Below are 57671 nucleotides of genomic sequence, written 5' to 3'. Positions count from 1 at the left end.
CAAATGCCGGTATGGCGTATCGGGCAAGGTTAAAGCCAGCGCGATAGAAATGCCTCCCCTTAAACCAGCCCAGGTCATTACGTTAATATTGCTATAGTTAACTTTTAATGAGTGTCGCAAAAACGGAAGCGGAAGGGTGATACTTAGCCAGCGGGCTATCAATATCAACACAATGGAAATACTGCCAGTTACCCAGTAGTTATTTACAAATGGCAGATTGATGAGCTGCAAACCTATCATCACAAACAAAATGGTATTCAGCATTTCATCAACCAATTGCCAGAATTTTTCCAACGCCTCGTGCGATCGCTCTTTACTATCCTGGTTTATAGAATGACTACCTGCAAAAAGCCCGGCTGTTACAACGGATAGCGGTATAGAAAACTCAAATATGGTGGCTAACACGGATAGGCCCATCACCAGCGCCAGGGAGATCAACACTATAGTTTGAAAATCCTTTACCGATTTCATCAACCGCTGGGCAAGATATCCCAATATCGCGCCGGCAAAAATGCCGCCGATCACCTCTTTTAAGATCATCAGTAAAACCTTCGAGGCTTCTATATTTTGCTCGCCTACCTGGGTAATTTCTAATAGAATCACAAACAGGATCAGCCCTACCCCATCATTAAAAAGCGATTCGCCGGATATAATGGTTTCCAGGTGGGCAGGTAGTTTGGAGTTTTTTACGATAGCCGATACTGCCACCGGATCTGTTGGCGATACTAATGCCCCAAATAACAGGCAGTAGATTAATGGCATGTGGATATGAAAAAACGGAGCAAGGTAATAGAGCAGGAAACCAAAAATAGCGGTAGATAGTATAACACCTAAGGTGCTTAGCACCAATACAGGTCGCATTTCTTTTTTCAGCTTTTTTCCATCAAGATTAAACGCGCTTGAAAAAAGCAGGAAACCCAGCATAATGTTGAGCACAACCTTTGAAAAATCGATATTCTTGGCTAAGGTGGTTAAGTATCTTGCCGATACCGGGTCGAGCTTATCAACAATAAGAATGGCGATAGAAACAATAGTGGCTATCAAAACTATCCCGATAGTACCGGGAAGCTTGATAAAGCGCGCGTTTAAATAAGAAAAAAGCGCGCTGACAATAACTAATAAAGCAATTACAAAAAACAGATCCATAAGCGTTTACTGCATTACAAATAAAATAAACGCTTGAATGTTTTGGAGCGAATTACTTTTTATTTCGATTCAGGGTCGGTCATCCGGGTTTCGGTATTAAAATAACGCACGATCAAACGGTTATCGCTATTCTTATTAAAGTAGTTAATAGCCCAGCTAAAAAAGATAATCCCTTTATTGGTAAAACCCGCCAACGACATTAAATGCACAAAGCCCCACAACAGCCATGCAAAAAATCCCTGAAAATGGAGCTTACCTAAATCAGCGACTGCTTTATTCCTGCCAATAGTAGCCAGTGACCCTTTATCGTGATATTTAAACGGAACAGTCGGTTGGCTATTCAAAATCTGCACCAGGTTTTTTGCCAGCCAGCCACCTTGTTGAATGGCGGTTGGTGCTACACCTGGATGCCCGTTTGGCGTTTCGGGAGTTATCATTGCCGATACATCGCCTATGGCAAAAATATTATTATAGCCAATAACTTTGCTAATTTCATCAACCTGGATGCGGTTGCCCTTTGTTATACTTTGTTCAGGTAAACCAGCGGGCACCTCGCCTTTTACACCGGCAGCCCAAAGTACGTTGCGGGTAAGTATGGTTGTACCATTATCTATTTTAAGTAGTATTCCATCGTAACCTTGCACATGAACGCCATTATAAATAGTAACGTCCATATCTTCCAAAAACTTTTTTGCTTTTTCAGATGCCTTAGGCGAAAAAGCGCCAAGCACAACATCTTTACCTTCAACAAGGTAAACCTTCATATTGTGCTTACGCAGGCCATGGTAATCCTTCATTAATATCAACTGGCGCATTTCGGCCAATGCGCCGGATAATTCAACTCCTGTAGGGCCGCCGCCTACAACCACAAAGGTCATTAACGCCGCTTTTTCTTCGGGGTCTTTGGTTACTAATGACATTTCCAGGTTTTGCAGGATCAAGCTCCGTAGATTAAGCGCCTCGGGGATGTTTTTCATCGGCATAGCAAAATGTTCAATCTCTTTATTGCCGAAAAAATTGGTATTTGAGCCTGTGGCTATAATCAGGTAATCATAATATATGGTACCTATGTCTGTAGCAAGTGTATTGGTTTCAGGATGGATCTGCTGAACTTCGGCCAATGCAAACCTAAAATTATCCTGTTTTGTAAAAATCCTGCGAATGGGGAAACCGATGGAGTCGGCAGCTATTGAACCGGCCGCTACCTGGTACAATAAAGGCTGAAAAGTGTGGTAATTATGCTTATCAAGCAGTAATACATCTACCGGCGCGTTTTTTAAGTTTTTAGCTAATTCCAGCCCGCCAAAGCCACCGCCGATGATAACCACACGGGGCTTAGTACTTTTCTTTTGTTCCATAGGTAAATTTTCAAGCAAGTTTAATGCCTTAATTTCAAGTATACTAATTATTTCATAATCAAATTGTAAACTTACAAATGTGTAAGCAAACAATCATTTTTGCTTACTTTTAGTAAAATTTACACTATAATTTCTTATTTTTAACAGATTTCTATCAAAAAAGATAGTAAATTGGCAAGTGCAGTGTTAAATTATTGTGAAGAATGAATAAAAGTGAGACGGTTTCTATAAATCCACCTGAAATAGCAGCTAAAAAAAGCTTGCACATCATAAAAATTGGTGGAAACGTTATAGATAACTCAGAAAACCTACATCATTTCCTGAAAGACTTTCAGTCGCTTGACGGATTTAAGATTTTAGTGCATGGCGGCGGCAAGGTAGCAACCCAAGTTGCTGAGGATATGGGCATTGAAGCAAAGCTGGTTGACGGCAGGCGTATAACAGATATTGAAACTTTAAGAGTGGTTACCATGGTTTATGGCGGCCTTATTAACAAAAATATAGTTGCACAGTTACAACGCTTTGGAAACAACGCGATAGGATTAACAGGGGCCGACGGAAATTTTATCAAAGCTAAAAAACGCCCTGTAAAAACTATCGATTATGGTTTTGTTGGCGATATCGACGAAAACTCCATTAATCCCGGTAATATCAGCAGGTTGATGGAAGCAGGCTTCACCCCTGTTTTTTGCGCGATAACACATGATGGCGAAGGGCAATTACTGAACACCAATGCCGATACCATTGCTTCGGCTTTGGCGGTTAACCTGGCATCTATTTACGAAACAACCCTGATCTATTGTTTTGAGAAAAAAGGTGTTTTACAGGATATTGATGATGAAGATTCATTGATACGGGAAATTAACCCCGAACGCTATGAAGAGTTAAAAAAAGAGCGCATCATTCACAGCGGTATGCTACCCAAGTTAGATAATGCCTTTACTGCCATAGCCTGCGGCGTAAAAGCGGTAATAATTGGCAAAAGCGACGATTTAGGAAATATTAAGAATAACAAACCATTTGGAACACGTTTAAGTACAACCACATGAACGCATCACAACAAATAGCAATTTTAGGTTCGGGAAACATCGGGCTGTCATTAGCCAAAGGGTTAGTTAAAGCAGGTATTTGCAAACCCCAGCAAATTACCCTTACCAGGAGAAATGTGGCCGCGCTGGCAGAGTTTGCCACCTTGGGCTATCATACAACCGACAATAATTTAAAAGCCGTTAAAAAGGCCGACATCATTGTTTTGGCCGTATTGCCGCAACAATTAAATAAACTACTTGACGAAATCAGGCCTGCTATAAAGCCAGATAAACAGCTTTTAATATCTGTGATATCGGGCGTAAGCTGTAGCGATATCCGCCTGCAGCTGGAGTTAAACGTACAAATAGTACGGGCTATGCCTAACACAGCCATTGCAATAGGGCATTCCATGACTTGTATTGCTACCGATAATGGCACCAATAAAAACATTAACCTGGTAAAATCACTTTTTGATACCGTTGGTGTAAGCATCCAGATCAATGAAGAATTGATGACATCCGCAACAGCACTTTGCGCCTGCGGTATAGCCTTCTTCTTACGGTCTATCCGTGCAGCCTCGCAGGGTGGTACCGAAATAGGTTTCCATGCAGGCGATGCCTTAAAAATGGCTGCGCAAACCGCCAAAGGTGCCGCAGATCTATTGCTGCAACTTTCATCGCACCCAGAGCAGGAAATTGATAAGGTGACCTCACCAAGTGGCTGTACTATTGCCGGCTTAAACGAGATGGAGCATAACGGATTTAGCTCGGCCATGATCAAGGGCATTAAGCTATCGGCAGAGAAAGCCGGCGACCTTTATAAGAAGGAAAGTTAGCCCAAAGCCCATCTATAACACAAAACCAATTATAAACCATCAATATTGATAATCCCCGTATCAAAATGATATGGGGATTTGTAATACATGCAAATACATTCCTTTAATAATTAAGCCATTATAATAACTTTGCGGCTGTTTAAAGGCCTGGCACAATTATCGTATTTGCCTGCTATCTTTTTAGTATAAAATGTTAACAGTAGAAAAAATCGGCGGTACATCCATGACCGCATTGGGTGATGTGATCAAAAACATTATCCTGTTTGAACGTAGCGGCGACCAATTGTACAACCGCATCTTTGTAGTATCGGCATTTTCGGGGGTAACCAACCTCCTGCTCGAAAATAAGAAAACCAAAGCCCCCGGTGTTTACCACCGTTTGGCAACTTATAAAGATTTTCATAAACCACTTAAAGAACTCATTGTTAAGTTAAAGCAGCTTAATAAAAACTATGAAAGTCTTGGTTTAAATGTTGCTGCCGCCGATGCTTTTATTGAGCAACGCCTTAAAGACGCGCAAACTTACCTGGAAAATATAGCCAACATCCTGGCATCGGGTTACGTAAATAAAGCAGATGTTTTATTAGCCGCACGCGAGATCCTGGCCTCAATAGGCGAAACCCATTCGGCATTTGTGTTTACCAACATCCTGCAAAACATGGGTATCAACGCCACTTTTGTTGATTTGAGCGGCTTTCATGATCACCGGTCATTAACTATCGACCAACGCATCAGGAAAGATCTGCAGCACATCGATTTCGCAAACACTATTACCATCGTAACCGGCTACGCCAAAGGCACCGAGGGTATTATGCGCGAGTTTGACCGCGGCTACTCTGAAGTTACCTTTAGTAAAATAGCCGTAGAAGTAAAACCACAGGAGGCTATCATCCATAAAGAATACCATTTATGTACCGCCGATCCGCAATTGGTAGGCGTTGAAAATTGTTTCCCGGTAGGCAACACCAACTATGATGTGGCCGATCAGCTTGCCGATGTAGGCATGGAGGCTATCCACCCTAAAGCATCCAAACCGTTAGAGATCAACGACATTGACCTGAGGATCAAAAACACTTTTCAGCCGGAACATCCCGGCACGCTGATAACCCGCGAATATATTTGCGATAAAAAACGGGTTGAGGTAATTACAGGAACCGAGCACGTAATGATGATTGATATTTACGACCCATCAATGGTAGGTAATGTAGGTACCGATTTTCACATCATGCAGCTGTTTTATAAATACGGCGTTAGCTATACTTTTAAGGCGACGAGCGCCAACAGTATCTCAATAGTGATATGGGAAAAGGATTTCAACAAAAAGCTGATCCAGGAACTGGAAGATGATTATGAAAAGGTGGCTGTAGAAAAAATGGCTATGGTTTGCCTCATCGGTTCCAATATGGATCAGCCTGGCTTATTGGCCAAATCGGCAACAGCCCTCGCCAATCAAGGCATCAATATCAAAAGCTGTGGTTTTGCTTTAAGGAAAGTGAATATCCAGTTTTTGGTTGCAAGAGAGGACTTTGCAGAGGCTATTAAGGCTTTGAATAAGGTGATGATATAAGAAGCTGTTTAAAAACTAAAAGAATCGTCACTACGAGTTATAAAACCCACCCGCATTTGAAGGTGGCAATGACGTAAGAACTCCCCTCTTCCCCCTATCATTCTGACGAACGAAGAATCTTCTTCACTATAAAAATCTGCAATTAGCATGGCGAAGAAGATCCTTCGTTCCTACCCATGACAAGTCCACCATGTCATTGCGAGGCACGAAGCAATCGCATGCTCTACAGGGCGAATCTGCACAGTTCGCGATTGCTTCGTTCCTCGCAATGACATAGCTTTATATTGTCATTCTACCTTCAGAATTTCGCGAAATTTTATCACTCAGGATGACAATCATTTTTATAATACCTTATGGGTAGGAACGAAGCAGCATTAATAGCGCAAGGTTATTACATTTTAAAGCTGTGTTTTATTTTTAAAGCGCGGCTTTATTTTTTTCTCTCTGTTCTATTTCAAGGGCTTTGATGCTGTAATTATTTAACATGGTAAGCAATTCGGACAAATGAGCGTCAACATTGCCAAGCTTGATATATTTAGGGCTATCGCGTTTTAGCATTTCTCCATTATCTGTTTTAATTTTTAGGGGATAGGCTGTTATCATGTGCGAACCGGATTCTTCCGCAACTTCCTCTATATCTTTCCAGTAATATTTTACACCTTTTACCCTATCATAAATACAGATCTCATCAAATTCAAGCTGCGGCTTTTTTTCGATAGCCACCACTATCGATTTAAAGTTATTGTAGAACAATATAAAAAGGGTAAACGCCAACGCACCGCAAATTGTCCATTTTATAGTCGACAAACTATTTGAATTATACCAAAGCAGGCCAATCCATATAATGACAATCACAATTAAAAAAAATAACCTGTAGCCTGGCTTAAAATAATATTTCATCGCTAATCAAATCTAATAATTTAGACGAGCACAATCAACCTTTCGACTTTAACCTTTCACCTTTGCCCCAATTGTAACTTTACCGTAACTAATTTCCATTGCTAAGCTATTTTAAGCATATTTAACTCTTACACAAGTTTGATATGCGTAGAATTTTACTTATCACCTGTTTATCAGCCTTCGGCTTTAACGCGTTTGCCCAAAAAACATCCAAAAAACCTTTGGACCACACTGTTTTTGACGGCTGGCAAAGCATCAGCGATCAACGGATCAGCAATGATGGTAAATGGATACTGTACGTAATAAAACCGCAACAGGGAGACGCCGACCTGGTGATCACCAATTCAAAAAACACCGATAAAGTTCATATACCCAGGGCCGACACTGCAAGATTTAGCAGCGACGGCAAATTCGCCGTATTTCAGATCAGGCCATTTTATAAGGATACCAGGCAGGCTAAAATCAAAAAGAAAAAACAGTCGGAATTCCCTAAAGATACCTTAGGCTTTATATCTCTTGGCACACAAAGTATCACCAAAATACCATCTGTAAGAAATTTTAAAATAGCCGAGCATGCCGATGTAATAGCCTACCTGGCAGCGAGCGATACATTAAAGAAACCGGCACCGTCCGATACCTCGAAAAAAGCGGCAGGCAAAACCGTAGCGGCGACAACTCACGAAGGAGCTGAGTTAACTGTAAAACAACTGAATGTCAAACTAACCCGCACTTTTAAATATGTTACAGAATACCAGGTTAGCAAAAATGGAAAATTGGTAGCCTTTGCCGTTACGGCACCTATTAAACAAAGGGAGGTTGTATCAGGCCTGTATGTATTTGATGTTGACAAAAACACCATAAAAACGATAAGTACCGGCAGGGGCAACTACAGTAACGTCACTATCGATGATGCAAGCAGGCAAATTGCCTTTACTGCGGAAAAGAATCCCGAAAAGGCTTTAGTAAAACCATTTAAACTGTACTACTATAATCTAACGCAAGATAGCGCCCACGTGATAGCGGCTCAAGGCTTTACAAACATGCCCGATAAATGGGCTGTAAGCGGTGATGGCAAAGTGTATTTTAGTAAAAGCGGAGCCAAACTATATTTTGGCACTGCCCCAATCCCAAAACCGGCCGACACCACCATTGTTGATTTTGAAGTTGCCAAACTGGATATCTGGAATTATAAAGACGACTACCTGCAACCTCAGCAACTTAAAAACCTGCAAAAGGAACTAAAGCGCAGCTACCTGGCGGTGATCAAACCGGATGATCCCGAATTGAAACAAGTGCAACTGGGCAGCAAAGCTATACCAGAAGTATTTGTTGCCGAGAATAAAGACGCCCGTTATGTATTAGGTGTTACAGATACCGGCGCGCGCGTACAGGCACAATGGGAAGGCGACACCAAACAACAAGCTATACTGATAGACACAAAAAGCGGCAACAAACACCTGATTAATGGAAGTACCAACGCCCGCTACCGGATCTCGCCGGATGGGCAGTATGTGGTTTGGTTTGACCTGGCTGAACAACAATGGTACAGTTATACCATCGCGACAGGAAGCAAGATCAACCTCACTAAGTCCATCGGCAACAAAATGGGCGATGAGCTGAACGACGTACCAAATTTCGCTTCGGAGTACGGCGTAGCCGGGTGGACAAAGGATGACAAGGCAATATTGATATATGACCGTTACGATATCTGGAGTATTGATCCGGCCACAGGCGATGCCACTAACTTTACCAATGGTATCGGCCGTAAAAACAAGCTGATCATCAGGTATGATCAAACCGATCCGGAGCAAAAGTTCATTCCATCCAAACAGCTGATGTGGCTTTCGGCTCAGGACGAGGAAACCAAACAATGGGGTTATTTTACCAAAACGCCTGAAAGCTTAGAGCCACCTAAAAAAATAGCCTGGGGCAAAATGAGTTATGGCGACCTTACCAGGGCGAAAAACTCATCAACATATATCTATACAAAAAGCAATTATGAATTGCCGCCAGATTTATATGTATCGCAAGATCTCAAAAACGAGATCAAGCTAAGTGATATCGACCCGCAACAGGCCGGATACAATTGGGGCACTGCCGAACTGGTATCCTGGACTACACCAAAAGGCTACAAATCAAAGGGTATTTTATACAAACCCGAAGATTTTGACCCGAATAAAAAGTACCCGATGGTGGTTTACTTCTACGAAAAACTATCAGAGGGTCTGTATAATTACCTGCCGCCAACGCCTACGCCTTCGCGTTTGCCCATATCATTTTTTGTAAGCAACGGCTACCTGGTTTTTGCACCTGATATCAGTTACGAAACCGGTCATCCCGGCGCTTCGGCGGTGGAATTTATAAATTCGGGGGTGGAATCATTAAAGAAAAATGCCTGGGTTGATGGCGCGCATATTGGCATCCAGGGCCAAAGCTGGGGCGGCTACCAAGTGGCTTATCTTATAACCCAAACCAATATGTACGCCGCCGCGTGGGCTGGCGCACCGGTAGCCAACATGACATCAGCCTACGGCGGTATCCGCTGGGAATCGGGTTTAAACAGGCAATTTCAATATGAAAAAACGCAAAGTCGTATTGGTGCAACACTTTGGGAAAAACCTGAGCTTTATATCGAGAACTCTCCGCTTTTCCAGTTACCCAAAGTACAAACGCCGGTAATGATCATGAGCAACGATGCCGATGGTGCTGTACCATGGTACCAGGGGATAGAAATGTTTACCGCACTGCGCCGGCTTGGCAAACCAGTTTGGCTGCTGCAATACAATGGAGAAGCACATAACCTTGTATTGCGACAAAATAGAAAAGATATCACCATTCGCGAGCAGCAATATTTTGACCATTTTTTAAAAGGTGCCCCAATGCCGGTTTGGATGGCCAAAGGCGTACCAGCCGTGGATAAGGGTAAAGATTGGGGATTTGAATTGGAAAAGTAGCGTTCATCATAATAAACACTTGCTTAAACAAAAAGGGTGACGGAAAAACTCCATTACCCTTTTTATTATCTATCTGATTTTAGTCTTTTATCCTTGCTCCAAAAGTCTTTTGTCCAATAATCCTTTGTCTAAAAGTCCAATAATCCTAAAATCTACCTGTCTTTAATATCCCTATATTCTCTATCGGTAGTACCAGTATAAATCTGTCGCGGACGCCCGATAGGCTCTTTATTTTCTTTCATTTCCTTCCATTGTGCAATCCAGCCTGGTAAACGGCCCAGTGCAAACAGTACGGTAAACATTTCTGTAGGGAAACCTAATGCGCGATAAATGATACCGGAATAAAAATCGACGTTTGGATATAGTTTACGCTCAACAAAGTATGGGTCTTTCAACGCTACTTCTTCCAACTTTTTAGCTATCTCCAATACTTCATCGTTAATGCCCAATTTCTCTAATATATCGTCGCAGGCTTTTTTAATGATTTTGGCACGTGGGTCGAAGTTTTTGTATACACGGTGACCAAATCCCATTAAACGGAAAGGATCGTTTTTATCTTTTGCTTTTGCAATCCATTTATCGGTATCGCCCCCATCGTTCTTAATCTTCTCCAGCATTTCAATCACCGCCTGGTTGGCTCCGCCATGTAACGGTCCCCAAAGTGCAGAGATCCCTGCCGAAATAGATGCATATAAATTAGCATCCGAAGAACCAACTATGCGCACTGTTGATGTTGAGCAGTTTTGCTCATGATCGGCATGCAGGATCAGCAATTTATTCATTACATCAACCACTACCCTGTCCACTTTATAATCCTCTGTACGTTCGGCAAAGGTCATGTACAGGAAGTTGGTTACATAATCGTATTTGTTTTGAGGATATACAACCGGATGCCCTAATGATTTTTTATAGATCCATGATACTACAGTACTCATTTTGGCCAGCAGTTTCATGATCTCCAGGTTTACCTCTTCGGTAGATAACCCTTGTTTTAGTGATTCGGGGTTAAAGGCTGCCAAAGCACCAATCAATGACGAAAGCTGCCCCATTGGATGAGATTTTGACGGAAAGCCGTCAAAGAACTTTTTCATATCCTCATGAACCAACGTATGGCGGCTCACCTGGTATTGAAAGTCTGTTAATTGGGCTTCAGTTGGCAACTCACCATAAATTAACAGGTAAGCCACTTCAATAAAGCTGGCATTTTCTGCCAGTTGCTCAATAGAATAACCACGATATTTAAGGATCCCTTTTTCGCCATCTAAAAACGTGATGGCGCTTTTTGTAGCTCCGGTGTTTTTGTAGCCAATGTCAAGCGTAACATAACCGCTTTGGTCTCTCAGTTTTGAAATATCTATCGCTTTTTCACCTTCTGTACCCTCAATTACCGGGAGTTCAAATGTTTTATCACCAATTTTTAGTTGTGCTGTTTCCGACATAGAAATTTTTGTATCTGCAACAAATGTAATTAAATCTGCGTATTAATACCCGCTAAGATAATTTACTATTTGTAAATTTTTAAGTGCAAATTTATTAATTTAACCTCCTTAACCTGGGCTATCTCCCTTCTATTATCCATAAAAAGCAGTAAATAATGTCGTTGAAAGTTAAAACATTGTTAATGATCCAAAACGACGTCACCATTTATCGCTTATTGCTTATTGGTTTAATAATAGCAAGCCCATCGTTACATTACCTCTGTTATTATAACTCATATGATCCCTTTGTGTTGAGGGTAATCAATTGTTTTTTTTGTTTGATATCACTTGCATTATCTTTTAGCAACAATAAAAAACTCTACGCCATAAGTATTTATATAACCGTGCTGGCATTCCTGGTTATTAATAATTATATATTATTAAGCATTAATGGCTTTGAGCACGCCTATCTTTTTAGCTCCATCACTGTGTTTATAGCATTAACGTTATTTTGCAAACAAGGGTGGGAATTTATTACTATATGCGGACTTAATTTATGCGCGGTTATTGCAGCTTATATAAATGCGCCCACCTTAAATATTTCCTTTCCGGTACTCGCCTTGCTCAGTATTGTTTTCACAATTATTGCTTATGTATCATTCCTTGTTGTTAAGGCATATCAATTTCAGTTAAAAAACGCGGTTGATAAGGTGATGACCCTTAACAACAATCTTCATTCGCTAATCAGTTCGTTTACCGATATGGTATTTGAGTTTGATGAAAATAAGCGTTGTATTAACGTATGGTATAACGAGCTTATTGAGCGGGCTACCGACCCCAAATCAGTTGTAGGCAAAACACTCGACCAGGTTTTACCGCCAGAGAAAGCAAAAAAGTACATTGACTGCCTTGATTTTGTAATAGCCAACCGGGTGCCCATTTCTATTGAGTATATATCAGATTATGGTACAGGCCAATGGTTCAGGTGTACAATGGTACCTGTTTTTGACAGGAGCCTGACTTACACCGGGCGCATCTCGGCCACGTTGGTTGATATTTCTGAGCAAAAAATGAGGGCCGACGCTTTAAAAACTAATGAAGCTCTCCTGCTTGAAGCCCAGGCTATTTCAAAAACCGGCAACTGGTGGTATGACCATGGTACCAGCGAAACCTATTGGAGCGACAATTTATACACCCTCCTTGAAATTGACAGTATACCCGCCAATATCAGCAAATTTCACTATTACCTCAGCCTTATCCATCCGGATGATAAAGAGGGTGCAGAAACTTATTTATCGGCTATTCATAAACTACCACAACCACAGTTTGAGCATAAGTTTATTACCCCGAAAGGCAACTTAAAATATATAAAGATCATTCGTGGTGACCTTTTAAAAGACGACGAGGGCAATCATAAACGAATTTTTGGTGTGCTACAGGATATTACCGAAGCCCGTTTATCAGAAAAAGCGGTAAAAATTAGCCAGGTTGAACTAATGGAGGCACAAGCCATTGCCAAAATTGGCAATTGGAAATGGAACCTGGGTACAAACAACCTGGCCTGGTCTGAAGAGCTTTATAATATCCACGAAATTCCTGCAACTGCCCTGGATGGTACAAACCCTATCAAACTTTTGCTGAAATACGTACACCCTAATGATAGGTATATATTAAAACACCTTTTGAAAAAGCCCGAGCATTTAAAGGATGTATCGCACGAATACCGCATTATTACGCCCAAAGGCCATATCAAACACCTGAGTATCATTATAGGTAAATTAATGCGCCGGGACGATGGCAGCGTTCGCAAGATGATAGGCACAATGCAGGATATTACAGAACGCAAACAGGCCGAGTTGGATTACCGCCAGTCGGAAAGTAAATATAAACTGGTTTTGGAAACCATCAACCTGGCAGCTATCACCCTGGATAAAGACGCCAATGTAGTGTTTTGCAACAAGCACCTGGCCGATTTGGTTGGTTACAGCCAGGCCGAGATTGTTGGCATGAACTGGATGAAAAGCTTCGTTCCGGAGGATCTGCAGGATTTTCTGTTAAGTTGGTTTGAGAACAATACGGTAAATGCCCATTTTGTTAACCCCATTATTTGCCGTAATGGCGAACAGCGCATCATCAGCTGGCAAAACACCATCAGCTATGATGAAAATGGCAACCTTAAGGAAACCACCAGCATTGGCGAAGATATAACCGATCAGCAAAAAGCCAGGCAGGAACTCATTTGGGCTAAAGAAGTGGCCGAGAAAGCATCAAAATTCAAATCGGAGTTTTTGTCTATCATGAGCCACGAAATCCGCACGCCAATGAATGCTGTTATTGGCACCACCAACTTATTATTATCAGAAGATCCGCGGCCCGAGCAATTGGAGTACCTTAATACCCTCAAATTCTCTGGCGAAAACCTACTGGCTATCATCAATGATATTTTAGATTATAATAAAATAGAGGCAGGCAAGCTTGAACTCAGCAACTCACAATTTAATTTGCACCAGCTCATCCAAAAAATAAGGCAGTCTTTTCACGCAAGGGTAACCGAGAAGCAACTTAAGCTTGATGTGTATATTGATGAAGCCATCCCTGAAATGCTAACCGGGGATAGTATGCGTTTAAGGCAGGTATTGAATAACCTGGTCAGCAACGCTGTTAAATTCACACACGCCGGCAGTGTTACCATTAAATTAGAGAAAGAGCTGATCCATAATAATAGGGTTACCGTTAAGTTTACCATTACGGATACGGGTATAGGGATCTCGCCGGAGAGCTTTAATCTTGTATTTGATCCTTTTATGCAGGATAAGCAGGTAATAAACAATGATTACGGCGGCACAGGACTTGGTTTGGCTATTACCAAACGTTTGGTTGAATTGCATAACAGCACCATATCCGTTGCCAGCGAATTGAACAAGGGTACATCATTTACCTTTGCTATCGCCTTTAATATTGCTGCAAAAACCATTGGCGATCAACCGGTTACACATTCTGTTGCGGGTCATGCCCTTAGTTTAAGCGGTATGCATATCCTGGTGGTTGATGATAATAAAATGAACCTGATGATAGCAACGCGGTTCCTGAAAAAATGGAACGCGACTGTTGATGAAGCGCTAAATGGCGAAATTGCAGTAAACATGGTGACCAGTAATAGTTATAACCTCATCATCATGGACCTTCAAATGCCTGTGATGGACGGCTTTGAGGCTACCGCGGCTATTAAGACTTTACATCCGCACATACCTATTATAGCTTTAACCGCCGATGCGATGCCCGAAACCCATAACAAAGCTTTTGAAGCGGGCATGTGCGACTATCTCACCAAACCATTTGTACCCGAAACTTTATTTGAAAAAGTGGCCAAATACTGTTTGCCATCTATAGTCGTAACAGATAAAAAGCAGATGAATTAGTTGATCTGCTCTTTAACCTGTCCGCATTCTTTCATATGCTCAGGAAAGTATGGGTTTTCTATCTTTTTGTTGAGTGATAACCAGTATCCGCCTTTGCCGCTATCGGCCATGGGGCAGTAATCAACATACACAGTTGAAGTTTTAAGGTTTGAGCCTTTTACCAAAGCGATTACATCTTTGCTTAAAGTTAAAAACGCGGCGCGCTGCTCTTTAATATCATCGGTAGCACCAATCTGGTGCGCAAGTGTGGCTGTTTCAGAACACCCCTTAATACCGGCCAGCTTAGCCTCCAATGCTAAAGCGGCAGCTTTGATAGCCGCGACATCTGATTTTAGCAGCTGATCTTTCAGCCCGATGTAGGCAGTAAATACATCGTTAGTGTTGGCAGTATCCACAACCCTGGCATTCACGTTTTCAGCGACCGTTGTGTCCTTTTTAGCAGCATCCTGTTGTTTGGCAGGCTGGTTACAGGCCGATGCAGCTACGAGCGCAGCAAACAGCAAAGTTTTGTTTACAATTTTCATTTGTTGCTTAGTTAGTCCGTATGGCCTCAACAGGATCAAGTGTAGATGCGAAGTAAGCCGGGATAATCCCCGATGCCACCCCTATCCCTACCGAATAACTTAACCCGATGATGATATTTTTTGATCCTAAAATTACCTGCACATCCGCGGCAGCTTTAATACCAAAGGTTAAAAAATACACCAGCAAAAGCCCCACAAGGCCCCCCATTATACAAAGGGCAACGGATTCAATTAAAAACTGCAATAATATGAAATAGTTTTTGGCACCCAACGATTTCTGGATCCCTATAATATTGGTACGCTCTTTTACAGATACAAACATAATATTGGCGATACCAAAGCCACCTACCAGCATGGAAAATAAACCGATAATAAAGCCACCCGTATTAAGCACTTTAAAAACCGAATCGAGCTGCTGGGTTAACATGGTGGTACGGTTAAGGGCAAAGTTATCTTCAACCCCGGGCCTTAAACTCCTGATAGAACGCATTAATCCCCGTATCTCGCTTTCCACATCATCAGTTGGGATGCCTTCTTTACCACGCACAATAATAGAGGGGTGGTAGCTCTCATTTTGTATATCGATGAGGTTATGGGCAAAGTTGAGCGGCAGCAAAACCTCTTTATCTGTTGATATGCCCAACATATCCTTACCCTGCTTTGAAAATACCCCTACTACGGTCACGTACCTTCCCATCACCTTTATTTGCTTGCCAACAGCGTCACCGTTGGGGAAAAGGTTTTCTGCTATATCAAAACCAATATCGGTTATAGGAGCACCGGTTTTTGATTCCATTTCGGTAAAGTAACGGCCCTGGGCAAAATCAAAGTTCCAGGTTTTGTTATGATCTTGCGATGCGGCATCTATCTGCGCACCATCAACTGTGTTACTTTTATATTTAATGGTACGGTTATCTATGCTGATCTCGTATGATAAAGCTTCGGCGGTTTGGCTGCGGCGCGATAGCTCGTTAAAATCTTTCAATTTTGATACCGGGCGTTGCAGGTATTTCCACCAGGGAAAATCGCTGCCGCCTACCCACGGCCATTTCTCTACGTAAATGCTATTGTTACCCAATTTATTTACGCTGCTTTGCAGGTTGTTACGCAAGGTATCAACAGCCGAAAACACGGCGATAATGGTGAATATCCCGATAGTAACCCCCAGCAATGAAAGCGTTGTGCGGATCTTGTTTTGCCTCAGCGCATCATAGGCAAATAAAAAGCTTTCGCCAAAAAGTTTTAAAAACAGCATATAAACTTATTTGAGTTTCAATGGTTAAACCTTTTTACCAAATTGCAGCGTGCAAGCAGTAAAAGAATCAAATTATACCGGTTTGAATGTTTTTATTTTTTAGACGATATTACATGCTTTAAGTTACAGTATTTTAATATTAAACTTAACGGTTGATAAAACGTTATAAACCCTTATAAAAATCGGTGATATTAACAAAAAAAATTCATACATTTGCGCCCTGAAAATTCATATACACAAACATGAAATTATCTCAATTTAAATTCAATTTACCAGATTCATTAATTGCCCATAACCCATCAACCACCCGCGATGAAGCCCGCTTAATGGTTTTACACAAGGATTCTGGTAAAATTGAGCATAAAATATTTAAAGACGTATTGGATTATTTTGAAGATAAGGATGTGATGATCCTTAACAATACCAAAGTATTCCCGGCACGTTTGTATGGAAACAAAGAAAAAACAGGCGCTACCATTGAGGTATTTTTACTGCGCGAATTAAATAAAGAATTGCGTTTATGGGATGTACTGGTTGATCCGGCCCGTAAAATACGCGTAGGTAATAAATTATATTTTGGCGATGACGATCTGCTAATTGCCGAAGTTGTTGACAATACCACTTCACGTGGCCGTACCATCCGCTTTTTGTTTGATGGTACCGATGAGGAGTTCCGCCGTAACGTAGAAATCCTTGGCGAAACACCACTTCCTAAATACATTAAACGTAAGGCTACTGCCGAAGATAAAGAACGTTACCAAACCATTTTTGCTAAACACGAAGGCGCTGTTGCAGCCCCTACCGCTGGTTTGCACTTTAGCCGCGAGTTAATGAAACGCCTTGAATTAAAAGGTGTTGATTTTGCCGAGGTTACCCTGCACGTTGGCTTAGGCACCTTCCGCCCGGTTGAGGTTGAGGATTTAACCAAGCACAAAATGGATTCGGAGCAGTTCATTATCGAACAAAAACAAGCTGATATTGTAAACCGTGGCATTGAGCGTAAATCGCGCATCTGTGCTGTAGGTACTACATCAATGCGTACTATCGAATCGGCTGTATCGGCAAATAAAACATTAAAGGCCGCTAATGACTGGACAAGTAAGTTCATCTTCCCTCCGTATGATTTTAGCATTGCCAATTCCATGATCACCAACTTCCACACCCCAGAGTCAACCTTATTGATGATGGTATCGGCATTTGGCGGTTACGAGCATGTAATGAACGCTTACGAAGTAGCGGTTAAAGAAAAATACCGTTTTTACAGTTATGGTGATGCCATGCTGATCATCTAAGATTAGATTTTCAGATATAAGATTTGAGATATGAGACTTAGGTTCATATCTCATTTTTTTTGTCTTAAATTTACTAAAGTTTGTACATTAAACTAAGAAACACCATTTAACCAAAGTCCATTTGTTATGCTGAGTAGTAAAATCCAGCGGACTGTGAACGGGTAAATGACGATATAAAGCTATGTCATTGCGAGGAACGAAGCAATCGCGAACTTTGCAGGTCTGCCCTGTAGAGCATGAGATTGCTTCGTGCCTCGCAATGACATGGTGGAGATTTGAGACTTACGAAGTTTTAAAAACTTCGTAAGTCTTTCGCCGCTTTGTCGTTCCCCTTCCAGAGGCCTCGGATTTAAAATCTCAGAATGACAGTTTAAGTGGTTAAACAAAAGAAAATGACTGAAGCCAATCTCAAATCTCATATCTCAAATCTCACATCTAAACATGTCATTATAGTAGCCGGTGGTTCCGGCACCAGGATGCAATCGACAGTTCCCAAACAATTCCTGTTAGTGAATGGTTTACCTGTAGTAATGCATACTATGCAAGCGTTTCATAACGCGGATGCTAATATAGATTTGGTACTTGTACTCCATACCGATTTTCATGCTTATTGGAAGCAGCTTTGCGATGAACACAGCTTTACCCTCCCCCACCTATTAGTTGCCGGAGGCGAAACCCGGTTTCATTCGGTAAAAAATGGATTGGAACATATCAAGTGTACAGATGACGCACTGATTGCTGTACATGACGCTGTTCGTCCGCTTACCGGCAGCGCTATTATTCAGGAATCATATTATCATGCCGAAAAACATGGTAACGCGATAACAGCCGTTAAAAGCCGCGATTCGATAAGACGCGTAATAGATGGTAAATCTGTGAGTTTGTTGCGTGATGAAATTTACCTGGTGCAAACACCACAGACGTTTAAGGCTGGTTTATTAAGGAAAGCCTACGAACAGGATTTTAGCGTTAAGTTTACTGATGATGCCAGCGTAGTAGAAGAAATGAGCATCGACATACACCTTACCGAAGGTGATCACGAAAACATCAAGATCACTTTTCCTGAAGACATTGCCATTGCCGAATTGCTTTTGAACAAAAAAAGCCACTAACCTAAACGGCTAATGGCTTTTTATCTTTTGATTGCAGCTTACGCTCTTCGGATAACTCCTAATAGCACAGCTATAATAGCTATAACTAAAAGTATGTGAATTAAGCCGCCACCAAATGGGTGAATAAATGCTCCGAATAACCATCCTATTACAAGGATAACCGCGATGATGTACAATAAGCCTCTCATTGTTGTATGTTTTAAGTGATAAATGTGTTAAGCTTATTACTAAAATCATTCCAAAAAGTGGCGGCCAATAAAAAAGCCCTTAATAAGGGCTTTTTTATATTCATTAGTACTCATCTTCGTTGAAAAAGAAATCATCTTTAGTCGGATAATCCGGCCATATCTCTTCTATATTTTCATACGGTTCACCATCGTCCTCCAAAGCTTGCAGGTTTTCAATCACCTCCACAGGAGCTCCTGAACGAATAGCATAGTCAATTAATTCATCTTTTGTTGCGGGCCATGGCGCATCTTCAAGGTGAGATGCTAATTCAAGTGTCCAATACATGTTTCTCTATATTTTATAATTTATAAGTAAATTTACTTTTTCGCAAAAGTATAACATTTTCAAATGGAATATCAATATTTTTTTTCACAAAATCAAATTCTTGGTACCCACTGATTTTCAGGTACATTAGTTTCATTTGCAATTTTGCGCCCTAAAGTGAACAGGTAATCACTCAGCCTGTTCAGATAAATATTCACTTTTTCGTCCACTATACTTTCGCTGGCCAACTGAACGGTGATCCGTTCAGCACGCCTGCAAATGCATCTTGCAATATGGCAAAACGAAATGGTATTACTACCACCCGGTAAAATAAAATGACGCAACCCGGGCAATTGTTCATTCATGCTATCCATCTCCTGTTCCAGCAATTCCACGTCGGCCATTTGCAGGTCTGGCAAAATCATTTTTGACTTTTCGGGATCGGCCGCCAATGAGGAGCCTATAGTAAACAACCTGTCCTGTATCTGCTTCAATATATCTTTATCATGTACACTAATATCCTGATCGCGAATAAGGCCGATATACGAATTTAATTCATCTACAGTACCATAACTTTCAATTCGCAAGTGGTATTTAGGCACGCGCGTTCCGCCTATTAATGATGTTAACCCCTTATCTCCTGTTTTAGTATATATCTTCATGAATATTATAAATTGAATATACCATTTTTACAATTAAACTAGAGCGGTAAAATAAAGCTTTACATTTCATATTTAAGCCGATTTTAGCATTTTAGTACAATTTTTGCTTATTGAGTGCTTTTAATAAATGATACCTTTAAACTTGCATTTATACAATGTTTGAATACAACTATCTATAACACCATGAGATCTATCATATTATCATCCAAATTAACGTTTTTATTCACCTCGGCCATGCTGGTATCGGTATTTAGCTGTGGCGGCAATACCAATAATGCAAACAAAACTGCCGATAGCGCGGCAACGGCGCCCAAACCCAAAGTTTCTATCAGCAGCATCTTAAGCGAAAAGCAGTTTAATGATCTTTTCCCTCAGCGTAATAAATTTTACACCTATGCGGCCTTTATAAAAGCGGCCGATGAGTTAGGAGAAGTGAAGATAAAAATAACCCGCCGCGCGGTTTCTGTTTACCAATTTATCCGTACCGATAAATCGGGCAAAGCAACCGTTGTACGGCAAGATGCTGATTGGAACGAGGAATGGGCTAAAAAGAAACCCGATAGTGCCTTTACCGTTAACTACGGTGAATTCTGCACCGCGTTTAGTCCGGATGTTAATAAAAAGGAACTGGCCGCGTTTTTCGCCCAGATCTCGCACGAAACACGCCATGGCATGAATGGCAGTTATACCGATGGTTTGATGCTCATTCACGAAACCAATACTTCAAACGTTTACATCTCCGATAGTGACGAATATCCCGCGGTTAAAGGAAAAACCTACTATGGTCGCGGCCCGATGCAATTAAGCTACAATGGTAATTACGGCTATGCCTCCAACATTATTTTTGGCGATCCGAAGATTCTGCTCAATAGCCCCGAGTTAGTGGAAACCGACCCTGTTGTGGCCTTTAAAGCCGCCATTTATTTTTGGATGACACCCGAAACCCACAAACCATCGGCTCATGATGTAATGACCGGCAAATGGCAGCCAAACGCTATCGACAAAGCGCATGGCCGCACAACCCCGGGCTTTGGGATGACCATTAACATTGTAAACGGCGATGTGGAATGCGGCAAAGGAGACACCGTAGAACCGATGAATGACCGCATTGGCTTTTACCAGTTTTACCTTAAAAAATTAGGCATCACCGATGCTAACTGCGCTTGCTCCTGCGGTAAGATGGAACCCTATAAGTATTAGGATATTTTAACTTACGAAGTTTTGAAAACTTCGTAAGTTTAATATTACAATCCTCAAGATCAGAGAAGCCCCCTACCTCTTTAAAGTAAACGTAAAAGTAGTAAACTCATCCACTACAGATTTCACTGATACGGTGCCACCTAAGGCGTCAACCAAATCTTTTACGGTATTTAAACCAATGCCCGAACCATCTTTATCAAACCTGTCTTTAGTGCCCAGTGTAGTCATTGGTTCAAATATTGTCTTGTAATTCTCTTCGGTAATGCCGATGCCGTTATCGGTAACATTAAAGGTATAAAACCAGTTATCAGCCGAAAAATTGATCTTTATAATTCCGTCCGTTTTGTTATTATAACGAATAGCGTTGCTAAGCAGGTTAATCATGATCTGCTCAAACGCGATGATAGATGTGGTTATTTTTATTGGCCCCGATGGCATCGAAATTGTAAAACCCGACGGAACATTAATGAGTTTAATCACTTCCTGCAACAACTGTAAAAGCTCGGCCTCCTCCTTGTTTTGCATCAACACGTTGCTCGATTTAGAGTAATCGAGCATTTTTTCGAGCAGGGAGATCAATTTATGGGCCGATCCATTAATAATATCCAGGAACTTGTTCCCTTTTTCGTCCAGCTTATCTTTAAACCTGTCCCGCAAAACCTGGCTGGTTAACAAAATATTGGTTAAAGGGTTACGGATATCATGGGCAGCCATCACCGCGAATTTTTCGAGATATTCATTTGATTGCTCTAATTCACGTTTGGTAGCATTTAGCTCTGCTACTTTTTTCTTAAGTTCCAGCTGCGCAACAACCTGGTTGGCTAAAGCTTTAAGCGCTATAATCTGTGTATTATTAAGTTCTCGTGCTTTATGATCAATAACACATAGAGTACCTAAAGCATAACCATCAGGATTGATAAGTGGTACGCCGGTATAAAATATCACTTTAGGGTTGCCCGTCACCAATGGATTATCGGCAAAACGTTCATCCCTAAAAGCATCTTTAACTATCATTACCTTATCAGGCTCAATAATAGCATGCGCGCAAAAAGCAAGCTCCTTGGGAGTTTCGGTTACTTCCAAACCTTTGTTTGATTTAAACCACTGCCTGTCGTTATCAATCAGGCTAACCAGTGAAATTGGCGTTTGGCAAATTTCCGAAGCAATAAGTGTTATTTCGTCAAATCCCTGTTCGGGCAAGGTATCCAGAATTTGGTAGGAATTTAACGCCGCGAGGCGCTCATTTTCATTTTCCGGAATAGGGGGTTTTAACATTCGATATTATAAAAACTAAATAGCTTGTAAATTAGCAAATATAAGTTTACAAACTTTACTTATAATTTAATTATTTGCAATTACGATAACTAACAATCTTTGGATTTGTTTCGGTCCGATTGTTTTTGTTTTAAACTACCTTTACTATGCTATGAATTTACTTGCTATTACATTATCAATGTTTTTGGGAACGGTTGCACCTGCCCATAAAACAGATACTATAAAAACAGTTAAGCATATCCCTGGTCGCCCGGGTTCTATTGGCATCATCGGCGATACTGCTAATGTAAATACACCTGTTAACGGGGGAGTAGCGATGGTTGGCGGAGGTAAAGACGTCGATGCCGCTTTTAAATGGATGATAAACCGCGCCGGCGGCGGCGATGTGGTTATTATTCGCGCATCGGGTACCGATGCTTACAATCCGTATATTAACCAGTTAGGTAAAGTAAATTCTATTGAAACGCTGCTGATCAACTCGCGCGAATTGGCTAATAACGATACGGTGGCGTACATCATTCGCAATGCCGAAATGCTTTTCATTGCCGGCGGCGATCAATCTAACTACATGAAATATTGGAAAGGCACCAAAACGCTTGATGCTATCAATTACCTGCTCAATGTAAAACACGCTCCCGTTGGCGGTACCAGCGCGGGCTGTGCCATTTTAGGAGGATTTTATTACAGCGGTGAAGATGGCAGCATTACTGCCGACGAAGCACTTACTGATCCATATAATAAATTAGTTAAAGTTTATAATAATGATTTTCTGCGTGCACCTTATCTGCAATCAGTAATTACAGATCAGCATTATTTGACCCGTAAAAGACAAGGCCGCCATGTAGTTTTTTTAAGCAGAATAGCCAAAGACTGGCACATTTTTGCCCATGGTATAGCTGCCGACGAACGCACTGCTGTTTGCATGGAACCAAACGGACAGGCCACAGTTATTGGAACAAGCAAAGCTTATTTTTTAATCACCGACCATAAAAAGCAACCCGAAGTTTGTCAACCCGGTAAACACTTAAACTGGAACCGCAATCACCAGGCAATTAAAGTTTACGAGATACAGGGTACGGCTGAAGGCAATGGCAGCTTTGATATAGCTGGCTTTGATCCGAAGAAAGCTACCGGCGGCAAATGGCTTTGGTGGTGGATTGAAGATGGAGTTTTGAAAACAGAATGATGTGCAGATTTCAGATGTTAAAAGTATAATTTGAATCTCTTTTGAACGAAGAAATAACAAAGCGACGAAAGACTTACGAAGTTTTAAAAACTTCGTAAGTCTGGGATCAACGCAAAAAATCCCGGAAGACTAATCTCCCGGGATCCTTTTTAAGTCTTTTATCCTTTGTCCTAAAGTCCTTTTATCTAAAAGTCCTAAAGTCCAACAGTTCAAAATTCTATTTCTTAGCCTGCTGCTGGGCTTTCATCATTTCTTCCATACGTGCCTGGAAGCCAGATTTTTTCTTTTTAGTATCTTCTGGTTTCTTTTTGTTCTCCTGGATCTGGGCATGGATCTTTTTATCATCAACCATAAATTTGATTAGGTATTGCTGTAAAAAAGTAAGCATATTGGCCAGGAAGTAATAATAATTCAAACCTGCAGGGTAGCTATTCAGCGTGAAAAGGAAAATTAACGGAGTAATATAACCGATATATTTCATTTGACCGGTAGCACCAGAAATCTGGTTATTGAAATAAGTATAGATCAATGTTGATATTGTCATCAACAAACACATTAAGCTGATGTGATCAACCCCCATAATAGGTGCAAACTTAATTACCGAGTCGTAAGTTGAAAGGTCATGCATCCATAAAAAGCTTTGACCACGCAACTCAAATAAACTTGGGAAAAACTTAAAGAATGCAATAACAATAGGCATTTGTATTACCAGTGGTAAACATCCGCCTAAGGGATTTACCCCGGCCTTTTTGTATAGCTTTAAATATTCCTGTTGTAACAGCGTAGGGTTATCCTCACCTACTTTTGCTTTAATCTCATCCATCTCCGGCTTCAGCACGCGCATTTTAGCCATTGAAAGGTATGATTTATAGGTAAGCGGTGATAATACCAATTTAAGCGCAATGGTCAGGATCAAAATGATCAATCCGTAGTTCCAGTTAAACTGGTTAAGGAAGTTAAACAACGGTAATACTGCAAACTGGTTAATATATTTTAACGGGCTGAAGCCTAAGTAAACCAATTTTTGAAGATCGTGCCCCTGATCCTGTAACGTTGAATAACGGTTAGGGCTAAAATAAAATTCTAAAGGCACGCTACCATCTGCCGAACGGGCCAAAGTAAGATCGGCCTTCATTTGTTTAACATCGGTAGTATCGGCAACATCAGTCACCACAGCAAAATTTGATTTGCTGATGCTATTCTGAGCAACTAAAGTACTGGAGAAGAAGTGTTGTTTGAATGAAACCCAGTTCATCTTTTTATCAGCAACCTCTTTTTGATCGTCTTTATTCTCATTCAGCCAATCTACCGTGTTCTCGGTATTGTAATAGTAAACAGTTGAATACTGGCGCTCCTGCTTCATATCCTTTTCCTGTTTGTGCAGGCTGGCTGCCCAGTTCAGGTTAAGGTTGCTGCTACTGGGTATCACACCATCCAAACCGGTAGGTTTAATGGTTAAGCCCAGTTTAAACCCGGTACCTTTTAAACTGTATACATAATCGATATACTGAGTTGGGCTGTAGCTCAAACGCAAGGTGATTGACGCCGAATCTTTTTCGGCAACTTTTAAATCGCCTGCACTTGGTGTAAAATAATATTCGTCGGTATTGATGATTCTGCTACCTGCATTAAAGGTCAGGCCAAAATGATCTTTATCGCCGCTGAATAATACCAACGGTTTTTTATCAAAAGTTTTAAAGTTTTTCAGCTCAACAGATGCAACTTTACCGCCTTTAGTACTCAATTTAATTACTAACTCCTGGTTTTCAATAGTAACCAATTTATCAACACCTACAGATGCGGCACCAAAAGGGGCTTTTAAAGTGGCAGAATCGGCAACTGTTTTAACCGCTGCTTTAGTTGTATCAAATTTAGCCGCTGCCGGGACAGTAGCTTTATTAAATAACCCCTTTTTTACTGAATCCTGGTGCTGTACCAGGCGTTCTTTTTTCAATTCGGCATCACTCGGCTTTAAAAAATAAATTGAGCCGGCTATGATAGCCATAATCAGGAATAATCCTGTGAAAGTATTTTTATCCATTATATTGTATCGTACAATTACTTATTTCTTGCGGGCGTAAGCCAGCGAAGCGGCGACAAAGTTAATAAAAAGTGGGTGTGGATTAGCAACTGTTGATTTTAATTCGGGGTGAAATTGCGAACCAACAAAAAATGGGTGATTTTTAAGCTCTACAATTTCAACTAAACCATTATCGGGGTTAATTCCGGATGGGGTCATCCCGGCTGCTTCGTATTGTTTAAGGTACCCATTGTTAAACTCATAACGATGGCGGTGACGCTCGGAAATGTGCGTTTTACCATAGATAGCAGCAGCCTTAGTTCCTTTTTTGATATCGCATGGATAAGCACCCAAACGCATGGTGCCCCCCTTGGCTGTGATCGTTTTTTGCTCTTCCATCATGCCAATTACTGGGTTCGGCGTTTCAGGGTTCATTTCGGTACTGTTTGCGTTCTCTAAACCTAAAACATTGCGACCAAATTCAACAACCGCGCACTGCATTCCTAAACAAATGCCAAAGAAAGGAATATTGTTTTCGCGCACATAGCGGATAGCCTGAATTTTGCCTTCAAAACCACGTTCGCCGAAACCTGGAGCCACAAGCACCCCGTGCAAGCCTTTTAGTTTTTCGATAGCGTTTTCGGGAGTTAATGATTCTGAGGGGATATATTCAACCCTAACCTTACATTCTTTAGCTGCGCCCGCGTGAATAAAAGCTTCGGTAATTGACTTGTATGCATCTGGCAACTCTACATATTTACCAACCAGGGCAATGCGCACATCGGCCGTTGGGTTTTTTAAACGGCCCAGGAAGTCTTTCCAGTTATCCAGGTTAGGCTCATTTTTATGAGATAATTTCAATTTGGTTAACACCGTTTTATCCAGTTGCTCTTTCAGCATCAGCAAAGGCACATCATAAATGGTTGATGCATCGATGGATTCAATCACCGCGTTAATATTTACGTTACAGAACAAGGCAATCTTTTTGCGAATATCCGTATTAAGGTGGTGCTCGGTACGGCAAACCAAAATATCCGGCTGTATACCGTACTCCAGCAACATTTTAACCGAATGCTGTGTAGGCTTGGTCTTTAATTCGCCTGCTGCGGCAAGGAATGGCACCAGCGTAAGGTGAATCACCAACGAGTTACCAGAACCTATCTCCCACCTAAACTGACGTACGGCCTCAATGTATGGTAACGATTCAATATCGCCCACGGTACCACCTAATTCGGTAATCACAATATCATAATCACCGCTTTCGCCTAAAATGCGGAAATTGCGTTTAATCTCATCAGTAATGTGGGGTACAACCTGTACAGTTTTACCCAAAAAAGCACCTTCACGCTCTTTATTGATCACATTTTGGTAAATACGACCAGTAGTAATGTTATTTGCCTTTGAGGTTGGGGTATTTAAAAAGCGTTCGTAATGACCAAGATCTAAATCTGTTTCGGCACCATCTTCGGTAACATAGCATTCGCCGTGCTCATAAGGGTTCAATGTTCCCGGATCGATATTGATATAGGGATCAAACTTTTGAATGGTAACACGATACCCGCGCGATTGAAGTAATTTGGCTAATGAGGCTGAGATAATACCCTTCCCTAAAGACGAGGTAACGCCACCCGTAACAAAAATATATTTAGTCATGATTTTTTTGAAAAATGGCTGCGGTTTTATGCCGAAACCAAATGTTTGTGTACGGGATACAAAAGTAAGAAAATTTTCAGGCTTTGGTGTACGTGTTGAGAAAAAACCAGGAAAATCGCTTTTAACATTTATTTAACTTTATTTTGTCACAAGCTACCTTTTGAGTAAACACGAATTTAACTGCCCGTAGGATAGATTGTAGCGAATTTCACGAATTACAGCTTGTGGTCGGTATTTTCACCACAGCCAAAATATTTTAATTTGTGCTATCTATCAATTCCAAAATTCGTGAAATTCGATTAAATTGTAACCCAGGCGGTGGGCATTCGTGTCTAACTCAAAAAATGGAGCCTTATTACCCTGTAATTTCCTGTTAGTGTAACTCTCCTTTTACGATTTTTATTACAAACTCATAATCAATAAGTTAAATTTTGTTAAAAGTTGTTAAGTGATGTTAATGTTTATGGCGCTCTTGAATTTAAGCCCGAAATTGTGACCACAAATCACGTATGATAAAACATTTACACCTTATTCATTATGCAGTACAAAAAAATCAATAACCTGCTTGGCTGGCTATGTCTCCTGATAGCTTTTACCACCTATGTTTTAACTTTAGAACCCTCTGTAAGCTTTTGGGATTGCGGCGAGTTCATTTCCTGCGCATACCGGCTGCAGGTATCGCACCAGCCAGGCTATCCGCTGTTTGCTATGCTGGGCAAGGCATTCTCCTTATTCGCTATGGGCAATACCGCCAAAGTCCCTTATTTTACCAATTTGGGTTCGGCGCTGGCAAGTGGGGCTACCATTATGTTTTTGTTTTGGACCATAACCGCGCTGGCCAAGAAACTACTGATTGCCAAAGGCGAAGAAACAACCTCATCACAAACCCTGCTGATTATGGGTGCTGGCCTGGTTGGCGCGCTGGCATTTGCTTATACCGATACGTTTTGGTTCTCTGCAGTTGAAACCATTGTATTTGCTTTATCGTCGTTATGTACCGCCATTGTTTTTTGGGCCATTTTAAAATGGGATAATCATGCCGATGAACGGGGTGCCGATAAATGGATCGTATTGATTGCCTATATCATGGGCCTATCTATAGGCATTCACCTGTTAAACCTGCTTACTATACCCGCAGTTGCTTTGGTGTATTACCTGCGCAGGTATAAAAATCCAACGCTAAAAGGAGGCTTTATTGCATTTGTGATCAGCATTGGTATTCTTGGCCTGGTGCAATACGGCATCAGGGAGTACACCATCAAAATAGCAGCTTATTTCGACCTGTTTTTTGTGAACACCCTTGGGCTGGGTTTCTGGAGCGGCGGCATATTTTTCTTCACCATTATTATAGCCTCCCTGGCTGGTGGCATTGCTTACAGCATCAGGTATAAAAAGCCGGTATTAAACCTGGCCTTGCTGTGCATTACGTTTATCTACTTCGGCTATAGCTCATTTGCTTATATCCCTATCCGGGCTACGGCAAATACCGATCTGAACAACTCACATCCTGATAATGCTTTTACCCTTAACAGTTACCTTAACCGCATTCAATACGGCGAAAACCCGTTATTGTACGGGCCATATTTTGATGCTAAGGTTACCGACCAAACCGAAGGCGGCAACATTTACATTAAAGGCAAAAGCCAATATGAGGTGGCAGGTAAAAAGCTGAATAACACCTATGATCATAACACCATTATGCCGCGCATGCACAGCACCGAGGGCGACGCGGATTATGCCCAAAACGTGCAGTTTTACAAGCAATGGCTGCAATTACCTGACGGTCAAAGCCCAACTTTTGCCGATAATATGAAATGGATGCTGAGCTGGCAAATGTACCAGATGTACTGGCGCTACTTTATGTGGAACTTTGTTGGCCGCTACAACGATGCGGATGGGCAGCAAAACACGCAGTCTATAGATGGTAACTGGACATCTGGCATTTTTGACGGCTCCAAACATCTGCCTAAATCTGTAACCGAATCAGATACCTATACCCCGCTTTATGCCCTGCCGCTGGTTATTGGTTTGTTTGGGATGATCTATCATTTTAGCCGCAAAAAGGGCGATGCCACTGTAATTGCGCTGCTTTGGTTTTTTACGGGATTGGCTATCGTATTGTATGTGAACCAGGTTAATTTACAACCCCGCGAACGCGATTATTCCTATGTAGGCTCATTTTATGCTTTTGCCATTTGGATTGGCCTGGGCGTGCTGGCTATTAATGATTTTATAAGCCGTAAGGTAAATGCACGTGGAGCTGCGCTGGCTTCCATAGCGGTTTGTTTGTTGGCCGCGCCTGTGCTGCTGGCCAAACAGGAATGGGGCGATCATGACCGGTCGACCAAAATGACGCCGCATGATATGGCTTATAACTTCCTGATCTCCTGCCCTAAAAACGCTATTTTATTTACCAATGGCGATAATGACACCTACTCGTTATGGTACAACCAGGAGGTTGAAGGCGTACGCCCCGATGTAAGGATAGTTTGCAACAGCCTGTTTAGCGGCGATTGGTACATTCATCAAATGCAGCACACCATGAACCAATCGGCCCCCTTGCCTATTACTATGCCTTTTGATAAATACAAACAAGGCACAAGGGATGTAATTGCCTATAACGATGCCAAACTTCCGGGTTCTGTTGACGCTAAAGAGGTTTTTGATTTTATAACATCAGATGATGACCGCACCAAAGTACAATACCAAAGCGGCGAAACCATGAACTACCTGCCAACCAAAAACTTTAAGGTAGCGGTTAATCCCGATGAACTGGTAAAAAACGGCGTGGTTACCGCAGCGCAGAAAAATAAACTAAGCAACAGTATGGAATGGCAGTATCCCAACAACTACATGTTTAAAGATAACCTGGCCATGTTGGATATTATGGCTCATAATGATTGGAAACGCCCGATATGTTTTACCATAGGCGTGCCACCAAGCGGGATGCATGGTTTACAGCCTTACATGTATAAAGAAGGCTTTGTATATCACCTTATCCCTTTTAAAGCCGATACCAGCCTTAAAAACGACCAGCTGAGCAAGGTGAACAGCCTGGTGATGTATAACAACGTAATGAACAAATTCAAATTCGGTAATTTTAAACATGCAAAATATCTGGATAATGTTTCAAAAACGGAGTTTTATCCGTTTATTGAAAGTACGTTTCATGACCTGGCTGTAGGATTGATTAAAGATGGCCGCAATGACCTGGCTTTAAACGCCATCCGCAAGTTTGACAACGTGATGCCCGATATTAACCCCGATATTGATACCGCGCATCGCAAATTGCTGTTAGCGCAGGTTGCCTACAAGCTTAACGATAAACAATTGGCAAACCGGTATGTAAAAGGAATTGGTAATTACCTTACAGATCAGTTGAATTACAATTACCACCTGTTACAGGATAACCCTGCGGCAATTGATTCAAACACGGTACAATATCAGCTTTACGTATTAAACGGCCTTGCAGAAACTACAAAAGCCTACCAGGAAACCGCTTTAAGCAAACAGTATCAATCGCAGTTGGATGACTATGGGAACAAGTTTGCAGTGTTGTTGAACAGGCAGTAAGGTTGATATTATAGAAAATTATGTCATTGCGAGTTTTAAAATCCGGTGGCCTCTAAAGGTGGAAATGACAATATAAAGCTATGTCATTGCGAGTATCCATCAGGATAAACCTGAAAAAAGCAATGATGACGTGCAACAAGTAAGGCTTTTCGTAGAGACGCATATTTGCGTCTCCAACTATACAGAGCGGATTTGCAGGGCCGATATGCATACTGATTTGCTAATTGGATTTGCACACGGGAGACGCAAATATGCGTCTCTACAAAAAACAATATTGAAAATCAACAACTTACAAGGACGTCATTATAAGGAACGAAGCAATCGCGAACTATGCAGATTCGCCCTGTAGAGCATGCGATTGCTTCGTTCCTCGCAATGACATGGTGGGCTTGTCATGGGTAGCACCCATCAGGGATAAATGAAAAAATAGTGATGACGTTATTTATTGAATCGTCATTGCGAGGAACGAAGCAATCCCCAATGAGCAGGTGCGCTTGCAGATCTGCTCTGTAAATCGGGGATTGCTTCGTCGTTCCTCCTCGCAATGACGATTTTTTATTTTGATTATCAGTAAATTACAGTCACGTCATTATAAGTTTTAAAATCCGGTGGACTGTGAAGGCAGGCATGACGTAAAAAATCATCTTCTCCCCCCTGTCACTCTGAGTTGTAAAATTTCGCGAAACTCTAAAGGGGGAAAACGACGTAATAAGCTGCCCTGTCCACCCTGTCATTCTGAGGAACGAAGCATCTTCTTCACTATAAAAGTCTGCAATGAGCAGGGCGAAGAAGATCCTTCGTTCCTGGATGACAATCGTTTTAATAATACGTCATGGGTAGGCACGAAGAATCTATTCTGCCCCATGCCTACAGCCCTGCAAACCCTATACAAGGCGAATCTGCACAGTTCGCGATTGCTTCGTTCCTCGCAATGACATAGCTTTATACTGTCATTTCACCTTCAGAATTTCGCGAAATTTTACAACTCAGAATGACAGGATGGAGAGGATAGTCCCCCGATAGTTGCGTTTACTCAAACAGCTTCAATTTCTCCAAATCCGAAGGTACATCAACCGCATGTGTTTCCAGTTCCGTTTCGGCAACTTTAATGCGGTAACCATTTTCAATCCAGCGGAGTTGTTCAAGGCTTTCGGCCTTTTCAAGACCAGAGATAGGTAACTTGGTAATTTGCTGCAAAACATCGGCCCGGTAACCGTAAATGCCGATGTGCTTAAAATAAGTATAAAACTCAAGCCAGTTATCAGGCTCCTGCCCGCGGATATGCGGAAGGGTGGCACGTGAAAAATAAACAGCTTCAGATAATTTATTGATTACTACCTTGGGTGAGTTGTAATTAAACAATTCCTCTTGCGTGGTAATCTTTTTAATGAGTGTAGCAATCTGGGTATTTGCATCAGTAAAACATGCAACAAGTTTGGTAATCTGTTCCGGGTCGATATAAGGTTCATCACCCTGGATGTTGATGATTACATCATATTCAGGATGTAATGACGCAATCTCTGCACAACGATCTGTTCCGCTTTGATGATCGGTACCGGTCATAACTGCTACCCCTCCAAAAGCATTTACATGGGCAAAAATGCGCTCATCATCTGTGGCCACAATAACTTCGGCAAGGCTCACACATTTTTTAGCCTGCTCATAAACCCGCTGAATCATGCTTTTACCGGCAATATCAACCAAGGGTTTACCCGGAAAACGGGAAGAAGCGTAACGGGCGGGAATTATACCGAGGATAGTCATGAGTTCTGAGTTTTGGTTGAGTTTGAGATTTAAAAAACTGAGTTTATTTGAATTTGTAAATCATAAAACAAACTCAGTACCCAAAACTCAGCACTTAAAACTACTAAAACAACCCGTTAATCTCCCGTTCAATCAGCTGAACTATGGTAGCCATATCTTCGGTGTTATTGGCGAAATCGAGATTGTCTTTATCGAGGATAAGCAGTTTACCCAACTTGTAGTTTTTGATCCATTTATCGTACTTTTCGTTCAGTTTCGACAGGTAATCCAGGCGGATACCTATCTCATACTCCCGGCCACGGCGCTGAATGTTACTTACCAGCGTTGGCACCGATGCTTTCAAATAAACCAACAGATCCGGCGGTTTAATAAACTCGGTAATATTCTCAAATATCGATTCGTAGTTTTCGTAGTCGCGGGTGGTCATCAGCCCCATATCGTGCAGGTTTTCGGCAAAAATGTAGGCATCCTCATAAATAGTACGATCCTGTAAAATATTCTTACCATTTTTTTGAATATCTACAATCTGGCGGTAGCGGCTGTTTAAAAAGTAGATCTGCAGGTTAAAGCTCCAGCGTTTCATATCGCTGTAAAAATCTTCCAGGTATGGGTTGTTGTCTACAGCCTCAAAAAGTGGTTCCCAGCCATAGTTATGGGCCAGCATTTCTGTTAACGTGGTTTTACCCGCGCCTATATTTCCTACAATAGCTATGTGCATTTTTTAGTTTATAGTTAATGGTTCATAGATCATAGCCAATGATCTACATAAAATACATTCTGCGAAAAATGAAACTCCGCCTAATATACACCATGAACCATGAACTATCAACTATGAACTTATTTAAAATTTCTTAAATCCTATAATTTCCCTTACTTCCCTAATAGTTTTTGAGGCGCTTGCGCGGGCTTTTTCTTCGCCCATCAAGGCAACTTTTCTCAGGTAATCAGCGTCGGCTGCAATGGCGTTGATCCTGTGGCGGATTGGAGCTGTGGCAATGATCATGTCCTCGGTCAATTGCTTTTTCAGGTCGCCGTAACGGATAGCCATTTTATTATAAAGATCATCAAAATGCGCCAGCGTATCGGCAGATGACACTACTTTCATCAAATCAAACAGGTTTTGGATCTCCTGTGGTTTGGTTTGATTCTCTACAGTTGGGCCACCGTCTGTTACCGCGCGCATCACTTTCTTTTTAATAGCCTCCGGTGTATCGTTAAGGAAAATGGCATTGCCCTCTCCTTCTGATTTACCCATTTTGCCCTTACCATCCAAACCCGGAATTTTCACCAGGTTGTGGCTATAATTAAAAGCATAAGGCTCGGGAAAATATTCGTGGTTATATAGCCTGTTAAAGCGGTTACCAAAGGTGCGGGCCATTTCAAGGTGTTGCTCCTGATCTTTACCCACGGGTACTTTAGTAGCTTTATGAATAATGATATCGGCAGCCATTAATACCGGGTAGGTAAGCAGACCGGCGTTCACATTATCGGGATTGGCCCGTACTTTATCTTTAAAGGAAGTAGCGCGTTCCAGTTCGCCAAGGTAGGCGTTCATATTTAAATACAGGTACAATTCGGCAATCTCGGGCACGTCAGATTGTACGTAGATGGTAGCCTTCTCCGGGTCTATCCCGGCAGCAAGGTACTCTATCAAAACCTGCTTTACGTTACTATGTAAATCGGCAGGTGTTGGGTGCGTGGTTAACGAATGCAAATCGGCAATAAAAAAATAGCAGTTAAATTCTTCCTGCATTTTTATAAAGTTTTGCAACGCCCCGTAATAATTTCCTAAGTGCAAATTTCCGGTCGACCGGATGCCACTAACAACAGTTTCCATAGTGTGGCGAAAGTAAGGAATTTTTCTATTTTTGGTGACGATGAAAATGATATTGAAAAAAGTGCACGTGTATTTATACGTGATTAGTGTGGCACTATCCTACTTTATATTTTGGCCTTTTTTTAAATATTGTTCCATAAAACCAAGTCGTTACAGGGCCATGAATGGCTTTAGGCGGATATGGGGATTTCTTAGTTCGGCCTTTGTGGGTATCTTTTATAAATTTCATTACGAAGAACCTATAGACTGGAGCAAAACTTATATCATTTGCCCCAACCACTCCTCCAACCTCGATATTTCGGCCATGTGCGTTCTCGTAAACAACAACTGCAGCTTTATGGGCAAGCAGGAGTTAGCGGATGGCTTGGTTACCGGCTTGTTTTTCCGTTCGGTTGATATCCCTGTTAACCGCGAAAGTAAAATGTCATCATTCCGGGCTTTTAAAAAAGCGTCTGAAAAGCTGCAGCAAGGGATTTCGTTGGTGATATTTCCCGAAGGAATGATCTCTGATCATTACCCGCCCCAATTGTGCGAGTTTAAAAACGGCCCGTTCCGCCTGGCTATTGAGCATAAAATCCCTATCATTCCGGTAACATCGGCCAATACCTGGGAAATTTTATGGGACACCGGCGTAAAACATGGCAGCAGACCAGGCATCTGCGATTTTTATGTACACAAACCGATAGATACCGCCAACCTGACCATTGCCGATGCCGACACCCTGCGCGACCAGGTTTTTGGCATTATAGCCCAACAATTACGGCTTACCGAAAAGTTGTACACGATTGCGTAGAAAAATCTGATAAAACAGAAAACAACGCTTCAAAAAACGCTGAAGAAGACTCACCCGGCTACGCTGCGCTGGCCACCCTCGCCTCGCGGAAACTACTGTGTGTACACATCTTTTCATCAAAAAAAATGTCATTTCGAACGAGCACGGGTAGGGAAAAAGTAGGGCTGCGAGGAGAAATCTTATACACCTTGCATAGGCGAATGTCCGCTTTTACAAGATTTCTCCTCACCCCCATCGCGCAATCACCCACCGGTTCGTTCGAAATGACAACGTTTTTGTTTAAAAATACGATCCCAAAAGATGTGTACACACAGTAATTCGCGGAAAGAGGGGTTTGAAGAAGGGTTGTGTATTATAAATTTGCTATCACTTGTTCAAACCCCTCTATGCGGCGCAGCCGGAGAGAGGATGCCGTCCGCCTTGGCGGACGGGCGTGTGAGTCTTCGCCGCCATGCAATCTGCGGCGTCCCTCCTTCATCATCGGCGTTACTATAATTTATAATAACCATTTCTTTTTTTCTTAACAGCTTGTTAAGGATATAAAATTAGCTTTGCACCTTCAGCTTTAAGCTCCCAAAAACGAGTATTTTTTTTACATTTGGTGAACATGAAATTAACACTGAAAAGGATCCATACCAATTTTTACAGGTATAATGTAGCCCTCTTTTTCACCCTTTGTTACCCGGTTTTATATGTGCTTAGGCAAAAGCTTAGCAGGTATAAATATATTAACCAAATAAGGCGGCTTATCATTTTTTTAAGCTCCAGTATCTCCGGGATATTTTACAGTGCTACGTTTGAAGAACCGATAGACAGGCACAAAGTATATGTGGTTTGCGGCAATCATACCTCCAATTTGGATGTATCGGCCATAAGCACGGTATTAAAAAACAATCTTTGTTTTATGGGTAAAGAAGAGTTGTTGAGCAATTATGTGCTTGGTTACTTCTTTCGTACTATTGATATTACCGTTAACCGGGAAAGTAAGATGTCGTCTTTCAGAGCGTTTAAAGCTGCTGCCGATCATCTAAAAAATGGCGCAAGCGTTGTTATTTTTCCAGAGGCTACCATTCCCAAAGAATATCCGCCCGAATTGCATCCTTTTAAAAACGGCCCCTTTAGGCTGGCCATTGAAATGAAAATACCAATTTTGCCCATAACATCGCTCGATACCTGGAAAGTGCTTTGGGACGATGGTAAGCAATTAGGCAGCAGACCGGGAATTTGTGATATATTTGTGCACAAACCCATTGAAACGGCCCATTTAACGCTTGATGATGCCGATGCCCTGCGCGATGAGGTATTTGAAATTATTAATAAAAAACTACGATCGGCATGACCATAGATAAAGAAACAGTTGAAAAAGTTGCCCACCTGGCCCGCCTGGAACTAAGCGAAACCGAAAAGGAAGACATGATACAGGATATGAGCAAGATCCTTGATTTTATGGCCAAACTTAACGAGCTGGATACAACCGGTGTTGAGCCATTGGTATACATGACCGAAGGTGCCAATATTTTACGGGAAGACGTGGTAAAACAGCAGATCACCCATGAAGAAGCTTTAGAAAATGCCCCTAAGCATGATGAGAATTACTTTTTAGTGGCTAAGGTTATTGAGAAGTAAGATTTTAGTGAGGAAGTCCGAAAGTCGGTAAAGTCGGAAAGAAGCAAAAACGCACTTTCGGACTTCCGGACTTTCCGACTTCCGGACTTTCGGACTAAAAAACAAAAAGCTTGTAACATTCCGCCCCCACTCATAGTCCAAACAAAAAACACTCATGGAGCCATTGACTAAAGAGAAGCCTTTAATTACCATAAACGAAATTGGACGTAAATACGTGATAGGTGCCGAAGTAATTCACGCGCTGAAATCAGTATCGTTAACTATTAACAAAGGTGAATTTGTGGCTTTAATGGGACCATCGGGTTCTGGTAAATCTACCCTGATGAATATCCTGGGTTGTTTGGATACCCCAACTAAAGGCGAGTACATCCTGAATGGTATCAACGTAAGCCACATGACGGATAACGAGCTGGCCGAAGTGCGCAACTCAGAGATTGGCTTTGTTTTTCAAACGTTTAACTTACTGCCCCGCAATACCGCGCTTGACAATGTTGCCCTGCCCTTAATTTACGCCGGCATCAGCAAAGAAAAGCGTACCGAACGTGCCAACGCGGCACTCAAAAATGTAGGTTTGGAGCATAGGGTTGATCATAAGCCCAACGAGTTGTCAGGTGGTCAGCGCCAGCGTGTGGCCGTGGCCCGCGCGTTGATTAACAACCCATCCATTATTTTGGCCGATGAGCCAACGGGTAACCTGGATACCAAAACCTCGATAGAGATTATGGGCCTGCTTGAAGATATTCATGCCAAAGGCAACACCATTATATTAGTAACCCACGAAGAAGATATCGCCCTGCACGCCCACCGCATTGTGCGCATGCGCGACGGATTGATTGAAAAGGACTTCCACAACGATAATATTCAAAAGGTTGACAGAAGGGCCGCCGTGGAAATAGCAGAAAAGGATTCGCATTAAGATTTCGTATTTGAAGGCAGGGTACATTCGGTTTATGCGCTGCATTTTTTGTATATTTGTATATAAACAACCAGGGATATTATCTTTCATGATAAACTCCCTGGTTATTTGATTTTAAAGAGAACTGCAAACAGCGATAAAATCACACAAGTATTTAATAATTAATTAGTTACATACTTTTTAACGTATACCAAAGGGTATTCAATGGTGTATGAAAGGTGCGTGAAAGGATAAAGAAAGGTGCATGAAAGGTGCACCAACGGTATATGAAAGGAAACTCAAAGTTGACTGCTTTATTTTCAATCTTAAGTAGCCAAAAACGCGAACTTTCCGTCTTTCGGACTTCCCAACTAAAAATAAAAAAACACTAAAATAATTAGCAAACTTGTATTACATTTGAAATATGTATGCGATTGTTGATATTGAGACTACCGGGGGGCATGCCAGCGCGAATGGCATCACAGAGATTGCGATACGCATTCACGATGGTAAAAAGGTTGTAAAGCGTTACGAAACGCTGGTAAACCCCAATCAAAATATCCCTATCTATATCAGCGCCTTAACAGGCATCACCAACGAGATGGTTCAAAACGCCCCTCCTTTTGAGGATGTGGCTGCCGATATTTATCACCTTATTCACGGGAAGATTTTTGTAGCTCATAACGTTAACTTCGATTACTCCTTTGTACGCTACCATTTGGCGGCCGCAGGGTACGATTTGCAGTGTAATAAATTATGTACCGTTCGCCTTGGCCGCAAAATTATCCCGGGTTTACCCTCATACAGCCTTGGCCGGCTTTGTACGCATTTAGGCATCGGCAACAATAGCCGCCATCGTGCAGCCGGCGATGCCGAGGCTACTTCTGAGCTGTTTACCTTATTGCTCAACAGCGATAGTGAAGGCCATATTAAACAGGCCCTTAAACAAAACTCCAAAGAACAGGTATTGCCCGCCAATCTGCCTAAAAAGGATGTGGAGCAATTACCCAATTCGCCGGGTGTATATTATTTTCATGATGATAAAGGCAAGGTCATCTACGTTGGTAAGGCCAAAAGCCTCAAAAAACGGGTAAGCAGTCATTTTACCGGTAATAACCCCGGCTTGCAACGACAGGAGTTTTTACGCAATATCCACCACATCAGTCACCAGGTTTGCGGCACCGAGCTTATTGCTTTTGTATTGGAAGCCATTGAGATCAAGCGCCTTTGGCCAAAATATAACCGGTCGTTAAAACGGTTTGACCATGCCTTTTGCCTGTATGCTTATGAAGATCAGCGTGGCTACATTAGGTTGGCTGTTGATAAGCGCCGTAAGTTTAGCGATGTGATCTATACCTGTAATTCTTTGCTCGATGGTTACACGCTGCTAAATAAACTGATAGAGACGTTTGAGCTGTGCCCCAAGCTTTGCTTTATCCAAACCAACAATAACCCTTGCACCGGTGCAAAAGGCAGCAAGTGCGCTTGTGAGGGTGTTGAAAGCATCGATGAATACAACAGCAAAGTAAACAATGCCATTGATCAATTGAAACTCGCCCTGCCTACCTACGCCATCCGCGATGAAGGCCGTAATGGCGATGAACACAGCTGTATTTTGGTAGAGAAAGGCCAGTTTTATGGCATGGGTTACATTTCCCATTATTTTGATGCCGGCAACGTACAGCAACTTAAAAATTACCTGACACCCTACCCCGGGAACGATTATATCAAAAATATTGTATCGAGCTATGCTACAAAGTACCCCGATAGAATGGTGGTGTTTGCATCGGCGTAAGGGCCACTCACTAACTTACGAAGTTTTAAAAACTTCGTAAGTTTGAACATCTCAACCTTTCAAGTCATCAATGTGAAGATCAATCCAAACGCCTGCTACCATCTTTATAATCGGGGCAACAACAAAGATCTAATCTTTTTTGAAGAGGAAAATTATAGTTACTTTCTTCATCAATTCAAAAAACATGTATTGCCTTTTTGTGATGTTTTCGCCTATTGTTTGATGCCTAATCACTTTCATTTTTTCATCCGGGTAAATGACAAGGATCCATTTGAACGAGGTCTAAAAAACTTCTTTATTTCTTATTCTAAAGCCATTAACAAAAAATACAACCGTGTAGGAAGTCTATTTCAAGGACGGTATAAAATTTCCGAAATTACATCAAATAGCTACTTTACGAAAATTATCGCTTATATCCATCAAAATCCATTTGTTGCCAATTTAGTTAAAAGTTTGGGTGGATATAAATATTCATCTTACAATGCCTACCTATCTAATAAAGAAACTGTTGTATGTAAATACGAAGTATTAGATTGGTTTGGTGGATTAGAAAGTTTTATCGAGAATCATAAAATTATAGCAAATGACCGCGCGTTAAGCGAATACCTTTAGGTTATAGACTTATAAATTGGAGAAAAACTTACGAAGTTTTAAAAACTTCGTAAGTTAGATGCGTACTAAATTATCCTAAAAATAAATTCAGCTAACGCAATAAAGATTCTGATTGGTTTCTTCTTATAATATAGATGGCTATTGAATGCTGTCCCCTTGCTTTACCTCGTCAGTAGCGTGGTTCAGTATCTTATCACCGGCCTTTAAATTGCCGAATACCTCGGTCGAGTCATTACGGGCAAGGCCTTCTTTTACATCTACCAACGTGGCTTTGCCATCGGTTACTGTAATTACATACTCGCGCTCAGTAGATCGCACAATGGCACCGTTGGGTACCAACAATGATTTAGCACCTGATAACATCGGGATCTTTACCTCGGCGTACATACCGGGTTTTAAGCTGCCGTTTTTGTTGATGATATCAATCTCGATAGCCTCAGACCTCATGGAGCCCAACGCGTTTGCAGACCGGCTGATCTTTGCGGTTTGCTCTGTACCGGGCATGGCGTTATAGGTGAACTTTACGGGCTGGTTCAGGTCTACCTTATCTACATAATCTTCGGGGATATAAACCTCTAAACGTAGCTTGCTGATATCCTGTAGGATCAGCATTGGCTGATCTGTTCCCTTACCTGGTGCAACCAACGCGCCGGGCGATACGTTACGCTGCACGATCATTCCATCAAATGGGGCACGGATATTCAGGTAATCCTGCATAGTGCGTACCGAAGCCACGTTTGATTGTTCAGATCGGGCCATCGCCTCATCTGCCTTCATCCGGGCCGAAGCATTATCCAGATCAAGCGGCGAAACTGAGCCCGGCTCTTTGGCGGCTTCTTTTAAACGCTGGTACTTTTCCTTGCTGGCTACCGCGTTTTCCTGGGCTTGTAAATAGCGGGAGTTGGCTGCCTGCAATTGCGATTCCATTTCCGGTGCTTCCAGCGTAATAAGCAGCTGCCCTTTTTTTACCACTGTTCCCCTATCCACATACAGCTGTTTTACAAAACCGTTTACTTTAGGGAAAATATTTACCTCGTTAAAGGGCTTTAACTGCCCCGGCAGCCGGGCGCTCCCTGATAATGCCCGTTCGGTAATAGAACCGATATCAGCATGTTTTTTTGTGCTGGCAGCTACAGGTGTGGTTAGGTCTACAGGCTTTTGATCGCCGGAACAGGCTGCAAAAAGACTGATGCAGCCGATGAATATGATGAGCTTAAGTTTCATTATCTTATATGTTTTGTGTTTCAATTTGTTGGAGTTGATTAGTTTGCACGCCTTCCATCAGCGAGGGTGAATTATAGGTTGTTTTAGCCTGTACCCAGGCAAATACCTGCGGTAGTATAAATAAGGCTGCCAAAGTAGAGGCAAAAAGCCCACCTATTACCGCACGGCCAAGCGGCGCGGTTTGTTCGCCGGCCTCACCCATGCCCGAAGCCATGGGGATCATGCCGGCCATCATAGCCAAACTTGTCATCAGGATAGGTCGCAGACGAATAGAAGCACTGGTAATGGCTGCCTTTGTTGCATCCTTATATTCCAACCGCAAAGCCTCGGCATTGGTTACAATCAGAATGGCATTGGCTACCGATACCCCGGTCGACATGATCATCCCCATGTATGATTGCAGGTTTAGGGTTGAGCCGGTAATCAGTAATGCTGTTATCGACCCTAATATTACAGCCGGAACAGTAGATAATACCGTTAATGAAACTTTAAACGACTGATAGTTAGCCGCCAGTAATAAAAATATCACCAAAATGGCAAACATCAACCCGTTTTGCAGGCTGCTCAAGGTTTCTGTCAGCAGGCTAGACATACCTTTAATCTCAGTGACCAAACCTTTGGGCGGTGTACCTAAAGATTGCACTGCCTTTTGCACATCGGCTGTAGCCGTCCCCAGGTCTTTTTTATAGATATTGGCGCTCACAGTTAAATACCGCCGCGGGCCACTGCGATCATACTCGCCGGGCGCATAGTTTACCTTGAAAGTGGCTACATCAGCCAGGGTTGGCGAGCTTTGACCCTTCAACAGTGGTATCTCCTTCAACTCGTCCATCGTATTCATTACATACTCCGCAACTTGCACCTGCACTTGATAAGTATAGGCCGACTTTTCATCCAGCCAAAGGTTTTTCTCGGTAAACCTGCTCGATGATGTACTTGCAGTTACCGACCGGGCAACATCTTTAATATTCAACCCCAGTTGGGCAACCTTTAGCCTGTCAAGCGTTATAGATACAATCGGGAACCTCAGGGGCTGGTCTATCTGTACATCGCGCAGGTATGGGATCTTTTTCAGCTTGCTTAATATCCTGTTACTTTGATCCTCAATCTGCTGCATATTCTTGCCTGCTATTTGCACCTGTATAGGAGTTGACGCGCCCTGGCTCATGATCTTTTCGGTCATATCAATAGGCTCAAACCCAATGGTCATTTCTGGAATTGCCTGTTTTATGTTTTTACGGAGGGCATCTTTCAGCTCGTCCATATTCATCTTGTAACCCTCATCAAGGTTTACCTGCAATACGGCCTCATGCGTACCTGTATTAAAAACATACAGGTTACTACTGCCAAAACTACTGGGTACCAACCCAATATAACCGGATGTAATGGCCACATGATGGTCTACCGTTTTATCAATGATGCTCAGTACCTGTTTAAACTTATCTTCGGTGCGTTCAAGGCGGGTGCCTTCGGGTTCCTTAATCCGCATCTGGAACTGGCCATTATTCAATTTCGGCATCATATCTTTTCCTATCAGCACAAAACCTAAACCGGCCAGTACAAGTACAACAACCAGGTAAACCGGTACAATAATGCGTTTATGAGGCATCCAACCGCTGATAATCTTCATAAACCTAAGCTTCACCTTTTCAAACAGGTCGTTTTGCTCGGGGTGCGTTTCCTCTTCGCTAAGATGCCTGTCAACTTGTTTTTCTTCGTCGCTATCTAACGACTCACCCGCATGGGCGTGCACCTTATCGTGGTGGTAATGCTGATACTGCTCGGCCTTGATCATCCAATTACTCAATATAGGCACCAAGGTTTGGGCTATGATGTACGATACGATCATGGTTAAACCTATCGACATCGATAGCGGCAGAAACATGGCCTTTGGCACCCCATTCATCATAAATGACGGCGCAAAAACAGCCAGGATACAAAGCAGGATCAACAACAGCGGAAACGAAATCTCTTCGCAGGCATCATAAATGGCCTGTTGTTTTGTTTTACCCATTTCCAGGTGCTGGTGAATGTTTTCGATAGTCACCGTGGCCTGGTCGACGAGGATACCGATTGCCAGCGCCAAACCACTCAAGGTCATAATATTGATGGTTTGCCCAAACAGGCTAAGCAGCAACACCCCGATTAAAATGGAAACCGGGATGGTGATCACCACAATTAAACTGCTCCGCCAGTCCCGCAGAAATAGCAAAACCATTAAGCCGGTGAGTATGGCACCCAGCCCACCTTCGGTGATCAGACTTTTCACCGCATTCACCACAAAAACCGATTGGTCAAACGCGTAGCTGATCTTTACATCGTCGGGTAGCAGGTTTTGCATTTCAGGCAGTTTGCTTTTCAGGGTTTGTACCACAGTCCAGGTACTGGCATCAGCTGTTTTTACTACCGGGATATAAACAGAACGCTTGCCATTAATGAGGGCATAATCTACCGTAACGTCTGCCGCATCGCTTACCCGGGCTATATCCTTCATATAAATGGGCACGCCATTTTTGGTGATCACTGGGATACTGCCAAAAGTATCGGTGTTTTTGATGAGCGTATTCATGGTAGTTACGTAGATGGTATTATCCAACCGTAAATTACCCGATGGTGACATTACGTTAAATTTGGATAAGGCATCAACCACTTCATCGGGCGTTAAATTATAGCTGCGCAGCTTATTAGGATCAACACTTAAGATGATCGACCGCGCGTTTGAACCAAATGGCGGCGGGGCCGATAAACCCGGAATAGTTGAAAACATGGGCCTGATGCGGGTAGCAGCCATATCATAAATATCTTTGAGGCTTTCGGTTTTACTATCCATCACCAGCTGACCAACCGGCAACGATGAGGCATCAAAGCGTACCACCTGCGGCGGCAACGCGCCCGGCGGAAAAAAGCTTTGCGCCCGGTTTACCTGCAAGGCAACCTGGGCCGAAGCTTCGGCCATGTTGGTACTTTCATAAAACTCCAGCTTGATAAGCGTTAAACCCTGGATGTTTTTACTGCTGATACCTTTAATGCCGTTTACATAAAGGAACTGATCTTGCAAACGGGTACTAAAAAAGCCTTCCATTTGCTGTGGCGACATGCCGCCGTATGATTCTATCACATATATAGTTGGCAGGTTTAACTGCGGAAAAATATCGATAGGTATTTTTATTGCACTGAGCACTGCAAATATCAAAAGGCTCATGGTGATCACTATGGTAGTGATGGGCCTTTTCAGCGCGGAGGTGACCATTGACATATTACGTTATTTTAAAAGGTTTAAAACTGCATTTACCTGGTTATCGGTAACTGCTTTTTGGAACAATGCGTTGGAATAAGCAAATTTTGCCTGCGCGTAATCGGTTTCGGCGCGGTACAGGATATTGAGGGCTGCATTTAGCTCGATGATATCCGTTAAGCCATTTTTATATAACGATAGCTTTTGCCGGTAACCATCGTTGGCAGCTTTTAATTGATGCGGAATTTCTAACAGGCGCTGCTGTGCGGTTTGCATCTCTACATCGGCCTGGCTGGCATTTACCGACAGCAATTGTTTTTGCTCCTGTAGTTTACGCGCATTGTAACTGGTGGTAGCCTTTTGCGTGCGTAGTTTTAACTGCCGGCGACGCAGATCGAACAGGTTATACGAAACACCTATTCCTACCAGGTAATTGTTCCTGTCGAACCCCCAACCTGTAGATAAACTGTTGAAATGATCGTTAGCATCTACGCTTGAACCACGGCCCCAGGCAGCAGCCTCCAACATGATCTTGGGGTTATAGCTTTTTTTCACCATTTCCTCTCGCTGTAAACTGTTTTGATAAACCGACTGATAGTAGTTGATAAGCGGATGCGTTGCAGTATCAGCACTCAACGTTTGCACAATTGCAGGCTGATTGATTAACTCCTGGTCTGATGCCGTATCAGGGATTATAGACTGATAAGGCAGCCCGCTGATAGCCGATAGCTGTAATTGCGTTTGCTTTACCTGGTTGGCCAGTTCAATATAATTTAAACGGGCTTTTGATAGCTCGGCTTCGGCAATGCTGGTATCAACACCCGCCCTTACACCGCTTTTAGCCAGCGATTGTACCGACCGGCGGATCTCGACATTACGTTGAATATTGCGGGCCTGGATATTAAGGAAATTTTGCAGCCTTAGCAGTTGCAGGTAATTACCTATAGCATAAGACTGTAACTGGTATTTTGAATTGGCAAACTGGCTTTGTTCCACCTGGATATCGGAGTTGGCTACCTTGTTTTGGGCACCATAGGCACCAAAATTGTAAACCTCCCAATCCAAAGCGGCAATGCCTACATTGGCAGATACCGCGGTGGTGTTACTTTGGGTACGTACACCCCTCGAATCGGATGGAATAATACCAAAACCAAAATACGGACCGGCCACATTATTGTTGGTACCAATATCGGCCTGGTAATTTAATTTTAAGTTGGGTAACCAACTGCTGCGTGTTTCGGCAGCTTGTGCCTTACGAATGCCTATCGCTGCCGAATCGGTTATTAAAACCGGGGCATTGGCATTTACCTGGTATAGCAGCGTTTTTAGGGTAATAGGCGGGTTATTTTGCTGTGCAAAAGCACCTACTGCAGTAAATAAAATTACCGCAACCAATGTGCTTCTCTTTAAAATTTGCATAAAAACTTTCGGGAATTGTATTACCGGCAATTCAGTTTTGACGCACGCAGCTATTTATTGATCAAACAACAGCATGATTGAACATAATTTAAACCGATAAATGATTAAAAATTGATAATTGCCTAAGCGCCGGGGCTTAGGGCCTAACATTTTTAAACAGGAAAGATCAAATACGGAAGGAGCAGTAGGAAAGGTATGCATACCGGCAGTCATCGGCCGGTACGTTAAACAGGTATTGCCATGGCTTTAGCTTCCAAACCTGTAACGTAAAAAAAACAAGAATAAAACCGGTGATAACCGCTTTAAGCAGATCTATAGCCGATTTTTTATCGTTAACAACTACCTTATCTGTACGCTGAATGAAATTAACATGTACAGCATTAAGGGTTGCATTATCCGAATTTCTTTTAAATATAGAATTATGACTTATAGCAAATTGGCTGCCTTCCCCGGTTAGCCTGGGAAGTAAAAAGATATGCGAAACCGCTATAAAAAAATAGCAGGACGCCACAAACAGCACCTGTAATTCTTTAAATATGTTTTGCTCCCTTTTCAACACAATTGATATTTACATGCAAACATCAAAATAAAAAATAAGTTTTTGTGCAAAAGTATTGTTGCAAAAGGGAGTCTTCATTATTTCTACATAAATCTATTTACTCCCCTTTTAGGGCGCTGTTGCCTGTATACATATTTCTAATTAAAGGAAAATGTCATTTCGAACGAGCAAGCGCGGGGAAAAAGCAGGGCTGCGAGGAGAAATACGCCCAGGGTGATCGAATGTCCGCTTTTACAAGATTTCTCCTCACCTCCGCCGCGCTCCTCCACCGGTTCGTTCGAAATGACATCGTTTTTGTTTAGTGACACGATTCCAAAAAGATGTTTACACATAGTAACGTTAGCGGCCAGGACTTACTTCAAATACTTATCATACCATTCAATATAGCGCTGCAACCTATCCACCTGGTAACTTGGCACGGTAATGCCATGAAACTGACCGGGATAAAGCACCATCTGCGTAGGTACCCCCTGAGATTTAAGTGCCTGGTACATTTGTTCGCCACCTCCAGTTGGCACATTAAAATCCTTTAAGCCCGACATGAACTGGGTTGGGGTTTTTATTTTATCGGCATGAAAGAAAGGGTATGATAGCTTGATGTATTTTTCGGAATTTTTCCAGGGAAAGCCTAATTCATTATCGTACTGTATAACCCACTGGTCGCTGCCATAAATGGCCAGTTGCAGTGCGCTGCCTGCGCCGCTTGAGGCGGCCTTAAAACGCGGATCTGTAGCTATAGTATAATCTGTTAAAATACCGCCGTAGCTCCAGCCACCTATGCCTAAATGGTCGCGGTCGGCAACACCAAATTTAACCAGCTCATCAACAGCGCCTAAAAGGTCCTGCACTTCTTTATTACCCCAATCGGCATAAATGGCCTTGGTATATTCGAGGCCGCGACCGGTACTACCACGGTAATTAACAGCCGCCACCGCGTAGCCGGCTGAAGCAAGCGTTTGGCGGATCATATCGAACTCAAACTCATCCTGATCTGTAGGGCCGCCATGGATGTAAAGAATAAAAGGCATCTTTTTGGTCACCACGCTATCTGGAGTATATAAAATGCCCGACACTAACGTACCATCATTACTAAACGATTGGAAGCCCTTCACATAGGCCAGTTTGATTTTACTTAACCACTTATCCTGGTGAAAAGTGAGCCGCCTGATCTTTCCGTTTTCAATGGCTACCAGCTCGTGAGGCATGTACGGCGTGGTCATTTTAGCGATCCACATGCCGGGAGTATGCCCTATTAAACTTTCAAAGCTGCATTGCCCCTTATAAACCGTGGTTGATTTTTTAAGCAGCAAATTGTATTGCGCCACGTACCTGGTGCGGTCGTTGCTTACCAGATACACTATATTTTTGCTATCTCTGCTCCAGGCATGGTTGCTTACCGGCCTGTCAAGCGCTTCGGTAAGTACTTTATTGTTTTTGCCGTCAGCATCCATAATGCACAGCAGATCGTGCTGGTATATGTAATAATTGGCATCGCTGGTTGAGCGCAGGTAAGCAATATGCCTGCCATCCGGGCTCCACACCGGCTGAATATCATGCCCCGTAAAAGTGGTTAGCTGTTTGATCTCGCCGTCATCCTTTGCCTCCACGGTAAAAATATCCGAGTTTTCGTTTTTATCAGGATCGATAGTATGGTTGCTTACAAAAGCTATCGTCTTTCCGTCCGGACTCCATACCGGCGAATCATCATCCCTATCCCCATTGGTTAGGGTATCCAGTTTTTTACTCTCGATATCATACAGGTACAAGTGTGAATGCCGGTGCTGCAGGTAGCCCTCAATATCCTGCTTAAAATGATAACGGTCTATTTTTATTGGTGGGATGGTTTTAGGTTCCTTACCATCATTTTCGGGGTCTTTAATGATGAGTGCCAGTTTCTTATTATCCGGCGACCATACATAATCTTCCAGCTCGCCTTTTTTAATATCGGTTAGTTTATGCCCCTCACCTCCACGCCGGTCCATCAGCCAAATCTGTCCCCCGTTTTTAGAATCACGCTCGCTTATAAACGACAGGTTTTTACCGTCCGGTGTCCATTTAGGTGACGAAGCAGCCTCATCGCCATAAGTTAGCTGGATAGATTGTTTGCCATCAAAACTCTGCATCCAAAGGTGCGATACCCGGTTATCCTTAGCCGTATCAACCTCCGAAAGCTCATAAACCAGCCATTTACCATCGGGCGATAAAGCCGGATTTTGCAAAGTGGGGATATTGTTGAAATCGGTTGGCTTGAGTGGCCGTTTGGCTGTTTGGGCAATAGCACCACTAAACAACCATATAGCAACAAACACAGATAGTATGTTTTTATTCATAGCGATAGGTAAGCACTAATTTAACAGGACGTAATTTAATAATTAATAACACAACAGACACCAATACCTTAAAATGTGACGTTTTATAAATTTTAGGCGATTGATAACCTATTAATCAAAAGGGTATGTATTTTTGAGTATTAAATGATTTACCCATGTATAACGAATATCAAAAACTCAGCAAATCAGATAAAAAAGTGGTTCGCGAACTTATTGATAAAGGTATTGCCTCCGAATTTAAAAAAGGCATGGAAGAACTTGACCTGATAATGCAAAAATGGAGAGATGAAGGTGTTAATGATCAGCAACATTATGCAGAATTATATGGAGCCATACGTGATTTTGATAAATATATAGCAAGGCGATATGATGACCTCCGCGGTTCAAGATATGTTTCTACCCTTACCTTTATGATTGCCGATGATATCGTTTCAATCTCTGATCTTGACGGTTTAAGCACAGAATTTAGAGATGAAATGGCCTCGGTTGTTAAAAAGATCAAAGATTCAAATTAAAAACCTCTCCTTTCAGTGGTAAATCTGCGAAATCGCTTTTAAAATTTCCGGATAAGGTAATAGCTTGCAATAAGCAGAATAGGTAACCGCTATGCGGCATCTTACCCGGTTCTTTTCTTTCTACAAACAGGTAGCCGCTATGCGGCATCAAAAAACCAATAAGATAAAAGAATACCGCATAGCGGCTACCCCTTTGTAGAACTATTTCTTCAAATACTTATCATACCATTCCACATAACGTTGTAGCCTATCTACCTGGTAACTTGGTTTACTGATGCCATGGAATGAATTTGGGTAGAGGATTAGTTCGGTAGGAATCCCTTGCGACCGTAGTGCCTGGTACATTTGCTCGCTACCGATAGTAGGCACGTTAAAATCCTTGAGGCCAGACATATATAATACCGGTGTTTTTATCTTATCTGCATGAAAAAACGGGTATGATAGGGCAATCCACTTATCCGCGTTTTTCCAGGGAACGCCCAATTCATTTTCATATTGCAATACATATTGATCGCTGCCGTAAACAGATAGTTGTAGCGCGCTGCCGGCGCCACTTGCAGCGGCCTTAAAACGGGTATCAGAGGCGATGGTGTAATCTGTAAGGATGCCGCCGTAGCTCCAACCGCCAATACCTAAATGATCAGGATCAGCTATGCCTAATTTTTCAAGCTGATCAACAGCGCCTAACAGGTCTTTTACTTCTTTATTACCCCAATCGGCAAAAATGGCCTTGGTATAATCCAGGCCACGCCCGTTACTGCCACGGTAATTTACACCGGCAACAGCGTAGCCCGCACCAGCCAGTACCTGCCTTGTGGCGTCAAATGAAAACTCATCCTGCCCAACCGGCCCGCCGTGGATAAACAAAATGAAGGGTAGTTTTTTTGCATTGCTATCCGGGGTTAATATAATGCCGTTAACCAAAGTGCCATCAACACTGGTTGATTGAAAACCCGCAACATGGGCCAGTTTAACAGTATTTAACCAGGCCTGCTGATGGAAAGTTAAACGGCGCAGTTTGCTGCCCTCTAAAGCAAATAGCTCGGCCGGGGTATAGGGGTCACTTTTTTGCACCGCCAGGTTGCCGTTTAAACCCGAGTTAATATCGCTAACACTATACTCACCTTTGGTTACTGTACTTATTTTGCCGTTATTAATATTTACGCTGGCAACGTAACGTTCCCGGTCGTCGGCTACTAAAAATAAAATATTTTTGCTGTCCCTTGCCCAAACCTGGTCGCCAACGGGGCGGTCAAGCTGTTGGGTAAGGATCTTTTTGTTTGAGCCCAACACATCAGTGATGCAAAGCATATTTTGATCATACATCATATAATCAGCATCGCTGGTTGAGCGTAAATAAGCGATATACCTGCCATCTGGGCTCCATTGCGGGTTACGGTCGGGCCCTTTCCAGCTGGTAATTTGCAGCATGGTGGCGTTGGTGTGGGCATCAATGGTAAAAATATCAGTATTCTCGTTTTTATCAGGATCAACACTGCGATTGCTCACAAAAGCGATGGTTTTACCATCTGGCGACCATACCGGCGATCCTTCATCTTTATCACCTTTAGTTAGCGTATCCAGCTTTTTAGTTTCCACATCAAACAGATATAAATGCTCATGCAAATGCTGCAGGTATCCTTCTATATCCTGTTTAAAATGGTAGCGATCAATAACAATTGGTTTGGGTGTTTTGGGTTCTTCTTTACCCTTATTCTCCGGATCGCCTATTACCACAACTAATTTCTTACTATCTGGCGACCAGGCGTAGTCGCCCACATCACCTTTAATATCTGTAAGCTTAACGCCTTCACCGCCTCTGCGGTCAATCAGCCAGATCTGTCCGCCATTTTTTGAATCTCGGGATGAAACAAAAGAAAGATATTTACCATCTGGTGACCACCTTGGCGATGAGGCAGGTTCGCCGCCATGCGTTAGTTCCAATGATTCCTTACCATCCCAGCTTTGCATCCACAGGTGCGATATCCGTTTGTCCTTTGCTGTATCCACTTCAGATACACTATAAGCCACCCATTTGCCATCCGGCGAAAGCTGCGGATCACTCACGGTAGGTATGCGGTTAATATCTAAAGGTTTGAGGGGCTTTTTATCCTGCGCAGCGGCATAAAAGGAAACTAAAAATGAAAGGGCAATGGCAGAAAGTAGGGTTCTTTTCATATTGTGAACTTACAAGGCTGTAAGTTATGAAATAGTACCTTATTTTATTTCGGATTTGGGAATTTCGATTTCGGATTTACAAAGGGATGATTGTTTGGAGGAAATTTGTCTGAACCCGGATTAAACGGATTTTTCAGATTACCAGGATTTTGATTGTCTGAACCAGAATTTTCAGATTTTTTTAGAACCGGGATTTTTAGGATTAAGCGATGAACAGGATTCTTTGTAGCGAAAAAAATCCTGTTAATCCTCTAATCTGAATAATCCCGGTTCAGACAAAAATCATTTTCAAATCTTCAAATTCTCAAATTTTCAAATTAAAAAATCATCTGCACATCTGAAATCTACACACCTGCACATCTACTATATAATTCCTGCTTTTTCCAGTTCTATCTGCATTTGTTGCTGCAGGCCCTGGGCTTCTGCACGGGCGGCTTCGGCAAAGTTTTCGTCGTTACCGGCGTATATGATAGATCGGGATGCGTTAACGATGAGTCCACAATCTTTGGTGATGCCGTATTTACATACATCCGCTAAACTACCGCCTTGTGCACCTATCCCGGGCACCAGTAAAAAGTTATCGGGAGCATATTCGCGGATGTTGGTAAACTCGGTGCTTTTGGTGGCGCCCACTACGTACATGATCCTATCGGCACCCGCCCAGGTATTTGCTTTTTTAATAACAGTTTCATATAAATAACCATCACCTGTTTGCAGGTATTGAAAATCTTTACTGCCTACTGATGATGTTAGTGCCAGAATGATTACCCATTTGCCTTCATAAGCCAGGTACGGTGTAACGCTATCATTACCCATATATGGTGTAATGGTAATAGCATCAAAGCTCATGCCCGATGCATCTTCATTAAAAAAAGCCTGGGCGTATTTATCAGAGGTGTTACCGATATCCCCTCTTTTGGCATCTATTATATTTAAGGTATCGGCAGGAAGGTATTTCCAGGTATCAATGAGGCTTTGCAGGCCTTTTATGCCACGGGCTTCGTAAAAAGCGGCGTTAGGCTTATAGGATACACACAAATCTTTAGTGGCATCAATAATGCGCTTATTGAACTCAAAAATAGGATCGGGGTATTCTTTTAAAAATTCGGGGATCTTATTAATATCAGTATCAAGACCAACACATAAAAAAGATTTTTTTTGTTTGATCTGCTCTATTAGCTGCGCGCGGGATATCATTGAAGGATGGTGTTAAATATTCTGATTGTCAAAAAAACTAAAAATTTAGCTTAAAGGCCATAACAAAGCAAATATTTATTTAATTAATTTGAAATAAAGAAATATTTGTTTAGAATTGCATCGTTTTCCTTTGAATTTTTCTTGCACTAAAGAAACAATTTAAGATCCCACGATATTTATTAGTAAATGCTTTGAATGGGTTTGGATGTTTATTTAATCAATGCTTCAAGATCAATTTCTTATAATAATGCCCTTGTGTAACACTAAAAGCATATATGCACATGGTGTCGTTATTACCGTTTGAAAACAAATTACGATATTAAAAATCCCTTTGAACTATAATTCATATCATGTCTGATAAAATCGAATTGAACGACAAACTCGTATCAGAGTTGCGCGAAATTGCAAAAAATTTAGGTATTGGTGAGGCTGACGAACTACGCAAAGCGCCCCTGATAACCCGTATTGTTGAACAACAACAATTGATTGAAGCCGCAAGGGCACAGCAAAACATTGTTGAACAAAACTATTCACCAATTACACCCGAGCCCGCTGTTGAAGCAGGTGCCGAAAAAGCACGCAAACGTACCCGTGTATTAAAGCCAAAAACACAACCCCGCGTTGAAGTTCCGTTAGATGATACCAACCTGTTTGATCAGGAAGAAGAAGATCAGCAAAACAATGAAGACGCGCAAAACGATATCCCTACCCCTGTTGCTGCCGAAGTTTCAGACAACCAGCCAGGCGAATCAGCACCAAAAACAGAAAGCCCGGTAACTGAAGCCCGCCCGCAAAAATTTGACAGGCGTGCCAATGGTACCAATCCCAATCAGCAAAAAAGCCAGGAACCGGCTATCAACCTTGATTTTGATAATGTTATAGTAAACGAAGGCGTATTAGAAATTATGCCCGATGGTTACGGTTTCTTAAGATCATCTGATTATAACTACCTTACTTCTCCCGATGATATTTACGTATCACAATCGCAAATAAAACTTTTTGGCTTAAAAACAGGTGATACCGTTCGCGGCAGCATCCGTCCGCCAAAAGAGGGCGAAAAATATTTTCCTTTGGTGCGTGTTGAAGCCATTAACGGCCGTATCCCTGCCGAAGTGCGTGATCGTGTTCCGTTTGATCACTTAACACCGCTTTTCCCTTCAGAAAAACTGAGCCTGTTCACTGATGCTGGTAATTATTCAACCCGCATTATGGATTTGTTCTCGCCTATTGGTAAAGGTCAGCGTGGTTTAATTGTGGCCCAGCCTAAAACAGGTAAAACCATGTTATTAAAGGATGTGGCCAACGCCATTGCCCGTAACCACCCAGAAGTATATCTTATTATATTACTGATTGACGAACGCCCTGAGGAGGTTACCGATATGGCCCGCAGCGTACGCGCCGAAGTGGTATCATCAACATTTGATGAGCCTGCAGAGCGTCACGTAAAAATTGCCAACATTGTTTTAGAAAAAGCAAAACGTATGGTAGAGTGCGGTCATGACGTAGTGATCCTGTTAGATTCTATAACCCGCTTAGCACGTGCCTATAACACCGTTGCACCTGCATCCGGTAAAATATTATCTGGTGGTGTTGACGCGAACGCTTTACACAAACCCAAACGTTTCTTTGGTGCGGCCCGTAACATTGAGGATGGCGGTTCATTAACCATTATCGCTACAGCGTTAACAGAAACCGGCTCAAAAATGGATGAGGTTATTTTTGAAGAGTTTAAAGGTACAGGTAACATGGAGTTACAACTGGATCGTAAACTTTCAAACAAACGTATTTTCCCGGCTATCGATATCACTGCTTCAAGCACCCGTCGTGACGACTTGCTGCTTGATCGTGAAACCCTGCAACGCATCTGGATTTTACGTAACCACCTGGCTGATATGAACTCACAAGAATCAATGGAGTTTTTACAAGCACAAATCCGTGGTACAAAAACCAACGAAGAATTCCTGATCTCAATGAATTCGTAATATTTGGGCGATAATGAAGTTATATTTAATGTTAATATTATTTGTAACTTCATTATTACTTAATAAAATCTTGATAACTTCATGCCCGAAATGAGGAGACGAGTTAGAAAACACCTGCCGAATGCCATAACCTGTGCAAACCTGTTCAGTGGTTGTATTGGTATAGTCTTTGCTTTTCAGGGTAATTTACTGATTGCATCATATGCAATTTTCTTAGCAGCAATTTTTGATTTTTTTGATGGTTTCGCATCAAGGGTGCTTAACTCCTATTCTTTTATAGGTAAAGACCTTGATTCGCTGGCCGATATGGTAAGTTTTGGCTTTTTGCCTTCGGCTATATTGTATGAACTGCTTTTAAAAGCTCCTCAAATAAACCACGTGAGCGAGTATTTAAATTACCTGGCGTTTTCAATAACCGTATTTTCGGCATTACGGCTGGCTAAGTTTAATAACGATACCCGCCAGTCTGATAGTTTTATCGGGTTGCCTACACCTGCCAATGCAATCTTTATCGCATCGCTGCCTTTGATCATTGATCAGTATGAGGTTTTAGCAAGGTTTATTTTAAACCCATACACACTAACAGTTTTAATCATTGTAATGTGTACCCTGCTGGTATCAGAGATTCCGTTAATGTCGCTTAAATTTAAAAACCGCGATTTTAATAAAAACTTTTTCCGCTATTTACTACTCCTGTTTTCGGCAATACTTATTCTGTTCTTTAAATTTGTGGCAGTGCCGGTGGTGATATTCATATACATTACCTTGTCACTCATTCAAACTAAAATAGCAAGTGAGCATATCATAACCGGTCATCAAAAAGATAGCTAATCCTTAGGTGAAAGGGTAAGGGATAAAGGCGAAAGGTTTTTTGCAGATAATCGATCTAAAATTATGGAATAAAAAAGGCTGTCTTATAGACGGCCTTTTTCTTTTGATCACTTCTGGTTCAAGACAACAATTTACAAGTATTACTAATAAAAAAGGTCGCATCTTTGGATGCAACCTCCGGTATTATTTTAAAACTCAAGGCAAACCTTTCGCCTTTCACCTCTAATTAAAGGCTTGCTTCTTTCTCTGCTTTAATTTGTTTTAAAGTAACAAGGTTAGCTTCAACGGTAGCTTTTACCTGGGCAAATTTTGCAAATATCTGTGTTGGATTTTCCCCTCCCGCTTTACATGCCAATTCCACTTCCTGTATAGTGGCCTGGCTTATGGGCATACCAAAAAAGCCAAGGTTGGGTTTTAATTTATGCGATGCCTTACCAGCCTCTGTCCATTCACCGGCATCAAGCGCGTTGCTTATAGTACTCAGTAACTGAGGCGTTTGCTCAAGAAACATCCCGATTGATTCAACAATAAATTCATCGCTTCCATCGGCAATCTCATAAAGGAAGGAAAGATCAAAGTCTTGTTCTGGTGAAATATCTGACATATAAAGATTTGTGATTACTCAAAATTATACTTTTTTTACGACCAACCCGTCAATAAGTTCGTTTTTTAGTGTTAAAATATTTTTTTTTATCAGCGGGTGTATAAAATCGGGAGCTATCTGGGCCAGGGGCTCCAAAGTAAACCTCCGCTTATGCATTTCGGGATGCGGCACCTTCAAATTGGGTTCATCGATAACAGCATCGCCATAAAACAATATATCAATATCTATAGTACGCGAACCCCACTTTTCCTCGCGTCTGCGACCTAATAATAATTCAATGTCCAGTATTTTTTGCAGTACAGTTTGGGCCGGCAAATCCGTTTGCAACAACAGCACCTGGTTCAAATAATCCGGCGCGTTGGCTTTGCCCCATGACTGAGTTTCGTAAACATCCGAAGCCTGTAAAACCGGCGCAATATCAGTTTCAATATGCACAATTGCCTGTTGCATAAATGCGTTCCTGTCACCAAGATTGCTCCCTAAAAGTAAAAAAACATTAATCATGTTGTAACAAATATTATAGAAGCAGCTCTTAACATTATACGGTACCGAATTACTAAGTTTGCATAGATAAAAAGATTTATAATATTAATGAAACAATTCTTCAAATTCGTTCTGGCCTCTATGTTAGGTGTGTTATTAATTGGGGTGATCCTGATTGTGTTGGTTGTTGGTATAGTAGTTTCGGCAAGCAGTGATAAATCGGTTGATGTTGAACCCAATTCTGTACTGCACATGGCGTTCACCACCCCCATAACCGAACGTACGCCCAATAATCCGCTTGCCGGACTGAGTTTTTTAGGATTGAACAGCGAAAAATCAACCGGGCTTAATGACATTTTAGCCAATATTAAAAAAGCCAAAACCGACTCAAACATCAAAGGCATTTTCCTTGATGAAAGCTACATGACATCGGGCCAGGCCACTACAGAAGAGATCCGCAATGCGCTTATCGACTTTAAAAAATCGCACAAGTTTGTGATAGCTTATTCAGAAGTATATACCCAGGGATTTTATTACCTGGCCTCGGTTGCCGATAAAGTGTACATGAACCCTAAAGGCATTTTTGAATTTACCGGCTTTAGCCAGCAGGTTACCTTCCTGAAAGGCGCGCTGGATAAATTAGGCATAGAAGTTCAGATTATAAAGGTGGGCACTTATAAAAGCGCTGTTGAACCTTTGTTCCTCACCAAAATGAGCGATCCTAACCGTTTGCAGGTTACCTCCTACTTAGGTTCGTTATATGATCATTTTTTAACAGGCATCAGCAAAAGCCGCGGTATCAATAAAGATTCGCTATTTAATTATGCTAATAGTGCCCGCGTTCAGTTCCCTGAGGACGCTTTGAAGTTGAAGTTGATTGACGGGTTGAAATATAAAGATGAGATCCTTGACGAATTGAAAA

General features: G+C 42.0%; 45 protein-coding genes (2 of these 45 cut by a window edge). 21 read left to right on the top strand and 24 right to left on the bottom strand.

The genetic code is table 11. The annotated features are described in order from the left end of the window. Both FHS10_RS19050 and FHS10_RS19045 read right to left on the bottom strand, forming a co-directional pair. Positions 1 to 1146, bottom strand: partial view of a cation:proton antiporter gene (locus tag FHS10_RS19050; RefSeq protein ID WP_259093496.1) — the 5' portion only. 99 nt of this gene lie to the left of the window's left edge; the window shows 1146 of its 1245 coding nt (coding positions 1-1146); it begins with the start codon at positions 1144 to 1146; its stop codon lies beyond the left edge, outside the window. 59 nt (positions 1147 to 1205) lie between these two features. Beyond that, the gene (locus FHS10_RS19045) at positions 1206 to 2504 is read right to left on the bottom strand and encodes an NAD(P)/FAD-dependent oxidoreductase (protein ID WP_259093495.1); all 1299 of its coding nucleotides are present in this window, start codon (positions 2502 to 2504) and stop codon (positions 1206 to 1208) included. Positions 2505 to 2707: 203 nt separating this feature from the next. Between FHS10_RS19045 and argB the strand changes: the two genes are divergently transcribed. The 3 genes from argB (at position 2708) to FHS10_RS19030 (ending at position 5935) form a co-directional block, all read left to right on the top strand. Next, positions 2708 to 3553 carry an acetylglutamate kinase gene (gene argB / locus FHS10_RS19040; protein WP_259093492.1) on the top strand — a complete coding sequence of 282 codons (846 nt, stop codon included), beginning with the start codon at positions 2708 to 2710 and terminating at the stop codon, positions 3551 to 3553. Then, the gene (gene proC / locus FHS10_RS19035; protein ID WP_259093491.1) at positions 3550 to 4368 is read left to right on the top strand and encodes a pyrroline-5-carboxylate reductase; all 819 of its coding nucleotides are present in this window, start codon (positions 3550 to 3552) and stop codon (positions 4366 to 4368) included. The genes argB and proC overlap by 4 nt, the downstream gene beginning before the upstream one ends. A 190-nt stretch (positions 4369 to 4558) precedes the next feature. Continuing rightward, complete coding sequence (locus FHS10_RS19030; RefSeq protein WP_259093489.1) at positions 4559 to 5935, top strand: aspartate kinase; 1377 nt, start codon at positions 4559 to 4561, stop codon at positions 5933 to 5935. A gap of 417 nt (positions 5936 to 6352) precedes the next feature. Here the strand turns inward: FHS10_RS19030 and FHS10_RS19025 are convergent, their stop codons facing one another. Continuing rightward, complete coding sequence (locus FHS10_RS19025; RefSeq protein ID WP_259093488.1) at positions 6353 to 6835, bottom strand: hypothetical protein; 483 nt, start codon at positions 6833 to 6835, stop codon at positions 6353 to 6355. Between the two features lie 143 nt (positions 6836 to 6978). Between FHS10_RS19025 and FHS10_RS19020 the strand changes: the two genes are divergently transcribed. Continuing rightward, positions 6979 to 9789 carry a prolyl oligopeptidase family serine peptidase gene (locus FHS10_RS19020; RefSeq protein ID WP_259093486.1) on the top strand — a complete coding sequence of 937 codons (2811 nt, stop codon included), beginning with the start codon at positions 6979 to 6981 and terminating at the stop codon, positions 9787 to 9789. Between the two features lie 152 nt (positions 9790 to 9941). Here the strand turns inward: FHS10_RS19020 and FHS10_RS19015 are convergent, their stop codons facing one another. Then, positions 9942 to 11228, bottom strand: a complete 1287-nt coding sequence (locus FHS10_RS19015) for a citrate synthase (RefSeq protein WP_259093485.1) — start codon at positions 11226 to 11228, stop codon at positions 9942 to 9944. A 182-nt stretch (positions 11229 to 11410) separates the two neighbouring features. Between FHS10_RS19015 and FHS10_RS19010 the strand changes: the two genes are divergently transcribed. Continuing rightward, on the top strand, positions 11411 to 14626 hold the full coding sequence (locus FHS10_RS19010) for a PAS domain-containing hybrid sensor histidine kinase/response regulator (RefSeq protein WP_259093483.1): 3216 nt from the start codon (positions 11411 to 11413) through the stop codon (positions 14624 to 14626). On the opposite strand, the gene FHS10_RS19005 is transcribed toward FHS10_RS19010, so the two are convergent. Both FHS10_RS19005 and FHS10_RS19000 read right to left on the bottom strand, forming a co-directional pair. Further along, the gene (locus FHS10_RS19005; protein ID WP_259093481.1) at positions 14623 to 15150 is read right to left on the bottom strand and encodes a DUF3347 domain-containing protein; all 528 of its coding nucleotides are present in this window, start codon (positions 15148 to 15150) and stop codon (positions 14623 to 14625) included. The two genes, FHS10_RS19010 and FHS10_RS19005, sit on opposite strands and share 4 nt — an antisense overlap. A 7-nt stretch (positions 15151 to 15157) precedes the next feature. Continuing rightward, a complete protein-coding gene (locus tag FHS10_RS19000; protein WP_259093479.1) occupies positions 15158 to 16405 on the bottom strand; it encodes an ABC transporter permease in 1248 nt (415 codons plus the stop codon). Positions 16406 to 16647: 242 nt separating this feature from the next. On the opposite strand from FHS10_RS19000, the gene queA reads away from it, so the two are divergent. Beyond that, positions 16648 to 17697 carry a tRNA preQ1(34) S-adenosylmethionine ribosyltransferase-isomerase QueA gene (gene queA, locus FHS10_RS18995; RefSeq protein ID WP_259093478.1) on the top strand — a complete coding sequence of 350 codons (1050 nt, stop codon included), beginning with the start codon at positions 16648 to 16650 and terminating at the stop codon, positions 17695 to 17697. Between the two features lie 392 nt (positions 17698 to 18089). Next, on the top strand, positions 18090 to 18809 hold the full coding sequence (locus tag FHS10_RS18990; RefSeq protein WP_259093476.1) for a 2-C-methyl-D-erythritol 4-phosphate cytidylyltransferase: 720 nt from the start codon (positions 18090 to 18092) through the stop codon (positions 18807 to 18809). A gap of 38 nt (positions 18810 to 18847) precedes the next feature. Here the strand turns inward: FHS10_RS18990 and FHS10_RS18985 are convergent, their stop codons facing one another. The 3 genes from FHS10_RS18985 to FHS10_RS18975 all read right to left on the bottom strand — a co-directional run bounded on the left by FHS10_RS18985 (position 18848) and on the right by FHS10_RS18975 (position 19963). Next, a complete protein-coding gene (locus FHS10_RS18985) occupies positions 18848 to 18997 on the bottom strand; it encodes a lmo0937 family membrane protein (protein WP_110585189.1) in 150 nt (49 codons plus the stop codon). Between the two features lie 103 nt (positions 18998 to 19100). Beyond that, positions 19101 to 19322 carry a DUF2795 domain-containing protein gene (locus FHS10_RS18980; protein ID WP_002996718.1) on the bottom strand — a complete coding sequence of 74 codons (222 nt, stop codon included), beginning with the start codon at positions 19320 to 19322 and terminating at the stop codon, positions 19101 to 19103. Between the two features lie 92 nt (positions 19323 to 19414). Then, positions 19415 to 19963: a cob(I)yrinic acid a,c-diamide adenosyltransferase gene (locus FHS10_RS18975; protein WP_259093473.1), complete on the bottom strand. Its 549-nt coding sequence runs from the start codon at positions 19961 to 19963 to the stop codon at positions 19415 to 19417. A gap of 183 nt (positions 19964 to 20146) precedes the next feature. On the opposite strand from FHS10_RS18975, the gene FHS10_RS18970 reads away from it, so the two are divergent. Continuing rightward, complete coding sequence (locus FHS10_RS18970; RefSeq protein ID WP_259093471.1) at positions 20147 to 21163, top strand: chitinase; 1017 nt, start codon at positions 20147 to 20149, stop codon at positions 21161 to 21163. A 72-nt stretch (positions 21164 to 21235) separates the two neighbouring features. On the opposite strand, the gene FHS10_RS18965 is transcribed toward FHS10_RS18970, so the two are convergent. Next, a complete protein-coding gene (locus FHS10_RS18965) occupies positions 21236 to 22438 on the bottom strand; it encodes a sensor histidine kinase (RefSeq protein WP_259093470.1) in 1203 nt (400 codons plus the stop codon). A 151-nt stretch (positions 22439 to 22589) separates the two neighbouring features. On the opposite strand from FHS10_RS18965, the gene FHS10_RS18960 reads away from it, so the two are divergent. After that, the gene (locus tag FHS10_RS18960; protein WP_259093467.1) at positions 22590 to 23624 is read left to right on the top strand and encodes a cyanophycinase; all 1035 of its coding nucleotides are present in this window, start codon (positions 22590 to 22592) and stop codon (positions 23622 to 23624) included. Positions 23625 to 23841: 217 nt separating this feature from the next. Here FHS10_RS18960 and yidC read toward each other — a convergent pair whose 3' ends face one another. Beyond that, complete coding sequence (gene yidC, locus FHS10_RS18955; RefSeq protein WP_259093465.1) at positions 23842 to 25665, bottom strand: membrane protein insertase YidC; 1824 nt, start codon at positions 25663 to 25665, stop codon at positions 23842 to 23844. Positions 25666 to 25686: 21 nt separating this feature from the next. Continuing rightward, complete coding sequence (gene pyrG / locus FHS10_RS18950) at positions 25687 to 27297, bottom strand: CTP synthase (protein ID WP_259093463.1); 1611 nt, start codon at positions 27295 to 27297, stop codon at positions 25687 to 25689. On the opposite strand from pyrG, the gene FHS10_RS18945 reads away from it, so the two are divergent. Beyond that, positions 27296 to 27433 carry a hypothetical protein gene (locus FHS10_RS18945; protein ID WP_259093462.1) on the top strand — a complete coding sequence of 46 codons (138 nt, stop codon included), beginning with the start codon at positions 27296 to 27298 and terminating at the stop codon, positions 27431 to 27433. The genes pyrG and FHS10_RS18945 overlap by 2 nt on opposite strands. Positions 27434 to 27834: 401 nt before the next feature. Next, positions 27835 to 30870: a glycosyltransferase family 117 protein gene (locus FHS10_RS18940; RefSeq protein ID WP_259093460.1), complete on the top strand. Its 3036-nt coding sequence runs from the start codon at positions 27835 to 27837 to the stop codon at positions 30868 to 30870. Between the two features lie 1029 nt (positions 30871 to 31899). Here FHS10_RS18940 and kdsB read toward each other — a convergent pair. The 3 genes from kdsB to trpS all read right to left on the bottom strand — a co-directional run bounded on the left by kdsB (position 31900) and on the right by trpS (position 34471). Further along, positions 31900 to 32634, bottom strand: coding sequence for a 3-deoxy-manno-octulosonate cytidylyltransferase (kdsB, locus tag FHS10_RS18935; protein ID WP_259093459.1), 735 nt, complete (start codon positions 32632 to 32634; stop codon positions 31900 to 31902). A 103-nt stretch (positions 32635 to 32737) separates the two neighbouring features. Continuing rightward, the gene (locus FHS10_RS18930; protein ID WP_259093457.1) at positions 32738 to 33352 is read right to left on the bottom strand and encodes a deoxynucleoside kinase; all 615 of its coding nucleotides are present in this window, start codon (positions 33350 to 33352) and stop codon (positions 32738 to 32740) included. A 123-nt stretch (positions 33353 to 33475) separates the two neighbouring features. After that, entirely contained in the window at positions 33476 to 34471 is a 996-nt protein-coding gene (gene trpS / locus FHS10_RS18925; protein WP_259093455.1) for a tryptophan--tRNA ligase, read from the bottom strand. 40 nt (positions 34472 to 34511) lie between these two features. Here trpS and FHS10_RS18920 point away from each other — a divergent pair, with 40 nt between their 5' ends. The 6 genes from FHS10_RS18920 (at position 34512) to FHS10_RS18895 (ending at position 40192) form a co-directional block, all read left to right on the top strand. After that, a complete protein-coding gene (locus FHS10_RS18920; protein ID WP_259093452.1) occupies positions 34512 to 35264 on the top strand; it encodes a lysophospholipid acyltransferase family protein in 753 nt (250 codons plus the stop codon). 607 nt (positions 35265 to 35871) lie between these two features. Then, the gene (locus tag FHS10_RS18915; RefSeq protein WP_259093450.1) at positions 35872 to 36603 is read left to right on the top strand and encodes a lysophospholipid acyltransferase family protein; all 732 of its coding nucleotides are present in this window, start codon (positions 35872 to 35874) and stop codon (positions 36601 to 36603) included. Then, positions 36600 to 36890: an Asp-tRNA(Asn)/Glu-tRNA(Gln) amidotransferase subunit GatC gene (gene gatC, locus FHS10_RS18910; protein ID WP_259093447.1), complete on the top strand. Its 291-nt coding sequence runs from the start codon at positions 36600 to 36602 to the stop codon at positions 36888 to 36890. Before FHS10_RS18915 ends, gatC begins: the two co-directional genes overlap by 4 nt. Positions 36891 to 37044: 154 nt before the next feature. Beyond that, positions 37045 to 37806 (top strand): ABC transporter ATP-binding protein, encoded by a 762-nt coding sequence (locus FHS10_RS18905; RefSeq protein ID WP_259093444.1) that lies wholly within the window; start codon positions 37045 to 37047, stop codon positions 37804 to 37806. A gap of 403 nt (positions 37807 to 38209) precedes the next feature. Then, positions 38210 to 39580 carry an exonuclease domain-containing protein gene (locus FHS10_RS18900; RefSeq protein WP_259093442.1) on the top strand — a complete coding sequence of 457 codons (1371 nt, stop codon included), beginning with the start codon at positions 38210 to 38212 and terminating at the stop codon, positions 39578 to 39580. Positions 39581 to 39652: 72 nt separating this feature from the next. Continuing rightward, positions 39653 to 40192 carry a transposase gene (locus tag FHS10_RS18895; RefSeq protein WP_259093438.1) on the top strand — a complete coding sequence of 180 codons (540 nt, stop codon included), beginning with the start codon at positions 39653 to 39655 and terminating at the stop codon, positions 40190 to 40192. A 138-nt stretch (positions 40193 to 40330) separates the two neighbouring features. On the opposite strand, the gene FHS10_RS18890 is transcribed toward FHS10_RS18895, so the two are convergent. From FHS10_RS18890 to FHS10_RS18870, 5 genes are all read right to left on the bottom strand, one after another. After that, positions 40331 to 41416, bottom strand: coding sequence for an efflux RND transporter periplasmic adaptor subunit (locus FHS10_RS18890; protein WP_259093435.1), 1086 nt, complete (start codon positions 41414 to 41416; stop codon positions 40331 to 40333). Positions 41417 to 41420: 4 nt separating this feature from the next. Then, a complete protein-coding gene (locus FHS10_RS18885) occupies positions 41421 to 44672 on the bottom strand; it encodes an efflux RND transporter permease subunit (protein ID WP_259093433.1) in 3252 nt (1083 codons plus the stop codon). Positions 44673 to 44678: 6 nt separating this feature from the next. After that, a complete protein-coding gene (locus FHS10_RS18880) occupies positions 44679 to 46070 on the bottom strand; it encodes a TolC family protein (protein WP_259093431.1) in 1392 nt (463 codons plus the stop codon). A gap of 166 nt (positions 46071 to 46236) precedes the next feature. Further along, complete coding sequence (locus FHS10_RS18875; RefSeq protein ID WP_259093429.1) at positions 46237 to 46626, bottom strand: hypothetical protein; 390 nt, start codon at positions 46624 to 46626, stop codon at positions 46237 to 46239. A gap of 356 nt (positions 46627 to 46982) precedes the next feature. Continuing rightward, complete coding sequence (locus FHS10_RS18870; protein ID WP_259093427.1) at positions 46983 to 48959, bottom strand: S9 family peptidase; 1977 nt, start codon at positions 48957 to 48959, stop codon at positions 46983 to 46985. Between the two features lie 155 nt (positions 48960 to 49114). On the opposite strand from FHS10_RS18870, the gene FHS10_RS18865 reads away from it, so the two are divergent. Continuing rightward, the gene (locus tag FHS10_RS18865) at positions 49115 to 49474 is read left to right on the top strand and encodes a hypothetical protein (RefSeq protein ID WP_259093426.1); all 360 of its coding nucleotides are present in this window, start codon (positions 49115 to 49117) and stop codon (positions 49472 to 49474) included. A 201-nt stretch (positions 49475 to 49675) separates the two neighbouring features. Here the strand turns inward: FHS10_RS18865 and FHS10_RS18860 are convergent, their stop codons facing one another. Next, positions 49676 to 51652 carry a S9 family peptidase gene (locus FHS10_RS18860; RefSeq protein WP_259093425.1) on the bottom strand — a complete coding sequence of 659 codons (1977 nt, stop codon included), beginning with the start codon at positions 51650 to 51652 and terminating at the stop codon, positions 49676 to 49678. A gap of 363 nt (positions 51653 to 52015) precedes the next feature. Continuing rightward, on the bottom strand, positions 52016 to 52846 hold the full coding sequence (pyrF, locus tag FHS10_RS18855) for an orotidine-5'-phosphate decarboxylase (RefSeq protein ID WP_259093533.1): 831 nt from the start codon (positions 52844 to 52846) through the stop codon (positions 52016 to 52018). 353 nt (positions 52847 to 53199) lie between these two features. Between pyrF and rho the strand changes: the two genes are divergently transcribed. Next, positions 53200 to 54831 carry a transcription termination factor Rho gene (rho, locus tag FHS10_RS18850; RefSeq protein WP_259093424.1) on the top strand — a complete coding sequence of 544 codons (1632 nt, stop codon included), beginning with the start codon at positions 53200 to 53202 and terminating at the stop codon, positions 54829 to 54831. Between the two features lie 90 nt (positions 54832 to 54921). Further along, entirely contained in the window at positions 54922 to 55662 is a 741-nt protein-coding gene (pssA, locus tag FHS10_RS18845) for a CDP-diacylglycerol--serine O-phosphatidyltransferase (protein WP_259093423.1), read from the top strand. Positions 55663 to 55888: 226 nt separating this feature from the next. On the opposite strand, the gene FHS10_RS18840 is transcribed toward pssA, so the two are convergent. Beyond that, positions 55889 to 56266, bottom strand: coding sequence for an Hpt domain-containing protein (locus tag FHS10_RS18840; protein WP_259093422.1), 378 nt, complete (start codon positions 56264 to 56266; stop codon positions 55889 to 55891). 24 nt (positions 56267 to 56290) lie between these two features. Further along, a complete protein-coding gene (folK, locus tag FHS10_RS18835) occupies positions 56291 to 56770 on the bottom strand; it encodes a 2-amino-4-hydroxy-6-hydroxymethyldihydropteridine diphosphokinase (protein ID WP_259093420.1) in 480 nt (159 codons plus the stop codon). 87 nt (positions 56771 to 56857) lie between these two features. On the opposite strand from folK, the gene sppA reads away from it, so the two are divergent. Next, positions 56858 to 57671, top strand: partial view of a signal peptide peptidase SppA gene (sppA, locus tag FHS10_RS18830; RefSeq protein WP_259093419.1) — the start only. 956 nt of this gene lie beyond the right edge of the window; 814 of the gene's 1770 nt are visible here — the first part of the coding sequence; its start codon is at positions 56858 to 56860; its stop codon lies beyond the right edge, outside the window.

Origin of the sequence: Mucilaginibacter dorajii, from assembly GCF_024808255.1 — a bacterium.
GTDB lineage: Bacteria > Bacteroidota > Bacteroidia > Sphingobacteriales > Sphingobacteriaceae > Mucilaginibacter > Mucilaginibacter dorajii.
This window is presented reverse-complemented; position numbering and strand designations above follow the sequence as displayed.

Excerpts from the sequence above, each read along its gene's own strand:
- FHS10_RS19005 (WP_259093481.1), bottom strand. The coding sequence starts at position 15,150 with ATGAAAATTGTAAACAAAACTTTGCTGTTTGCTGCGCTCGTAGCTGCA.
- FHS10_RS18960 (WP_259093467.1), top strand. The coding sequence starts at position 22,590 with ATGAATTTACTTGCTATTACATTATCAATGTTTTTGGGAACGGTTGCA.
- FHS10_RS18865 (WP_259093426.1), top strand. The coding sequence starts at position 49,115 with ATGTATAACGAATATCAAAAACTCAGCAAATCAGATAAAAAAGTGGTT.
- FHS10_RS18870 (WP_259093427.1), bottom strand. The coding sequence starts at position 48,959 with ATGAATAAAAACATACTATCTGTGTTTGTTGCTATATGGTTGTTTAGT.
- folK (WP_259093420.1), bottom strand. The coding sequence starts at position 56,770 with ATGATTAATGTTTTTTTACTTTTAGGGAGCAATCTTGGTGACAGGAAC.
- pyrG (WP_259093463.1), bottom strand. The coding sequence starts at position 27,297 with ATGACTAAATATATTTTTGTTACGGGTGGCGTTACCTCGTCTTTAGGG.
- FHS10_RS18930 (WP_259093457.1), bottom strand. The coding sequence starts at position 33,352 with ATGCACATAGCTATTGTAGGAAATATAGGCGCGGGTAAAACCACGTTA.
- FHS10_RS18975 (WP_259093473.1), bottom strand. The coding sequence starts at position 19,963 with ATGAAGATATATACTAAAACAGGAGATAAGGGGTTAACATCATTAATA.
- FHS10_RS18940 (WP_259093460.1), top strand. The coding sequence starts at position 27,835 with ATGCAGTACAAAAAAATCAATAACCTGCTTGGCTGGCTATGTCTCCTG.
- FHS10_RS18885 (WP_259093433.1), bottom strand. The coding sequence starts at position 44,672 with ATGTCAATGGTCACCTCCGCGCTGAAAAGGCCCATCACTACCATAGTG.
- FHS10_RS18980 (WP_002996718.1), bottom strand. The coding sequence starts at position 19,322 with ATGTATTGGACACTTGAATTAGCATCTCACCTTGAAGATGCGCCATGG.
- FHS10_RS19025 (WP_259093488.1), bottom strand. The coding sequence starts at position 6,835 with ATGAAATATTATTTTAAGCCAGGCTACAGGTTATTTTTTTTAATTGTG.
- queA (WP_259093478.1), top strand. The coding sequence starts at position 16,648 with ATGAAATTATCTCAATTTAAATTCAATTTACCAGATTCATTAATTGCC.
- proC (WP_259093491.1), top strand. The coding sequence starts at position 3,550 with ATGAACGCATCACAACAAATAGCAATTTTAGGTTCGGGAAACATCGGG.
- FHS10_RS19020 (WP_259093486.1), top strand. The coding sequence starts at position 6,979 with ATGCGTAGAATTTTACTTATCACCTGTTTATCAGCCTTCGGCTTTAAC.
- FHS10_RS19010 (WP_259093483.1), top strand. The coding sequence starts at position 11,411 with ATGATCCAAAACGACGTCACCATTTATCGCTTATTGCTTATTGGTTTA.
- FHS10_RS19015 (WP_259093485.1), bottom strand. The coding sequence starts at position 11,228 with ATGTCGGAAACAGCACAACTAAAAATTGGTGATAAAACATTTGAACTC.
- FHS10_RS19045 (WP_259093495.1), bottom strand. The coding sequence starts at position 2,504 with ATGGAACAAAAGAAAAGTACTAAGCCCCGTGTGGTTATCATCGGCGGT.
- FHS10_RS18905 (WP_259093444.1), top strand. The coding sequence starts at position 37,045 with ATGGAGCCATTGACTAAAGAGAAGCCTTTAATTACCATAAACGAAATT.
- FHS10_RS18900 (WP_259093442.1), top strand. The coding sequence starts at position 38,210 with ATGTATGCGATTGTTGATATTGAGACTACCGGGGGGCATGCCAGCGCG.
- FHS10_RS18890 (WP_259093435.1), bottom strand. The coding sequence starts at position 41,416 with ATGAAACTTAAGCTCATCATATTCATCGGCTGCATCAGTCTTTTTGCA.
- gatC (WP_259093447.1), top strand. The coding sequence starts at position 36,600 with ATGACCATAGATAAAGAAACAGTTGAAAAAGTTGCCCACCTGGCCCGC.
- FHS10_RS18970 (WP_259093471.1), top strand. The coding sequence starts at position 20,147 with ATGAGATCTATCATATTATCATCCAAATTAACGTTTTTATTCACCTCG.
- FHS10_RS18965 (WP_259093470.1), bottom strand. The coding sequence starts at position 22,438 with ATGTTAAAACCCCCTATTCCGGAAAATGAAAATGAGCGCCTCGCGGCG.
- kdsB (WP_259093459.1), bottom strand. The coding sequence starts at position 32,634 with ATGACTATCCTCGGTATAATTCCCGCCCGTTACGCTTCTTCCCGTTTT.
- FHS10_RS18990 (WP_259093476.1), top strand. The coding sequence starts at position 18,090 with ATGACTGAAGCCAATCTCAAATCTCATATCTCAAATCTCACATCTAAA.
- FHS10_RS18945 (WP_259093462.1), top strand. The coding sequence starts at position 27,296 with ATGATTTTTTTGAAAAATGGCTGCGGTTTTATGCCGAAACCAAATGTT.
- trpS (WP_259093455.1), bottom strand. The coding sequence starts at position 34,471 with ATGGAAACTGTTGTTAGTGGCATCCGGTCGACCGGAAATTTGCACTTA.
- FHS10_RS19000 (WP_259093479.1), bottom strand. The coding sequence starts at position 16,405 with ATGCTGTTTTTAAAACTTTTTGGCGAAAGCTTTTTATTTGCCTATGAT.
- FHS10_RS18915 (WP_259093450.1), top strand. The coding sequence starts at position 35,872 with ATGAAATTAACACTGAAAAGGATCCATACCAATTTTTACAGGTATAAT.
- FHS10_RS19030 (WP_259093489.1), top strand. The coding sequence starts at position 4,559 with ATGTTAACAGTAGAAAAAATCGGCGGTACATCCATGACCGCATTGGGT.
- yidC (WP_259093465.1), bottom strand. The coding sequence starts at position 25,665 with ATGGATAAAAATACTTTCACAGGATTATTCCTGATTATGGCTATCATA.
- rho (WP_259093424.1), top strand. The coding sequence starts at position 53,200 with ATGTCTGATAAAATCGAATTGAACGACAAACTCGTATCAGAGTTGCGC.
- FHS10_RS18985 (WP_110585189.1), bottom strand. The coding sequence starts at position 18,997 with ATGAGAGGCTTATTGTACATCATCGCGGTTATCCTTGTAATAGGATGG.
- pssA (WP_259093423.1), top strand. The coding sequence starts at position 54,922 with ATGAGGAGACGAGTTAGAAAACACCTGCCGAATGCCATAACCTGTGCA.
- FHS10_RS18840 (WP_259093422.1), bottom strand. The coding sequence starts at position 56,266 with ATGTCAGATATTTCACCAGAACAAGACTTTGATCTTTCCTTCCTTTAT.
- FHS10_RS18860 (WP_259093425.1), bottom strand. The coding sequence starts at position 51,652 with ATGAAAAGAACCCTACTTTCTGCCATTGCCCTTTCATTTTTAGTTTCC.
- FHS10_RS18920 (WP_259093452.1), top strand. The coding sequence starts at position 34,512 with ATGAAAATGATATTGAAAAAAGTGCACGTGTATTTATACGTGATTAGT.
- FHS10_RS18880 (WP_259093431.1), bottom strand. The coding sequence starts at position 46,070 with ATGCAAATTTTAAAGAGAAGCACATTGGTTGCGGTAATTTTATTTACT.
- argB (WP_259093492.1), top strand. The coding sequence starts at position 2,708 with ATGAATAAAAGTGAGACGGTTTCTATAAATCCACCTGAAATAGCAGCT.